At 71.2% G+C, this 56805-nt stretch carries 48 protein-coding genes, 4 tRNA genes and 2 pseudogenes (1 of these 54 only partly in view); 31 read left to right on the plus strand and 23 right to left on the minus strand.

The annotated features are described in order from the left end of the window. Positions 1-73: 73 nt before the first annotated feature. A complete protein-coding gene (locus AC3A5R_RS15225) occupies positions 74-1585 on the minus strand; it encodes an AAA family ATPase (protein ID WP_487621619.1) in 1512 nt (503 codons plus the stop codon). Between the two features lie 82 nt (positions 1586-1667). Between AC3A5R_RS15225 and dcd the strand changes: the two genes are divergently transcribed. Both dcd and AC3A5R_RS15235 read left to right on the plus strand, forming a co-directional pair. Further along, a complete protein-coding gene (dcd, locus tag AC3A5R_RS15230) occupies positions 1668-2246 on the plus strand; it encodes a dCTP deaminase (RefSeq protein WP_487621620.1) in 579 nt (192 codons plus the stop codon). Then, the gene (locus AC3A5R_RS15235; RefSeq protein ID WP_487621621.1) at positions 2243-3004 is read left to right on the plus strand and encodes an alpha/beta hydrolase; all 762 of its coding nucleotides are present in this window, start codon (positions 2243-2245) and stop codon (positions 3002-3004) included. Before dcd ends, AC3A5R_RS15235 begins: the two co-directional genes overlap by 4 nt. Before the next feature lie 68 nt (positions 3005-3072). Here the strand turns inward: AC3A5R_RS15235 and AC3A5R_RS15240 are convergent, their stop codons facing one another. Next, on the minus strand, positions 3073-4521 hold the full coding sequence (locus AC3A5R_RS15240) for an aromatic amino acid ammonia-lyase (protein ID WP_487621622.1): 1449 nt from the start codon (positions 4519-4521) through the stop codon (positions 3073-3075). Positions 4522-4702: 181 nt separating this feature from the next. Between AC3A5R_RS15240 and AC3A5R_RS15245 the strand changes: the two genes are divergently transcribed. The 6 genes from AC3A5R_RS15245 to rpmG all read left to right on the plus strand — a co-directional run bounded on the left by AC3A5R_RS15245 (position 4703) and on the right by rpmG (position 9300). Then, positions 4703-5473: an IclR family transcriptional regulator gene (locus AC3A5R_RS15245; protein WP_487621623.1), complete on the plus strand. Its 771-nt coding sequence runs from the start codon at positions 4703-4705 to the stop codon at positions 5471-5473. Then, positions 5470-6654: an ABC transporter ATP-binding protein gene (locus AC3A5R_RS15250; protein ID WP_487621624.1), complete on the plus strand. Its 1185-nt coding sequence runs from the start codon at positions 5470-5472 to the stop codon at positions 6652-6654. Before AC3A5R_RS15245 ends, AC3A5R_RS15250 begins: the two co-directional genes overlap by 4 nt. Beyond that, entirely contained in the window at positions 6654-7298 is a 645-nt protein-coding gene (locus tag AC3A5R_RS15255) for an ABC transporter permease (RefSeq protein WP_487621625.1), read from the plus strand. The genes AC3A5R_RS15250 and AC3A5R_RS15255 overlap by 1 nt, the downstream gene beginning before the upstream one ends. Beyond that, positions 7295-8074 (plus strand): ABC transporter permease, encoded by a 780-nt coding sequence (locus AC3A5R_RS15260; protein WP_487621626.1) that lies wholly within the window; start codon positions 7295-7297, stop codon positions 8072-8074. Before AC3A5R_RS15255 ends, AC3A5R_RS15260 begins: the two co-directional genes overlap by 4 nt. A 34-nt stretch (positions 8075-8108) precedes the next feature. After that, the gene (locus AC3A5R_RS15265) at positions 8109-9038 is read left to right on the plus strand and encodes an ABC transporter substrate-binding protein (RefSeq protein ID WP_487621627.1); all 930 of its coding nucleotides are present in this window, start codon (positions 8109-8111) and stop codon (positions 9036-9038) included. A 94-nt stretch (positions 9039-9132) separates the two neighbouring features. Continuing rightward, the gene (rpmG, locus tag AC3A5R_RS15270; protein WP_323097368.1) at positions 9133-9300 is read left to right on the plus strand and encodes a 50S ribosomal protein L33; all 168 of its coding nucleotides are present in this window, start codon (positions 9133-9135) and stop codon (positions 9298-9300) included. A 112-nt stretch (positions 9301-9412) separates the two neighbouring features. On the opposite strand, the gene AC3A5R_RS15275 is transcribed toward rpmG, so the two are convergent. Further along, positions 9413-10153 carry a hypothetical protein gene (locus AC3A5R_RS15275; RefSeq protein WP_487621628.1) on the minus strand — a complete coding sequence of 247 codons (741 nt, stop codon included), beginning with the start codon at positions 10151-10153 and terminating at the stop codon, positions 9413-9415. Between the two features lie 154 nt (positions 10154-10307). On the opposite strand from AC3A5R_RS15275, the gene AC3A5R_RS15280 reads away from it, so the two are divergent. The 3 genes from AC3A5R_RS15280 to AC3A5R_RS15290 all read left to right on the plus strand — a co-directional run bounded on the left by AC3A5R_RS15280 (position 10308) and on the right by AC3A5R_RS15290 (position 13864). Next, positions 10308-11561, plus strand: coding sequence for a GAF domain-containing protein (locus tag AC3A5R_RS15280; protein WP_487621629.1), 1254 nt, complete (start codon positions 10308-10310; stop codon positions 11559-11561). Between the two features lie 297 nt (positions 11562-11858). Further along, complete coding sequence (gene exaC, locus AC3A5R_RS15285; RefSeq protein ID WP_487621630.1) at positions 11859-13382, plus strand: acetaldehyde dehydrogenase ExaC; 1524 nt, start codon at positions 11859-11861, stop codon at positions 13380-13382. A gap of 35 nt (positions 13383-13417) precedes the next feature. Then, positions 13418-13864, plus strand: a complete 447-nt coding sequence (locus AC3A5R_RS15290) for a DUF779 domain-containing protein (protein ID WP_487621631.1) — start codon at positions 13418-13420, stop codon at positions 13862-13864. Between the two features lie 21 nt (positions 13865-13885). Here the strand turns inward: AC3A5R_RS15290 and AC3A5R_RS15295 are convergent, their stop codons facing one another. After that, a complete protein-coding gene (locus AC3A5R_RS15295; RefSeq protein WP_487621632.1) occupies positions 13886-14623 on the minus strand; it encodes a transporter substrate-binding domain-containing protein in 738 nt (245 codons plus the stop codon). 96 nt (positions 14624-14719) lie between these two features. After that, entirely contained in the window at positions 14720-15109 is a 390-nt protein-coding gene (locus tag AC3A5R_RS15300) for a hypothetical protein (protein WP_487621633.1), read from the minus strand. A 490-nt stretch (positions 15110-15599) separates the two neighbouring features. On the opposite strand from AC3A5R_RS15300, the gene AC3A5R_RS15305 reads away from it, so the two are divergent. Then, positions 15600-16649: a M4 family metallopeptidase gene (locus tag AC3A5R_RS15305; RefSeq protein ID WP_487621634.1), complete on the plus strand. Its 1050-nt coding sequence runs from the start codon at positions 15600-15602 to the stop codon at positions 16647-16649. A gap of 104 nt (positions 16650-16753) precedes the next feature. Here the strand turns inward: AC3A5R_RS15305 and AC3A5R_RS15310 are convergent, their stop codons facing one another. After that, entirely contained in the window at positions 16754-19132 is a 2379-nt protein-coding gene (locus AC3A5R_RS15310; protein WP_487621635.1) for a (Fe-S)-binding protein, read from the minus strand. 246 nt (positions 19133-19378) lie between these two features. Here AC3A5R_RS15310 and cysK point away from each other — a divergent pair, with 246 nt between their 5' ends. Continuing rightward, a complete protein-coding gene (gene cysK / locus AC3A5R_RS15315) occupies positions 19379-20308 on the plus strand; it encodes a cysteine synthase A (protein ID WP_487621636.1) in 930 nt (309 codons plus the stop codon). 224 nt (positions 20309-20532) lie between these two features. Beyond that, positions 20533-21111 carry a serine O-acetyltransferase gene (gene cysE / locus AC3A5R_RS15320; RefSeq protein ID WP_487621737.1) on the plus strand — a complete coding sequence of 193 codons (579 nt, stop codon included), beginning with the start codon at positions 20533-20535 and terminating at the stop codon, positions 21109-21111. Positions 21112-21171: 60 nt separating this feature from the next. On the opposite strand, the gene AC3A5R_RS15325 is transcribed toward cysE, so the two are convergent. The 3 genes from AC3A5R_RS15325 to AC3A5R_RS15335 all read right to left on the minus strand — a co-directional run bounded on the left by AC3A5R_RS15325 (position 21172) and on the right by AC3A5R_RS15335 (position 24772). Then, positions 21172-23982 (minus strand): multicopper oxidase domain-containing protein, encoded by a 2811-nt coding sequence (locus tag AC3A5R_RS15325; RefSeq protein WP_487621637.1) that lies wholly within the window; start codon positions 23980-23982, stop codon positions 21172-21174. Continuing rightward, entirely contained in the window at positions 23979-24419 is a 441-nt protein-coding gene (locus AC3A5R_RS15330) for a hemerythrin domain-containing protein (protein ID WP_487621638.1), read from the minus strand. The genes AC3A5R_RS15325 and AC3A5R_RS15330 overlap by 4 nt, the downstream gene beginning before the upstream one ends. Positions 24420-24481: 62 nt before the next feature. Further along, complete coding sequence (locus tag AC3A5R_RS15335) at positions 24482-24772, minus strand: DUF2249 domain-containing protein (RefSeq protein ID WP_487621639.1); 291 nt, start codon at positions 24770-24772, stop codon at positions 24482-24484. Between AC3A5R_RS15335 and AC3A5R_RS15340 the strand changes: the two genes are divergently transcribed. Both AC3A5R_RS15340 and mobA read left to right on the plus strand, forming a co-directional pair. Further along, complete coding sequence (locus tag AC3A5R_RS15340) at positions 24771-25643, plus strand: helix-turn-helix transcriptional regulator (RefSeq protein ID WP_487621640.1); 873 nt, start codon at positions 24771-24773, stop codon at positions 25641-25643. The genes AC3A5R_RS15335 and AC3A5R_RS15340 overlap by 2 nt on opposite strands. Further along, positions 25640-26245, plus strand: coding sequence for a molybdenum cofactor guanylyltransferase (gene mobA / locus AC3A5R_RS15345; protein ID WP_487621641.1), 606 nt, complete (start codon positions 25640-25642; stop codon positions 26243-26245). The genes AC3A5R_RS15340 and mobA overlap by 4 nt, the downstream gene beginning before the upstream one ends. Positions 26246-26291: 46 nt before the next feature. Here mobA and AC3A5R_RS15350 read toward each other — a convergent pair. Continuing rightward, positions 26292-26377 (minus strand) — tRNA-Ser (locus tag AC3A5R_RS15350). Between the two features lie 543 nt (positions 26378-26920). Here AC3A5R_RS15350 and folP point away from each other — a divergent pair. Together folP and AC3A5R_RS15360 are read left to right on the plus strand one after the other, a co-directional pair. Then, a complete protein-coding gene (folP, locus tag AC3A5R_RS15355; protein ID WP_487621738.1) occupies positions 26921-27847 on the plus strand; it encodes a dihydropteroate synthase in 927 nt (308 codons plus the stop codon). Positions 27848-28074: 227 nt separating this feature from the next. Further along, positions 28075-28278: a cold-shock protein gene (locus AC3A5R_RS15360; RefSeq protein WP_013491183.1), complete on the plus strand. Its 204-nt coding sequence runs from the start codon at positions 28075-28077 to the stop codon at positions 28276-28278. 177 nt (positions 28279-28455) lie between these two features. Here AC3A5R_RS15360 and AC3A5R_RS15365 read toward each other — a convergent pair whose 3' ends face one another. Further along, positions 28456-30000 (minus strand): LCP family protein, encoded by a 1545-nt coding sequence (locus AC3A5R_RS15365; RefSeq protein WP_487621642.1) that lies wholly within the window; start codon positions 29998-30000, stop codon positions 28456-28458. Between the two features lie 108 nt (positions 30001-30108). After that, the gene (locus tag AC3A5R_RS15370) at positions 30109-31650 is read right to left on the minus strand and encodes an LCP family protein (protein WP_487621643.1); all 1542 of its coding nucleotides are present in this window, start codon (positions 31648-31650) and stop codon (positions 30109-30111) included. A 202-nt stretch (positions 31651-31852) separates the two neighbouring features. Here AC3A5R_RS15370 and AC3A5R_RS15375 point away from each other — a divergent pair. Further along, positions 31853-31939: transfer RNA gene (locus AC3A5R_RS15375), tRNA-Ser, on the plus strand. A gap of 302 nt (positions 31940-32241) precedes the next feature. On the opposite strand, the gene AC3A5R_RS15380 is transcribed toward AC3A5R_RS15375, so the two are convergent. Both AC3A5R_RS15380 and AC3A5R_RS15385 read right to left on the minus strand, forming a co-directional pair. Beyond that, the gene (locus tag AC3A5R_RS15380; RefSeq protein WP_487621644.1) at positions 32242-32733 is read right to left on the minus strand and encodes a DUF6328 family protein; all 492 of its coding nucleotides are present in this window, start codon (positions 32731-32733) and stop codon (positions 32242-32244) included. A gap of 145 nt (positions 32734-32878) precedes the next feature. Continuing rightward, positions 32879-34714, minus strand: coding sequence for a phosphoenolpyruvate carboxykinase (GTP) (locus tag AC3A5R_RS15385; protein ID WP_487621645.1), 1836 nt, complete (start codon positions 34712-34714; stop codon positions 32879-32881). Positions 34715-35146: 432 nt separating this feature from the next. On the opposite strand from AC3A5R_RS15385, the gene AC3A5R_RS15390 reads away from it, so the two are divergent. Further along, positions 35147-35219 (plus strand) — tRNA-Arg (locus AC3A5R_RS15390). 83 nt (positions 35220-35302) lie between these two features. Here the strand turns inward: AC3A5R_RS15390 and AC3A5R_RS15395 are convergent. Next, complete coding sequence (locus AC3A5R_RS15395; RefSeq protein WP_487621646.1) at positions 35303-35821, minus strand: hypothetical protein; 519 nt, start codon at positions 35819-35821, stop codon at positions 35303-35305. Positions 35822-35978: 157 nt separating this feature from the next. Here AC3A5R_RS15395 and AC3A5R_RS15400 point away from each other — a divergent pair, with 157 nt between their 5' ends. The 4 genes from AC3A5R_RS15400 to AC3A5R_RS15415 all read left to right on the plus strand — a co-directional run bounded on the left by AC3A5R_RS15400 (position 35979) and on the right by AC3A5R_RS15415 (position 42462). Further along, positions 35979-37631, plus strand: a complete 1653-nt coding sequence (locus AC3A5R_RS15400) for an AMP-binding protein (protein WP_487621647.1) — start codon at positions 35979-35981, stop codon at positions 37629-37631. 150 nt (positions 37632-37781) lie between these two features. Next, positions 37782-39806 (plus strand): sunset domain-containing protein, encoded by a 2025-nt coding sequence (locus AC3A5R_RS15405; RefSeq protein ID WP_487621648.1) that lies wholly within the window; start codon positions 37782-37784, stop codon positions 39804-39806. A gap of 126 nt (positions 39807-39932) precedes the next feature. After that, positions 39933-41693: an arginine--tRNA ligase gene (argS, locus tag AC3A5R_RS15410; protein ID WP_487621649.1), complete on the plus strand. Its 1761-nt coding sequence runs from the start codon at positions 39933-39935 to the stop codon at positions 41691-41693. Positions 41694-41751: 58 nt separating this feature from the next. After that, positions 41752-42462, plus strand: coding sequence for a flavodoxin family protein (locus AC3A5R_RS15415; protein ID WP_487621650.1), 711 nt, complete (start codon positions 41752-41754; stop codon positions 42460-42462). Positions 42463-42510: 48 nt separating this feature from the next. Here AC3A5R_RS15415 and xylB read toward each other — a convergent pair whose 3' ends face one another. The 3 genes and pseudogenes from xylB to AC3A5R_RS15430 all read right to left on the minus strand — a co-directional run. Beyond that, positions 42511-43980: a xylulokinase gene (gene xylB, locus AC3A5R_RS15420; RefSeq protein ID WP_487621651.1), complete on the minus strand. Its 1470-nt coding sequence runs from the start codon at positions 43978-43980 to the stop codon at positions 42511-42513. Continuing rightward, a pseudogene (locus AC3A5R_RS15425) lies at positions 43956-44963 on the minus strand (mannitol dehydrogenase family protein); the annotation flags it as partial. The pseudogene AC3A5R_RS15425 and the gene xylB, both read right to left, overlap by 25 nt. Before the next feature lie 2 nt (positions 44964-44965). After that, a pseudogene (locus AC3A5R_RS15430) lies at positions 44966-45562 on the minus strand (ABC transporter substrate-binding protein); the annotation flags it as partial. A 283-nt stretch (positions 45563-45845) separates the two neighbouring features. Here AC3A5R_RS15430 and AC3A5R_RS15435 point away from each other — a divergent pair. From AC3A5R_RS15435 to pntB, 3 genes are all read left to right on the plus strand, one after another. Next, a complete protein-coding gene (locus AC3A5R_RS15435) occupies positions 45846-46799 on the plus strand; it encodes a sugar-binding transcriptional regulator (protein ID WP_487621652.1) in 954 nt (317 codons plus the stop codon). Positions 46800-46988: 189 nt separating this feature from the next. Then, positions 46989-48545 (plus strand): Re/Si-specific NAD(P)(+) transhydrogenase subunit alpha, encoded by a 1557-nt coding sequence (locus AC3A5R_RS15440; RefSeq protein WP_487621653.1) that lies wholly within the window; start codon positions 46989-46991, stop codon positions 48543-48545. 6 nt (positions 48546-48551) lie between these two features. Continuing rightward, positions 48552-49934 (plus strand): Re/Si-specific NAD(P)(+) transhydrogenase subunit beta, encoded by a 1383-nt coding sequence (pntB, locus tag AC3A5R_RS15445; RefSeq protein ID WP_487621654.1) that lies wholly within the window; start codon positions 48552-48554, stop codon positions 49932-49934. Between the two features lie 173 nt (positions 49935-50107). Here pntB and AC3A5R_RS15450 read toward each other — a convergent pair whose 3' ends face one another. The 4 genes from AC3A5R_RS15450 to AC3A5R_RS15465 all read right to left on the minus strand — a co-directional run bounded on the left by AC3A5R_RS15450 (position 50108) and on the right by AC3A5R_RS15465 (position 54006). Beyond that, positions 50108-51037, minus strand: coding sequence for a type IV toxin-antitoxin system AbiEi family antitoxin domain-containing protein (locus AC3A5R_RS15450; RefSeq protein ID WP_487621655.1), 930 nt, complete (start codon positions 51035-51037; stop codon positions 50108-50110). Between the two features lie 212 nt (positions 51038-51249). Then, positions 51250-52737, minus strand: a complete 1488-nt coding sequence (locus tag AC3A5R_RS15455) for an amino acid permease (RefSeq protein ID WP_487621656.1) — start codon at positions 52735-52737, stop codon at positions 51250-51252. A gap of 192 nt (positions 52738-52929) precedes the next feature. Next, positions 52930-53811, minus strand: a complete 882-nt coding sequence (locus tag AC3A5R_RS15460) for a PH domain-containing protein (RefSeq protein ID WP_487621657.1) — start codon at positions 53809-53811, stop codon at positions 52930-52932. A 24-nt stretch (positions 53812-53835) separates the two neighbouring features. After that, positions 53836-54006 carry a hypothetical protein gene (locus tag AC3A5R_RS15465; RefSeq protein WP_323097398.1) on the minus strand — a complete coding sequence of 57 codons (171 nt, stop codon included), beginning with the start codon at positions 54004-54006 and terminating at the stop codon, positions 53836-53838. A gap of 142 nt (positions 54007-54148) precedes the next feature. On the opposite strand from AC3A5R_RS15465, the gene AC3A5R_RS15470 reads away from it, so the two are divergent. Further along, positions 54149-55135 carry a small ribosomal subunit Rsm22 family protein gene (locus AC3A5R_RS15470; RefSeq protein WP_487621658.1) on the plus strand — a complete coding sequence of 329 codons (987 nt, stop codon included), beginning with the start codon at positions 54149-54151 and terminating at the stop codon, positions 55133-55135. A gap of 30 nt (positions 55136-55165) precedes the next feature. On the opposite strand, the gene upp is transcribed toward AC3A5R_RS15470, so the two are convergent. Further along, entirely contained in the window at positions 55166-55804 is a 639-nt protein-coding gene (upp, locus tag AC3A5R_RS15475) for a uracil phosphoribosyltransferase (RefSeq protein WP_487621659.1), read from the minus strand. Between the two features lie 17 nt (positions 55805-55821). On the opposite strand from upp, the gene AC3A5R_RS15480 reads away from it, so the two are divergent. From AC3A5R_RS15480 to AC3A5R_RS15490, 3 genes are all read left to right on the plus strand, one after another. Continuing rightward, positions 55822-56328 carry a nucleoside deaminase gene (locus AC3A5R_RS15480; RefSeq protein WP_487621660.1) on the plus strand — a complete coding sequence of 169 codons (507 nt, stop codon included), beginning with the start codon at positions 55822-55824 and terminating at the stop codon, positions 56326-56328. Positions 56329-56339: 11 nt separating this feature from the next. Next, positions 56340-56429, plus strand: a tRNA-Ser gene (locus tag AC3A5R_RS15485). A gap of 291 nt (positions 56430-56720) precedes the next feature. Then, positions 56721-56805, plus strand: the beginning of a protein-coding gene (locus tag AC3A5R_RS15490; RefSeq protein ID WP_487621661.1) for a BON domain-containing protein. 380 nt of this gene lie beyond the right edge of the window; the window shows 85 of its 465 coding nt (coding positions 1-85); it begins with the start codon at positions 56721-56723; its stop codon lies off the right edge, out of view.

The following is a 56805-nucleotide window of genomic DNA, read 5'->3' on the forward strand; positions in this document are numbered from 1 at the left end:
CACGTGCCCTACGACCCCGACCTACACGGACGCTTGGCGGTCCTCCAACAACAGGCCGCTTGACATAGGGCTCTCAGCCCCGGTACACCGCGCCGCTCCCCGGCGCATACGCGTGGAAGCCGCCGCGACGCGGTCGTCCAGCTCCGGGGAACGGGGCGGGGCCGGGCTCCGTGTCGTCCCCGGTGGCCGGGTCGACGCCGAGCAGGCTGCGGGTCAGCCGCTCGCCGTCGGCCAGCAGCTCGTCGAGGGCGAGCCCGAGGTGGTCGTCGGTCGGCGGCTCGTCGGCGATGGCCGCTGCGAGGACGGCCCGGCGCACCAGCTCCTTGGTGAACGAGGCGGTCGTGCCCTCGGAGCGCGCGGCCGCCGCCGACATCGCCTCGGCGCTGAAGAGGTGGCCGCCGTAGAGGCGAAGCAGCTCGAGCCGGCCGTCGCCGTCCGGCAGCGGGATCTCGGCCGCGAGGTCGACGCGGCCCGGCCGCTGGGCGAGGGCGATCTCGAGGTCCTCGACCCGGTTCGTCGTCAGGACGAACGCGACGTCGGCGTCCGCGTCGAGGCCGTCGAGCGCGTCGAGCACCTCGAAGAGCAGGGGCGAGGCCCCCATCGGGGCGAACGAGCGGTCCTCGGCCACGAGGTCGCAGTCCTCGAGCACGACGATGGCCGGCTGGTGGGCGCGGGCCACCTTCGCGGCGTCGTGGATGAAGCGCAGCGAGCCGCCGCTCAGCAGGACGGCGGTCGTGCCCGGAGTGGCGGAGAGCAGGTAGCGCACCGTGTGCGTCTTGCCGGTCCCGGGCGGCCCGTAGAGCAGGACGCCCCGCTTGAGGTGCTGGCCGTGGGCGCGCAGGCGCTCGCGATGCTCGCCCATGCCGATGACGTGGTGCCCGACGCGCCCGAGCAGCCCCTCCGGCAGGACGACGGCCGCCGCGTCGATGCGGGGACGCTCGACGAAGGTGACGCCGGCGAGGCCCGGGCCGTACGGGTCGCCCCCGAAGGTGAGGACCTGGCCGCGGAGGATGCTGCGCGCGTCCATGAGCTCCTGGACCCGGGCCATGAGCGCGTCGGAGGTGTCGCGGTCGTGCGAGATCACCTCGATGGAGCCGGCCTCGCGGCCGAACTGCCGGTTCATGCCCTGCTGCCGCACGGCCACCGGCTCGCCCTCGAACCGGAACAGCCGGATGCCCGACGTGACGACCTGCCGGTAGTCCTCCTTGCCGGGGCCGGTGGGCATCCGGTCGTAGTCGACCTGCCCGACCGGCATGCCCGAGCCGTGGATGCTCTGCACGAGGTCGCCGAGCGACATGTGGTGCCGGGCGTCGCCGGCGATGCCGACGATGCTCCGCTCGGCGTCGGCCTCCCAGACCTCCGCCAGGGCGATGTCGGCGTCGACGAGCCGGTGCGGCAGGACCGTCTCCGACACGACGGCCAGACCCTGCGGCGAGACCCCGAGATGCTCCCGGAGCACGTCGACGAGCCGAGGCGCGCCGCCGTCGTCGTCGGGGAGCTGCTCGAGCATCCGCCGGACGAGCCGCTGGAACTGGACCGTGAGCTCGCGAGTCTGCTCGACCTCGCCCCCCGACTGCTCCGTCATGACCCAACGGTAGGTGGTGACGGCGCCGCGCGGGGCCGAGCGGCGCCCGGACCCTGCACGGCCCGCCCTGTAGCCTCGACCCGTGCTGCTCTCCGACAAGGACATCCGGGCCGAGGTCGACGCCGGTCGCGTCGTGCTCGACCCGTGGGACGAGAACATGGTCCAGCCGTCGAGCGTCGACGTCCGGCTCGACAAGTTCTTCCGGCTCTTCGACAACCACAAGTACCCCTACATCGACCCGGCGGCCGAGCAGCCCGAGCTGACGCGCCTGGTCGAGGTGGGCTCCGGTGAGGACGGGTTCGTCCTGCATCCGGGCGAGTTCGTCCTCGGCTCGACGCTCGAGACGGTCACCCTGCCCGACGACCTCGCGGCACGCGTCGAGGGCAAGAGCTCCCTCGGGCGCCTCGGCCTGCTGACGCACGCCACGGCCGGCTTCGTCGACCCCGGGTTCTCCGGTCACGTCACGCTCGAGCTGTCGAACGTCGCGACCCTGCCGATCATGCTCTACCCCGGCATGAAGATCGGCCAGCTGTGCTTCTTCAGGCTGACCAGCCCGAGCGAGAACCCTTACGGCTCAGGTAAGTACGGCTCGCACTACCAGGGTCAGCGCGGCCCCACCGCGAGCCGGTCGTTCCAGAACTTCCACCGGACGCAGGTGTGAGCGCGACGCTCGACGGACCGGCCCGCGTCGACGCCCCGCCCACCGACGACGGGCTCCCGCTCGCGACGCTCGTGTGGCACGCGCGTCCGGCGGACGCGCGGGTCGTCGTGCTCGTCCTGCACGGCGGCGCCGTCGACGGCTTCGAGCCGAACCGGCCGTGGTCGCACAACGTGGCCCGCCTCGTGCCGTTCGCTCGGGCCCTGGCCCACCGCGTGCCCGGGCCGGTCGCCGTGGCGCGCCTACGCTTTCGCGTGCGGGGCTGGAACGGCGCCGACGCGATGCCGGTGCTCGACGCCGAGTGGGCCCTTCGGCAGCTGCGCGAGGCCTACCCCGGCGTGCCGATCGCGGTGGTCGGCCACTCGATGGGCGGCCGCACCGCCCTGCACGTCGGCAGCGCTCCCGACGTGCGCCTCGTCGTCGGCCTCGCGCCGTGGATCGAGAAGGGTGACCCTCGTCCGGGACCCGCACAGCGCACCGTCCTCATCCACGGCGACCGCGACGTCATCTGCGGCCTGAGCCGCTCGCGCTCGCTCGTCGAGCGGATGCAGGCCGACGGGCTCGACGCCTCCCTCGTGCGCGTCGAGCGGGGCGACCACGCGATGCTCGTGCGCTGGCCGCTCTGGACGCGTCTGGTCACCGGCGTCGTCACGGCGACCTTCGCCACCGAGCTCGGCCACGACGAGGAACCGCCGACCGGCCCCGTGGGGGCCGTCGTGGCCCAGGTCGTCCACTCCGGCGGCGTCGTCCTCGACATCTGATCCACGACGCGTTCGGCTCGTCCCGCGCGGAAAGTGCGCCTTGGCGCAGTTGACGGGGCGACGCGTCGTCAGGGGAACGGCAGCGGGGTCGCGGCGACCCAGTGGTCGACGACGTCGACGGCGGCCGCGACGCTCGGTGCGAGGTCGTGGTCGTCCACTTCCGCGAGGAGGTGGCTGCACCGGGACATCAGCTCGGCCAGATCCCCGGACACGGGCCGACCACTCAGCTCGACGGCGCGGACCGCGGCGACGAGCTCGAGGGCGATGAGCTGCCGGTAGGCGTCGGCGGCCTCCGCGAGGCGCGCGGTGGACACGGAGGCGTGGCTCGCGCCGTCCTCGACGCCGGCGGAGACCGAGACCCACTGGATGGAACGGGCCGCCGACGCGGCCTCGCGGATCAACGCCATGGCTGACGCGGCGCCGTACTCGAGGATGAGCAGGCCTGAGGACCCCGCCTCCGGGCCGGCGAGGAAGCGGGGGAGCCCGCTCGCGGGGTCGGTCAGCAGGTGGGAGATGCGGGAGGCGATGGTGTGGGCGGAGCCGACGAGGGCGAGCAGGGAGGCGTCGACCGCCAGGGCGAGGTAGGCCTGGTGGAAGCCGCCGTGGTGGGCGACGGTGGGCGGCTCGAGCTGCAGGACGGCGGGGTTCTCACCACCGGTGTTGACCAGGGCCTCGACGACGTGGCGAAGGTCGTGCAGCTGGTCGAGGAACGGGCCGTGCACCTGCGGGAAGGTGCGCAGGCCGAAGAAGTCCTGGATCTGCGCGGGCTCGACCATGTCGGCCTGGAAGAGGCGGGTGACCGTGGCCGCCGCCGTGACCGCACCCGGGAACGGGGTGACCGACGCGACTGCCGGGCCGAACGCCTCGGGGTTGCCGCGCAGCGCGAGGAACGACAGTGCGCAGACGGCCATGGCCACCTCGGCGAGGCGGGCCAGGTCGGCGCACCCGAGGGCCGCTTCCGCGAGGGTGAAGGCGCTGCTCGACATCAGCGGGAGCGCGTCGGCGTCGTCGAGGTGCGCCGGCGAGCGCAGCGTCCCGTCGCCACGGGGGCGCTCGCCGAGCAGCGTCAGGCCGACCTCCGCCAGCGCGGTGAGGTCGCCCGTGCCGATGGCGCCCCGCCGGTGGACGACGGGAAGCTGCCCGTCATCGGCCCGGACGGTGTCGACGAGCGCCTCCAGCAGGGCGCTGCTCGCGCCGGACGCCCCGGCGAGCAGCTGGTTGACGCGGATCGCCAGGGCGCTGCGCACGGTCGGCTCGGGGAACGGCTCGCCCCATCCCGCGCTGTGGCTGCGCAGCAGGGCGCGCCCGGGTCGGGGTGACGCGCTGATCCGGTCGCGGTTGGCGCCCACGCCGGAGGTCCTGCCGTACACCGGCCGCTCGACTGCCACCGCCTGCGCGGCACGAGCGGCCCGGTCGACGCCGGAGGCGGCGTCGGCGTCGATGTCGAAGTCCTCGCGCCGGCCCAGGGCCTCGATGGCCGCGACCGTCAGCTGCTGTCCCGTCAGGGTGATGGTCATGGGCGGTCCTCAGGTCCTCAGGTCGTCGGCGTGACGGCGTGACCGTGCGTGAGATTCCTCGGGCAACGGGGGTGTTGCTCTGACTTCGCAGTGTGCCAGACTGCCACTGTGTAGCAAAGGCATGCCACTGAATGAAATGCCGACATGCCCCGACCCGATCGCTCGACGAGGTGTCACCGACATGACACGACCCGCCCGCCCCGCCGCGGTTCGCACCACCGCCGTCCGGACCGCCGGCCATGCCGCGGCGGGCGCCGGTCGAGGGTCCTCGGCTCCCGGCGCCGCGGCCACCCGCTCCGTCGAGCGCGCGCTCGGACTGCTCGCGCACGTCTGCGAGTCGGCCCCGACGAGCCTCTCCGAGTGCGCGAAGGCCCTAGGGCTGTCCCCGACGACGGCCCTGCGCCTCCTGCGCACCCTCGAGGGACTCGACTTCGTCAGCCGCGACGACGGCGGCGACTTCCACCCCGGGTCGCTGGCCTTCCGCTTCGGGGCGGTCGCGCTCGGGCGCAACCAGATGGTCAAGGTGGCCGAGCCCGCCCTGCGCCGGCTCAGCGTCGAGTGCGGCGAGTCCGCCTACCTCGGCATCGCCGGCCGGCCCGACGAGGCCGTCTACATCGCGATGGCCGAGGGAACCTTCTCGATCCGCCACGCTGGCTGGGTCGGGCGCACCGTCCCGGTCGACCGCACGGCCATCGGCGCCGCCCTGCAGGGGCGGACGCCCGAATGTGGGTATGTCGTGGTCCGCTCGAAGGTCGAGGAGGACGTGACGGCCATCGCGGCCCCCATCGCGTGGCTGGGCGGCATCGCGGGTGCCCTCAATGTCGTCGGGCCCTCGTATCGTCTGGACCTGAATCGAAGTCGTGACGTCGGCGAAGCCGTCGCCGCGGAGGCTCGAACGATCGCGCGAACCCTGTTCCCGACCCACCACACGAATGAGGTGACGAGCCGATGATCCGGTTCGAGTCCGTGACCAAGGAGTACCCCGACGGCACCCTCGCCGTCGACGCGTTGAGCCTGACCGCTCCCACCGGCAAGATCACGGTGCTCGTCGGCCCGTCCGGCTGCGGCAAGACCACCTCGCTGCGCATGATCAACCGGATGATCGAGCCGACCGGTGGCCGCATCCTCATCGACGACCGCGACACCTCCACCATCGACGCCGCCGAGCTGCGCCGCGGGATCGGCTACGTCATCCAGCACGCCGGGCTCTTCCCGCACCGCACCATCCTCGCCAACATCACGACCGTCCCGCTCCTGCTCGGGTGGGACAAGGCCAAGGCGACGAGCCGGGCGCTCGAGCTCATGGACCGCGTCGGGCTCCCCCAGTCGTTCGCCAAGCGCTACCCCTCGCAGCTCTCGGGCGGCCAGCAGCAGCGCGTCGGTGTCGCCCGCGCCCTCGCTGCCGACCCGCCGGTCATGCTCATGGACGAGCCGTTCAGTGCCGTCGACCCCATCGTGCGCGAGCAGCTGCAGGACGAGTTCCTCCGGCTGCAGGGCGAGATCGGCAAGACGATCGTCTTCGTCACCCACGACATCGACGAGGCGATCAAGCTCGGCGACCAGGTGGCCGTGCTCCGGGTCGGTGGCCATCTCGCCCAGCTCGCCACCCCGGAAGAGCTGCTGTCGCAACCGGTCGACGACTTCGTCGCCGACTTCGTCGGGCGCGACCGCGGCTACCGCACGCTGGGCTTCCGCAGCGCGCCCTTCCCGACGCACGCCGAGCCGACGGCCCGTCTCGGAGCGACCGTCGACGAGCTGCGCGCGATCACCGACGACCGGTGGGTCCTCGTCCTCGACGACGACGGGCGCCCCGTCGGGTGGGTCGAGCCGGACCGCGTCGACGGTTCGGTGTCGCGCGATGCCCTCCACCGAGGCGGCACCGTGGCCTCGACCGAGGGCCCCCTGCGGCAGGCCCTCGACGCCGCACTGTCGGCGCCGTCGGGGCGTGGCGTCATCGTCGGGCCCGACGGCGTCTTCGTCGGCACGGTCCGGGCCCGCGACCTCATCGCGCCCATCGAGGCGAGCGCGGCCCGTGAGCGGGCCGCCGCCGACGCCGGGCGCAACGAGTCGGCCGCATCCGGTGAGCGCGGCGAGCCCGGCGAGCCCGTCGCGACGGAGCCGAAGGCCCGCTGATGGACTGGTTCACCTCGCACCTCGACGACGTGTGGCGCCTGTTCGTCATCCACGCCTACCTCGCCGGCCTCCCGCTCCTGCTGGGCCTGCTCGTCGCGCTTCCGCTGGGGTGGCTCGCCCGCCGCTTCTCGTGGGCCTACCCGCCACTCATCATCGGCACCGGGCTGCTCTACACGCTGCCCTCCCTGGCCGTGTTCATCCTGCTCCCCGGCATCCTGCACACCAAGATCCTCGACCCCGTCAACGTAATCGTCGCCATGACGGTCTACACGGTCGCCCTCCTCGTCCGCACGGTCGCCGACGGGCTGGGCGCGATCTCCGACGACGTGCGGCTCTCCGCCGACGCCATGGGCTACCGGCCCGTCCGCCGGCTCCTCGGGGTCGAGCTGCCCCTCGCCATTCCCGTCATCTCGGCGGGCCTGCGCGTCGCGGCGGTCAGCAATGTCAGCATCGTCAGCGTCGCGGCCATCATCGGCGTCGAGCAACTCGGCTCGCTGTTCACCGACGGCTTCAACCGTGACTTCTTCCCGCCGATCGTCACCGGCATCATCGCCTGCGGCGTGCTCTCCCTGCTCTTCGACGTCATCATCGTCGTCGTCACCCGGCTGCTCACGCCCTGGACCCGAGCGAGGGCCGCCTCATGATCAACGACATCATCAGCTGGCTCACCGACCCGGCGAACCGTGACGACATCGTCCAGCGCCTGCTCGAGCACCTCCAGTACGTGTTCCTCGCGACGGTCGTCGCCGCGGTCATCGCGATCCCTGCGGGCATGTGGGTCGGCCACACCGGCCGCGGCAAGTTTGCCGTCGTCAACCTCTCCGGCTTCGCCCGTGCCATCCCGACCCTCGGCCTGCTCTTCTTCATCGTGCTGTGGCTCGGACCCAGCCTCTCGGGCGACATCGCGTTCCTGCTGCCGAGCCTCATCGTGCTCGTCGTGCTGGCGATCCCGCCGATCCTCGCGGGGACCTACGCCGGCATCGACGAGGTCGACCCCGCGGCCCGTGACGCCGCGCGTGGCATGGGAATGCGTGGTTGGCAGGTGCTGTTCAAGGTTGAGGTGCCGTGTGCTCTCCCGCTGATCTTCTCGGGCCTGCGCTCGGCGCTGCTGCAGGTCGTGGCCACCGCGACCATCGCTGCGACGGTCGGGCTCGGCGGCCTCGGTCGTTTCCTCATCGATGGTCTGGCGGTTCGCGACTACCCCCAGATGGCCTCCGGCGCCGTCCTGGTCGCAGCCCTGGCCCTCGTCATCGACCTCATCGCCGCCGTCGTCCAGCGTTTCGCCGTCTCGCGCGGCATCACCGGACGGTTCCGCACCAGCAGCGGACGCCCCGCAGCGCGATCCTCCGCCGAGTCCACTCCAGAGTCTCCTGAAGAGTCACCCACCAGCACGACCACGACGGTCGGCACCGTCAGCTGATCCCCGGCCCAGCGCCCACAGGAAAGAGAAGAGCATGACGCACAGCAAGACCATCCTCACGGCGGTCTCCGCCCTGGCTCTGGCCGGCCTCGCGGCTTGCGGGTCGAGCAGCGGAGGCAGCCCCCTCGACCAGCCCACCGGCGCGGGCTCGAAGGCCCCGAGCGGCACCGTCGTCGTCGGCTCGGCGAACTTCCCGGAGTCCGAGCTGCTCATGGACATCTACGCCGGAGCGCTCAAGGCCAAGGGCGTCACCGTCGACACGAAGCCCAACATCGGCAGCCGCGAGACCTACATCCCGGCTCTCCAGGACGGCTCGATCGACCTCGTCCCCGAGTACACCGGCGTCCTCGACCAGTACTTCAACAAGTCCGCCAAGGCGACCACTTCGCAGGCCGTGTACGACGAGCTCAAGGCTTCCCTGCCCTCGGGGCTCCAGGTGCTCGACAAGTCAGCGGCCGAGGACAAGGACGCCGTCGTCGTCACCAAGGACACCGCGGCGAAGTACAACCTCAAGACCATCGCCGACCTCGGGCCCGTGGCGAAGGACCTCGTCCTGGGTGGCCCGCCCGAGTGGAAGACCCGCGAGTCCGGCGTGCCCGGGCTGAAGAAGGTGTACGGCCTGACCTTCAAGGAGTTCAAGCCGCTCGACGCCGGTGGCCCGCTCACCGTCCAGGCGCTGAAGAACGACCAGGTCCAGGCCGCCAACCTCTTCACGACCGACCCGAACGTCCCCGCCAACGGGTTCGTCGTGCTCCAGGACCCCAAGTCGTTCTTCGCGGCGCAGAACGTCGTCCCGCTCATCACGAAGTCGAAGGTCAACGACAACGTGTCGTCGGCGCTCAACGCCGTGTCCGCCAAGCTCGACACCTCGACGCTGGCCGGCCTCGTCAAGCAGGTCGTCATCGACAAGAAGGACGCCGAGCAGGTGGCCTCGGAGTTCCTCAAGTCGGCCGGCCTCGGCTGAGCTCCCCCCGCGTCGCGGGAATGAGGTCGGATCGAGAATGGTTCTCATCGGTGGCGGGTGGACATCCGCCACCGAGAGCAGAGGAGCAGTTCCCTTGGCCAAGCGCACCGACCTTCGTCCCGTCGTCACCCTGCGGTCCACGGCGGGCACCGGCTACAGCTACGTGACGCGGAAGAACCGTCGCACCAGCCCCGACCGGCTCGTGCTGCGCAAGTTCGACCCGGTGGCCCGTGAGCACGTCGACTTCCGCGAGACCCGCTGATCGGCTGACCTGCCGGGCCTTGGGCCGGCGCTCACCCGTACGACCACACAGCACGACGCGGCCGCGTCCCCACCTCGGGGACGCGGCCGCGTCGTGTCTGCGGGTCCGACCCTCAGGAGCTGGTGACGGTGCGGTCCGACGTCTGGGCCGGGGCCGGATCGGGCGCCGGCCGCGGCGGTGCGGCGGGCTGGGGCCACGGCACGGCGACCGTCGGCGTCGGGACGGGCACGAAGGCCTTGGCCGCGTCGATGCCGCCGCGCAGCATCTGCACGAGCCGCTCCTCCGGGTCGTCGATGCAGGCGCGGGCCACGCCGTCGACGCCGAGCGCGACGATGCGTGCAGCGTTCGAGGGGCGCAGGGCGGCGGAGTTGAACCCCATGCGGGCCAAGGTGATCCGGGCCCAGCGCTCGGCGGCAGGCGCGGTCTTGAGCGCGGCCCGTGAGGCGGCCGAGAGGCGTCCGGGCTCACGGCCGTCCTGCTCGGCGAGGATGCCCTCGGCGTTGAGGATCGCGATCGCCATGGCGTTCTGACGCTCCTCGGCGGCCACCGGCAGCGCGGCGCGCGCCGTGCTGAGCACGATCGCCGTCGTCGCACGTGGGTCGCTCGGGTTGAGGCCGACGACCTCGGGGACCATCGTCACGAGGCGCTGGCGGTTGGGCTCGTCGAGCATGTCGTTGACGCAACGGGCGAGCGTGGCGAGCACCGGATGGGTGCAGGCCGGGTGGTCGCTCCACCGTTCGCCGGCCAGGAACGAGGCCATCTCCATGAAACAGGCGCCCTTGCGGGGGTTCCGGTGCCGGCCACGGGACAGTACCGGCACTCCATCGGGCACGAATGGGGCTCGTCGTGACATGGGTCGCTCCTCGGCTTGCTCCTGACGATTCTTCGGTCGGACCTCTTCATGGTGCGCCTGATCCGGCGCGTTGACCACCCTTTCGCGAACCCTCGGCCCCCCGGCCTGCGGACGATCCCTGTCGGGCGGGCCGATCCGTGTGCACAATCGGGCCATGGCCGACGGCGAGATCGAGGGCGACACCGGGGGGGACGGCGAGGGCGCGGGCGTCCGGGCGCACGTCGCCGACTCCTGGGTGCGCTCGGCGGCCGCGGGCGTGCACGTCGACACGGTCGATGCCCCGATCACGCTGCCGCCCGACGCGCTGCGCGACCATCGCGAGGCCCATCCCCTCGCGCGCGTCTTCCCGCTGCTCGACGACGTCCTCGGGCAGGCGGCACGCGACTGCGACGCCGTCATGGCCGTGGCCGACGCCGCCGGCCAGCTGCTCTGGGTGTGCGGCTCGCCGAGCACGCTGCGCCGCACCGAGAGCATCGGCTTCGTCGAGGGCAGCAACTGGGACGAGCGGCTCGCGGGCACCAACGCCCCGGGCATGGCGCTGCGCCTCGACCGCCCCGTCAACGTCATCGGCGCCGAGCACTTCCGCCGGTCGGTCCAGCGCTGGAGCTGCGCGGCGACGACGATCCACGACCCGAGCGACCAGAGCGTCCTCGGCGTCCTCGACATCACCGGCGGTGACGACATCGTCGCCCCGCAGACGATGGCGATGGTCCGCGCCGCGGCCCGGATGGCCGAGTCCGAGCTGGCCCGCGAGCTGCTCGTCAGCGCCCGGCACGCGTCGGCCCAGCCGGCGGTCCCCGGTGCCCTCGCCGTGCTCCTCGAGGCGCTCGGGCGCAACGACGCGCTGCTCACCGTCGACGACGGCCGCGGCCACCGGCGCACGCTGAGGCTCAGCCCGCGGCACAGCGAGATCCTGCTGCTGCTCGCGTCGGCGCCGCGCGGCCTCTCCGGCGACGAGCTCGCGGTGCTGCTCTACGAGGAGGACAGCAGCGCCTCGACGCTCCGGGTCGAGATGGGCCGCCTGCGGGCCCTGCTCGGTGAGGACCTGCTCGCCTCGCGGCCCTACCGGCTGGTCGCCGAGCTGTCGGGTGACTGGCTCGCGGTCGAGGCGCACCTGGCCGCCGGCGACGTCGCGAGCGCGATGCGTGCCTACCGCGGGTCGCTGCTGCCGCGCTCGGCAGCGCCGGGCGTCGTGAGGCTGCGCGAGAGCGTCGAGGGCGACATGCGCCGGGCCGTGCTCACGAGCGGGCGCCCCGACCTCATGTCGGCGTGGACGCGCTCGGCATCCGGCTCCGACGACTACGAGATGTGGCAGGCCCAGGCAGCCCTGCTCGGCCCGGCCTCGCCGCTGCTGCCGCTCGTGCAGAACCAGCTGAACCGCCTCGACCGCGAGCTCGGCACCCCCTGAGGAACCGCCCACTCGACGTACGGGACGCAGCCACTCGTGGCCTCTCGACGGTCGACTCAACCGTCGAGAGGCCACGTTCGGCTGCTGGTGAACCGTCGAGAGGCCACGTTCGGCTGCTGGTGAACGGTCGAGAGGCCACGTTCGGCTGCGGGTGAACGGTCGAGAGGCCACGTTAGGCTGCGGGTGAACGGTCGAGAGGCCACTTTCCCCGCGACGCAACGTGGTTGCAACGTTGCGTTGCCTAGCGTCCTGCCAACCCCGTTTCGGGGACACCACCAAGGACGTTGGGAGAACGACATGACCACCTACGCCCCGCCCGGATCGGCAGATTCGCTCGTCTCGCTGCAGGACCGCTACGGCCACTTCATCGGCGGCAACTGGGTCGACCCGAAGAAGGGCCTCTGGTTCGAGAACATCTCGCCCGTCAACGGCAAGCCGTTCTGCGAGATCGCCCGCGGCACCGAGGAGGACATCGAGTCGGCACTCGACGCCGCCCACGCAGCCGCGCCCGCCTGGGGCCGCGCGAGCCTCGGCGAGCGCTCGCTGATCCTCAACCGGATCGCCGACCGCATCGAGGAGAACCTCGAGATGCTCGCCGTCGCCGAGACCTGGGAGAACGGCAAGGCCGTCCGCGAGACCCTCGCCGCCGACCTGCCGCTGGCTGTCGACCACTTCCGGTACTTCGCGGGTGTCCTTCGGGGACAGGAGGGTTCGAGCAGCGAGATCGACGCGGACACGGTCGCCTACCACTTCCACGAGCCGCTCGGCGTCGTCGGGCAGATCATCCCGTGGAACTTCCCGATCCTCATGGCCGTGTGGAAGCTCGCTCCCGCCCTCGCCGCCGGCAACGCGGTCGTGCTCAAGCCGGCCGAGCAGACGCCGTGGTCGATCCTCAAGGTCATCGAGCTGATCGGCGACCTGCTGCCCCCGGGCGTCGTCAACGTCGTCAACGGCTTCGGCGTCGAGGCCGGCAAGCCGCTCGCGTCCTCGCCGCGCATCGCCAAGATCGCCTTCACCGGCGAGACGACGACCGGCCGCCTCATCATGCAGTACGCGTCGCAGAACATCATCCCCGTCACCCTCGAGCTCGGCGGCAAGAGCCCGAACGTCTTCTTCGAGGACGTCGCCCAGGAGCGGGATGCCTTCTACGACAAGGCGCTCGAGGGCTTCACGATGTTCGCCCTCAACCAGGGCGAGGTCTGCACCTGCCCCTCGCGCGCCCTCGTGCAGAGCTCGATCTACGCCGACTTCGTGCCCGACGCCGTCGCCCGGGTCGAGAAGATCAAGCAGGGCAACCCGCTCGACACCGAGACGACCATGGGCGCCCAGGCGAGCAACGACCAGCTCGAGAAGATCCTGTCCTACCTCGACATCGGCCGGCAGGAGGGCGCCAAGGTCCTCACCGGCGGTGACCGCAACGTCCTCGAGGGCGACCTCGCAGAGGGCTACTACGTCGCACCGACCGTCTTCGAGGGGAACAACTCGATGCGGATCTTCCAGGAGGAGATCTTCGGCCCGGTCGTCTCACTGACGAGCTTCGACGACGAGGCCGCCGCGCTCGCGATCGCCAACGACACCCTCTACGGCCTCGGCGCCGGCGTGTGGACCCGCGACGGTTCGCGCGCCTACCGGATGGGCCGTGGCATCAAGGCCGGTCGCGTCTGGACCAACTGCTATCACCAGTACCCGGCCCACGCGGCGTTCGGTGGCTACAAGCAGTCGGGGATCGGCCGCGAGAACCACAAGATGATGCTCGACCACTACCAGCAGACGAAGAACCTCCTCGTCTCCTACTCGCCCGACCCGCTCGGCTTCTTCTGAGGGGCCGGCACGACGACCGGAAGGACAGCGTGCCCATGCCCCCCGAGACGGTCGCACCCGGTGAGCCTTCGGCTTCCCCAACCCGGGTCGACCTCACCGGTGAGGCGGCGGATCTCCTCCGCCGCCTCACCGGGATCCACGGTCCGTTGATGTTCCACCAGTCCGGCGGCTGTTGCGACGGCAGCTCGCCCATGTGCTTCCCGATCGGCGACTTCCTGACGAGCGAGGCCGACGTCCACCTCGGCGACCTCGCCGTCGGCGGGCTCGAGGCCCCGGTCGCCTTCTGGATGTCGGCCTCGCAGTACGCCTACTGGAAGCACACCCACCTCACCGTCGACGTCGTCAAGGGTCGCGGCAGCGGGTTCAGCGTCGAGGCGCCCGAGGGCGTGCGGTTCCTCATCCGCTCACGGCTGTTCACCGACGCCGAGAGCAGGGCCCTCGGCATCGAGCGGCCGCGCCTGCGCGTCGACGAAGGGGGTTGAGCCACAGGTGGTCCCGACGCCTCAGGCCGGTGGCGCGACCGCGGCTGTCTGCCCCGAGCGAGCGAGCGATGCGGCGACGAACCCGTGGGCCTTGAGGTCCTCCACGAGCTCGTGGAGGAAGCGTCGGCTCCGCTCGCTCCGTGTTGCTGGAGTGCCGACCGCCTGTCGGATCTGCATGAACGCATCCTCGACGACCCGGGTGCCCGGATGTGCGGCGACCCAGGCGGTCGCGGGCTCGCGGATGCCAGCACCGGCCTCGAGCCCCTCGGCGGCGAAGACCTCGACGCCCTCGGCGCCGCGCACGACCTCGGCCCGAGTGAGGACCCGCGACAGGTGCAGGTCGTACGCCGAGCCGGTCTTGACCCCGACCCGGACACCGGGCCGGTCCACGTCGGCCGCGACCCGCACCGGCGACGCGTCGGGAACGACGTAGACGCCCTCGATGACGACGTACGGCGCGGTGAAGGCCACCTCGGAGGCGCGAGCCGGGTCGACGGCGAGGAAGCAGAGGTCGGCGCGTCCGTCGGTCATCGCCTCGAAGGAGAGCCGGGCGGCGTCGAAGCAGAGCAGCTCGAGCGGAACCCCGAGCCGTGCGGCCACCTGCTGCGCCAGGTCGACCGTCACGCCCCGAGGGGCTTCCGGGGTGCCTTGGGCCAGAACGGGGTTGCCGAGGTTGATCGACGCGCGGAGCACGCCGGTCGGGGCGAGGTCGTGGACGACGTCGGCAGGGACGGCGTCGGGAGTCGGGGAGCTCGTCACGCGCGTCACCCTACGTCGCGACGAGCGGACGCGGACGGGGCCGCCTCGAAAGAGCCGGCCCCGCCCTGTGAGTTGCCCGGTCAGGGCGGTGATCTCCTACGGGGTGAAGGCCCTCACCCGCGTCGACCAGTTGGCGAGCGCCGTGCGGCTGCCCGAACCGTGGTCGGCCCCCGCGCAGGTGCCGAGCAGGTTGTCGCCGGTGCCGCCCGCGAAGAACGGACCGCCCCACGTGGTGTAGTCGCACGCGACGGCCACGTACTCGCTCGCGACCCACACGGTGTCCCGGTCGACCGACGCGGCGCGGTAGTCGCCCCACCGCGTGCGCGGCGGGAAGCCCACCTGGGCCCCGTAGCTCGTGAAGCCGTCGTCGACCGCCTTGCCCGCACCACCGGGGACGACGCTCCACGAACCGACGCCGCTCAGGGCGTCTATGGAGGCGTACGCGGCGCTCGGGAAGAGGTCGTCACCGGTGGCGGTGAACGCCATGACGCCGCGCCCGCTCGGCGTGACACCGATGGCGGGGCAGGTGAAGTCCTTCCCGGTGGCGGCGAGGTAGCCCGCGAGACCGACCTCGGGCGCCAGCGTCGAGCCGCCCGGCTTGACGACGTGATCTCGGGCCCGGCGACACCGGTCGTGCGGTTGATCGCGGGTGGGTAGCCGTAGAAGGAGTTGAGGTCGACCGCGTGGTGGACGTCGCGCGGGAAGCCGGCCACGACGTTGGTCGCCGTGTTGTCCTGCAGCCGACTGCGAGGCTGACCGACCTCGATATCGGCGTCGCCGGGTGCGGGGTCGTCCTCAGGGGCCACTGTGCCACCGGCAGATTCCTCGTGAGACCGAAATGCCACGACAGGATCTTCGGAAGGGTGCGAAGGCGGACCAACGGGGCAGCCGACGCATCTCTGCACGGCAGAACTGCCCGTGGCGGGCCCGCAAGGCCTACTGTCGCGTCAGCACCGTCGAGGAGAAGAGTCGCGTCATGGCACCCAACCGCAGGCTTTCCCGCACCGTCACCGCCGTCGTCGCCGGCGCCCTGGCGACGGCCGCCGCCACGAGTGTCGTACCGGCACAGGCGACGCCGGACCCGTTCACCCACACGGCCGCCGGAACGGTCTTTTCGCCCAACCCGGTCCAGGACCTCGGCATCGAGACGCTGACCGACGCCAAGGACGCCGACTACGCCGCGCTGGCGCCCGCCTACCACCGCGTCACGCTGACCCACCTCGACGCGTCCGGCACGCTCACCGGTGCGTACGTGCGCGTCAAGAGCTCGACCGGTGCCCCCGCCCGTGCGGTGAACGGGGCCTTCCCTGCCTACCACCGCGACGCCGACCAGTTCGAGCAGGTCATGGGCTACTACTGGGTGACGACCGCCCAGGAGTACCTCCAGCACCTCGGCTTCGGCGGCGGCCTGCGCCCGGTCAACCAGCGCCAGATCGAGCTGCGCGTCGGTCAGTACGGCGGCGACAACTCGTTCTTCAAGGACGCCAAGGCGAACATCACCCTCGGCAAGGGCGGTGTCGACGACGGTGAGGACGCCGAGGTCGTCGTGCACGAGTACGGCCACTCGGTTCAGGACGGACAGGTGCCCGGCTTCGGCACGACGCTCGAGTCCGGCGCCATCGGGGAGGCGTTCGGCGACTACCTCGCCGTCGTCGTCTCGAGCTGGCGCTCCGGGGTGCCGACGAAGACCCCCGAGGCGTGCGTCGCCGACTGGGACTCCACGTCGTACACGAGCACGGTCCCGCACTGCCTGCGCCGGCTCGACGGCACGAAGACCTACCCGGCCGACCTCGTCGGCGAGGTCCACGCCGACGGCGAGATCTGGTCGCGGGCCCTGTGGGACATCCGTCGGGCCCTCGGCGACACCAAGGCCTCGACCCTCATCGTCGAGGCGCAGTTCGCCTTCGCGCCGGACACGACCTTCCGGGCGGCGGCGCTCGACACGGTCGCCGCCGCCCAGCGGCTGTACGGGTCGTCGGCCGCCAACGCCGTGACGAAGGCCTTCCGGGCCCGCGGCATCCTCTGACCCGCGCACGGCCTGTCGAGACGGCAGCTCGTCGCGCGGCAGAGACGTGAACGGCCCCCTCCCGCTGCGAGAGGGGGCCGTTCGACGTGTGGTGCCGGACGCGCTCAGGCGATCGGGGCCGGCTCCGGGTCGGGCTGGGGCTGCGGCTCCTCGACGGCCTCGGGCTCGCCACCCCCGTTGCCGCGACGCACCGCCGCGAGCAGCATCTGGGCGACGTCGACGACCTCGACCTCCTCGCGCGCGTTGCCGTCCTGCTTGGCGGCGTTGAGGCCGTCGCTGAGCATGACCTTGCAGAACGGGCAGCCGATGGCGATGCGGTCGGCGCCGGTGGCGAGGGCCTCCTCGGTGCGGTTGCCGTTGATCCGGGTGCCGAGCTTCTCCTCCATCCACATCCGCGCGCCGCCGGCGCCGCAGCAGAACGACGTCTCCTTGCTGCGCGGCATCTCGGCGTACTCGACGCCGGGCAGCGCGCCGATGAGCTCGCGCGGCGGGGCGTAGACGCCGTTGTGCCGGCCGAGGTAGCACGGGTCGTGGTAGGTGACCTTGGCACCGGTCGACGCGGCGCCGACCTCTTCCGCCTCGCCCGGGCGGGCGACCGGCGTCAGGCGCTTCTCGCGGACGAGGCGGTTGAGCAGCTGCGTGTGGTGCAGCACCTCGTACTGCCCGCCGAGCTGCGGGTACTCGTTCTTGATCGTGTTGAAGCAGTGCGCGCAGGTGACGACGATCTTCGTCGCGCCGACCTCGCTCAGCACCTCGACGTTCTGCTGGGCCAGCATCTGGAAGAGGAACTCGTTGCCGGCGCGTCGGGCGGAGTCGCCGGTGCAGGCCTCGCCGTCACCGAGGACGGCGAACTCGACCCCCGCGGTGTGCAGCAGCTCGGCCACGGCGCGCGTCGTCTTCTTGGCGCGGTCCTCGTAGGCGCCGGCGCAGCCGACCCAGAAGAGGTACTCGACCTCGGAGAGGTCCTCGACGTCCTGGCCGACCTGCTTGACCTCGAACGGGAGGTCCTTGGCCCAGTCCATCCGCAGCCGCGGCGCGAGGCCCCAGGGGTTGGAGTTCTTCTCGAGGTTCTTGAAGAGGTTGTTGAGCTCGGCGGGGAAGGCCGACTCGATGAGGTTCTTGTACCGACGCATGTCGACGATGGCGTCGACGTGCTCGATGTCGACGGGGCACTGCTCGACGCAGGCACCGCATGTCGTGCACGACCACAGGACGTCCTCGTCGATGACGGCGTCGGGACCGTGCGGGTTGTAGGCGCCGAGCGGGTTCGTGATGTCGTAGCCGGTCGACCCGACCAGCTGCTCGACGCCGACCGCGCCCTTCGTGGCGTCGGTGAAGTCGCCGTCGGCACCGTTCGTGCCGTTCGACGCCGCGTCGAGACCCGCGGCGCGGACCTCCTCGGAGGCGAGCAGCCACGGCGCCTTGGCGTGCGCGTGGTCGCGCAGCGTCATGACGAGCAGCTTGGGGGAGAGCGGCTTGTCGGTGTTCCAGGCCGGGCACTGGCTCTGGCAGCGTCCGCACTCGGTGCACGTCGTGAAGTCGAGCAGGCCCTTCCACGTGAAGTCCTCGACCTTGCCGACGCCGAGCGCGGCGTCCTCGTCGAGGTCCTCGACCTTCTCGAAGTCGAGCACCTCACCGTCGACCGTGATCGGCTGCAGCTCGCCGAGGCTGGTGCGGCCGTCGGCGTGCCGCTTGAAGAAGATGTTGAAGAAGGCGAGGAAGCGGTGCCAGGCGACGCCCATCGTCGGGTTGAGCGCGATGGTGATCATCCAGGCGAAGCTGATGAGGATCTTGACCGCGGCGACGACGACGATCGCGTTCTCGAGCGTGCCGACGCTCGCGCCCTTGAACAGCTCGCCCAGCCACCCCGTGAGCGGGTAGTGCAACGCGTTCGCGTCGCCGACCGCGGTGGTGCCGGTGGTGCCGCCCCAGAACTCGAGGGCGTACTCGAGGCCGCGCAGCGTGAGGATGCAGAGAGTGACGCCGAGGATCGTCAGCTCGACGTAGTACGCCTGCCAGAACGTCGAGCCGAAGAACCGGCTGCGGCGGCCGTGGTCGCCGGCCGCCGAGCGCGGGTGGTTCTTCTGGCGGATCGCCATGAGCACGAGGATGCCGATGAGCCCGGTCCACGCGAAGAACTCGGTGACCCACTCGTACAGGAAGAAGTGCCCGATGAGCGGCAGCGTGAAGTCCGGCTTGAACAGCTGCCCGAAGGCGTTCAGGAGCGTGAAGAAGAGGACGCCGAAGCTGATCATCGTGAACCAGTGCGCAGCCGCCACGACCGGCAGCCGCGACATCCTCGTGTGGCCGAGGAACTCGCGAAGCAGGGTCCGGGTGCGGGCGCCCTTGTCGTCGCCGCGGTCCTCCGGCTGGCCGAGCCGGAACGTCGCGAGGAAGCGGTTGACCGTCTTGACGAGCAGGGCCACCGCGACCGCGGTGACGCCCAGGCACACGACGGCGGCGACGATCTGGAGCGCACTCATGCCGGGGAGTCTACTGACGAGTGAGCAGGCGCTTAGTGAATGTGACGGGCGCCTCGGCGTGACGCTCGTCCCGGTTTCGACCGGGGCGAGGGCGCGTCGCATCGACCGGCGGCCGACCGGATTCTGGGCCGGTGGGTTGGCAAGTGATAACGAGATGTTGGAATATGCATAACGAAGGCCCGGTTGTCTCCGACGACCGAGCCACCGAGCCGCACCACCACGCCGACTGCCGAAGGGGCCACACGCATGCCGATCCACGACGACGTCACGAAGCTGATCGGGAACACCCCGCTCGTCCGACTCAACCGCGTCACTGACGGCGCGCCGGCCACGGTGGCGGCCAAGCTCGAGTTCTACAACCCGGCCAGCTCGGTCAAGGACCGCATCGGCGTCTCCATCGTCGACGCCGCCGAGGCCAGCGGTGAGCTCAAGCCCGGCGGCACCATCGTCGAGGCCACGTCGGGCAACACCGGCATCGCCCTGGCGATGGTCGGCGCTGCCCGCGGCTACACCGTCGTGCTGACCATGCCTGAGTCGATGAGCAAGGAGCGCCGCGCGCTGCTGCGTGCCTTCGGTGCCGAGCTCGTCCTCACCGACCCGGCCACCGGCATGAAGGGCGCCGTGGCCAAGGCCGACGAGATCGCCGCCGAGCGTGGCGGAGTCCTCGCCCGCCAGTTCGCCAACGAGGCCAACCCCGAGATCCACCGCAAGACCACGGCGGAGGAGATCTGGAAGGACACCGACGGCGCGGTCGACATCGTCGTGGCGGGCATCGGCACCGGCGGCACCATCACCGGCGTCGGCCAGGTGCTCAAGGCGCGCAAGCCCGACGTCAAGATCATCGCCGTCGAGCCCGAGGAGTCGGCCATCCTCAACGGCGGGGAGCCCGGCCCCCACAAGATCCAGGGCATCGGCGCCAACTTCGTGCCCGAGATCCTCGACACCTCGATCTACGACGAGGTCATCGACATCAATGCCGACACGGCGGTCAAGTACGCGCGTCGGGCCGCCACCGAGGAAGGCCTGCTCGTCGGCATCAGCTCGGGCGCAGCCATCGCCGCCGCCGCGCAGGTCGCCCAGCGCCCCGAGAACGAGGGCAAGACCATCGTCGTCATCGTCCCGTCGTTCGGCGAGCGCTACCTGTCCACCGTCCTCTTCGAGGGCCTCGTCGACTGAGGACCTTCGGTCCTCGAGGAGTCGGTCACATGAGCACCGCAGCCACCAGGGACGCGGACGGGGCGATGACCTCGTCCCGTCGCGCGGCCGAGCCCGCGCTGTCGATCGTCCGTGACGTGCGTGACGCATCATCTGCAGCCACACACGACGCGGACCGACGCGCCGGCGCCGGCGACGCGTTCCCCGACGCCTCGCCGCCCGATGGGCTCCGGTCGCGCCGCCCGCTGGGCTGGGTCCGACGCGTCGTCGAGCGCGCCCGGGAGGATGTCGACGGCGCCCTGGCCCGCGACCCCGCCGCGACGACGCGCCTCGAGGTCGTCCTGACCTCCCCTGGGCTGCATGCGATCTGGGCGCACCGCGGCCTGCACGAGCTGTGGAAGCACCCGGCGGGACGGCTCCCGGCGCGCGTCCTCGCCACGGCCACCCGCTCGGTCACCGGCGTCGAGATCCACCCGGGGGCGCGCATCGGCCGACGCTTCTTCATCGACCACGGCATGGGCGTCGTCATCGGCGAGACCGCCGAGGTCGGCGACGACGTCATGATCTACCACGGGGTGACCCTCGGCGGCCGGTCGCTCGCCCGGGTCAAGCGCCACCCCACGGTCGGCAACCGGGTCACGATCGGGGCCGGCGCCCGCGTGCTCGGCCCGGTCACCGTCGGCGACGACGTTCAGGTCGGCGCCAACTCGGTCGTCGTCAAGGACGTGCCGGCCGGGGCCGTCGCCACCGGCATCCCGGCCGTGCTGCGCTTCCCCAAGCCCGACGCCACCAACCAGTGGGTCGACCCCGCGATCTACATCTGAAGCCCACACGCGTCGGGACGACAGCGGCGCGGACGCGTGCTGCAGCCGTGTCGTCGCCGGTCAGGGGGTCACGGTGAGCACGCCACGGGCGCCCCGCTCGGCGTCCACCATCGAGTGTGTCACGAACGGGTAGTGGCCCGGCTCGGTGGGCGCCAGCTCGACGAACCCGCCCTGGGCGGGCCCGAGGTCGAGCACCTGTGCGCCGCCGCCACTCCCACCCAGCGCGTCGTGCCCGCGGTCGAGGAGGTAGGCGCCCTCCTTCCACACCGTGTCGAACTGCGAGCCCACGACGTGGAAGGCGCTGCCCCGGTTCGGCCCTGCCGCCAGTACCCAGATGCGCACGCGATGGCCGGACCGTGTCGTCAGTGGGCGAGCCACGTACTGGTTCGCGACGCCGTTGAACGTCATGGCGTCGGGCTCGTCGGCCGCAGCCTTCTCTGCGTTCACCGCCTGCCCCGCGCCTGCGCCGTCGCCGTCGAGGAAGACCTCCGACTGCACGAGTACGTAGTCGTGGTCGACCGTCGGCAGGCCCGCCGGCTCGATGACGACGGCTCCGAACAGGCCGGCGCCGATGTGGGCTGTCATCGGCATCGTCGAGCAGTGGTACATCCAGATGCCCGCGCGGTCCGCGGTGAACGTGTACGTCGACGACCCTCCCGGCGCGACCGTGCGCATCACGGCGTCGGGGGCGCGCTCGCCGGCGTGGAAGTCGACGGAGTGGCCCATCGACGCGTCGTTGACGAGCGTCACGACGAAGGTGTCGCCCACGCGTCCGTGCAGCGTGGGACCGGGGACGGTCCCGTCGAACGTCCAGCGCCTCTGGTGCACTCCCGGAGCCACGTCGAGCACGACCTCCCGGACGTGCAGTGTCACGTGGTGCACCCGCTCGGCGGCTAGAGACGGCAGGCTCGCGTCCACGGCGCGGAAGCCGGGCGGGAACGCGCCGCCGAGGTCGACGGGCGCGACAGGAGAGCTGGCCGATGCCGCGCCGCCCGTCGTGGTGACCTCGTGGCTCCCGGGCTGGGCGGCGGCGCCGGTGACCACGACGTGGAGCACCATGCCCATCTGGCGGTGGCCGATGATGCTGCACCACGCCTCGGTGTCGGCGCCGACGACGCCGACGTCCAGCGTCGCTGAACGACCGGGCATGACCCGCGGCGTTCGGGCGCCGTCGGCGAAGGTGAGGTCGTGCGGCGATCCGGTGTCGGTGTTGACGAGGTCGACGACGAGCCGGTCACCGGTCGGCACGCTGACCGTCGCCGGCACGAACGCCATGTCGTGCGCCTCGACGCGGACGCGGGTCGTGTGACCGGTCGGGGCGGCGCCGCCGGCGAGTGACGCCGCCGACGCGGGTCCCGACGTGGCGCCCCCCGTGATGACCGGCGTGAGGGCGACGCCGAGTGCGACGACGAGCGCCACGGACGAGATCGCAGCCCCGACCTGGCTGCCCCGACGACGCGGCGCCGCCACGGACGCGTCGGCGACGCCGACGGTCGAGAGGGTGGCTGCCGGGCCGGGCCGGGCGGGCGCGCTGGCCGGGGTGCCGGAGGCCGCGCTGCCGGGAGCCGAGGTGTCGGAGGCGGCGTCGGCCAGGCCCGCGAGCAGCGCCCGGCGCGCGGTGACGGCAGCCCGCGTCGCGCAGAGCAGCAGCGGCACGAACGCGCCGAGCGCGACGACCACGAGTGCCGACACCCCGATCCGGACGACGGACGGCACCGGCAGGATCGCGACGACGAGCCCGAGCTGGACGACGACGACGCGCCACACCCAGGCGCGGTCGAACCACGCCGCCCCGGCGCGGACGACCGACGGGCCCCCGCCGAGCACCACGGGGATGAGATGCGATAACGCACCGAAGAGCAGCTGCATCGCGAACCCGGCGGCGACGAGGCCCGCGACGAAGCCGTAGCCGTCGGCCACCGCAGTCCACGACCCCGCGGTGCCCACGCGCCAGGCGACGGCCACGACCGCGACGACGCCCCAGGCGAGTCCGGCCGTCACCGACCACGTGGCGAAGCTGCCCGGCGGCGCCTGTCGCGCGGGGCGCGCGAGGGCGCGACCCCACCACCCGAGCCCGGCGAGGTAGGCGACGAGCCCGGCGAGCGCGACGAAGCGCAGCCCCGCCACCGCGCCGGCGTCGAGGATGACGAGGCCGACCACGAGCAGCGGGAGTGCTTGCCGCGCAAGGTGTTCGGCGCGCTCATCCATGCGGGTCCGCAACATCGTCGGCCAGAGCGTGACCAGCGTCCCGGTGACCGTGAGGCCGAGCCAGCCGAGCACCATCGTCATCGAGTGCGCGACGAGGAGCCGGCTGTGCCAGTCGTCGTCGGGACCCCGGGCCAGCCAGGCGCCGAAGCCGGCTCCCACGGGGACGGCCGACGCGGCGGCGAGGTAGTAGTGAACGCTGATGCGGAAGCGTCCGGGCAGCGCCCGGCGCAGGCGCCACCACAGGGCGACCCCGTGCCAGCCGACCGCCACGGCGACACCGGTGGCGCCGGTGACCGTGAGGGGCCACAGGCCGCTCGGGACGCCGACGAGAACGAGCGTCGCACCGGCGAGCAGCACGATGATCCGGCGGTTCTGCTGCGTGCGGTCGTCGACCGACTCCGGTGTGCGCAGGAGCGCCTGGGTGAAGTGCGTGCTCCACACCATCGCCGAGTGCGTCATGGCGCCGAGGAGGACGAGGTGCACGAGCAGCCAGTCGGCGCCGGGCACGAAGGGGCGCACGAGCGTCAGCAGGCCGGCGAGCGCCAGCCACACGATGCCCGGACGGTCGCGCAGCGGGAAGCGTCCGCGCCGCGCGGCCGGTCGGCCTGTCCGGGGGGCGGCCGCACCGGTGGGCGCAGTGGCGCTCGCGGGAGTCCTGCTCATGCCGGGTTCGGGTGCCGATGCGCGTGGTCCTGCGGGTGGTCGTGGCCGGCGCCCGGCGGCGGTGTCATCGCGTCGACGCGCTCCCACTCAGGGCCGGCGAAGGCGATCGCGGCCGCGGGGAAGAGCCCGTTCTCCTCGCGGTCGACATGGGCCCGCAGGGCCCGCTCGAACGCCGGGAAACCCTCGTGGGCCCCGGCCCGGATGGCGTCGAGCTGCTCGTCGAGAGAGGTGTGCTCGGCGCAGAGCGACCCGACGTGGTCGGTGAACTCCGGGTCCTCGGCGAGGACGGCGAAGATGCCGGCCTCCTCGGCCGAGGTGTGGGGATGCAGGAGCCCGGCGAGCCGGTCGGCGGCCCGGTGGACGGCGTCCGGCTCGGCCGACTGGCAGGCCCGCCTGAGCTCACCGCACGCGTTGACGATCTCGACGTGCTCGGCCATGAACCGGCCGACCACGCTGATGCTCTCGCAGCCACAGTAGGAACACATCGGACGGCGGCCGGTCAGGCGCGGGTGATCGCGAGGCGCCAGAGCTCCGGCCCCTCGACGAGGTAGGTGACTGTGACCGGTCCCTCGCGGTCGGCGATCTGGGCGAGGAGCGGCCTCGGGTCGTGCGGTGCGACGAGTACGAGGGTGCCGCCCGCCGGGATGGCCGACAGTGCGCCGAACACGGTGGCGTGGCGGATGGCGTGCGGGATGGGGCGCACGTCGAGCTCGGGAGCGCCGTGCGCATCGTCACCGCAGTCGCAGGTGTGTGCTGCCGTGGTGAGCGGGAGCTCGGTGCGGGTGTCCATGGTGGCCTCCAGGGTCGATCTTTTCTACAATGTCATTGTGAAAAATACTCCCGACCTCGGTCCCGCACCAACTCGGCCCGGCGACCGGGGGCCGGCGGCCCTCGAGCCGGCCCGGGCCAGGGTCCTCGGCGCGGTGCGGGACGCCTCCGCCACCGGACCCGGCGTGACGGTCGGCGAGCTCACCGATGCCCTCGGTGGACACCCGAACACCCTTCGGCACCACGTCACGGCACTTGTCGCAGACGACCTCGTCGAGCTCGCGCCTGCCACCGGAGCGTCCGGTCGCGGCAGGCCGGCCGCCCGTTACCGCAGCACGCCCGCAGCCGAAGGCCTCTTCGGTGGGAGTGAGATGGTGGCGGAGTACGTGGCGCTCGCGGCCTCCTTCGCGGACCGGCTCGCAGAACGGGGCGGCGACCCCGGCGATGACGCCCGGAGCATCGGGCGGGCCTGGGGCGCAGCCCTGCTCGTTCGTGACGCTGGCAGTCGGCGTCCTGTGGGGCGGGCCGGAGGTTCCGCCGCGTTCGACCGGGTGGTGGCGGTCCTCGGGCGACTCGGCTTCTCACCCACCCCCGAGTCGGCGCCGTCCGACACGCTCCTGCTGCGTACCTGTCCGCTGCTCGAGTCGGCCCGGCGGCACCCGGAGGTCGTCTGTCGGGTGCACCTGGGTCTGGTCGAGGGGGTCCTCGGATCCGCAGCCTCGCCACGTGCGGACAGGTCGGCGGGGTCTGCACCCTCTGGCCGGACGCCCGACGGGCTCGACGGGAGTGAGGCGGGCGACGAAGACGCCGCGGACAGCGTTCGACTCGAGGCGTTCGCGCGGCCCGGCGCCTGCGTCCTCACCCTGCCGACGGCTGCGACACTGGCCGGATGAGTGATGCCGAACCCGACGGCGTACCCGTCGACCGACGCGTCACCGTCGTCGTGCTCGCCGGCGGGACGTCGCGCCGCTTCGGGGCCGACAAGCTCTCGGCGTTGCTGGGTGCCTCGACCGTCCTCGACCATCTCCTGGAGGCGCTGCCCGCAGGGTGGCCCGTCGTCCTCGTCGGGTCGGACCGGGCGACGGTCCGCTCCGATGCCGTGTGGGTCCGCGAGAAGCCTTCCGGTGGAGGGCCGCTCGCGGGCGTCGCAGCCGCGGTGGCAGCGGCTGCCACGGAGGTTGTCGCAGTGGTGGCTGGGGACATGCCGTTCGCGGCGCCGGCCCTGACGACGCTCGTCGCCGCACTCGACGCGTCGGGCCCCGACGTCGGGGGAGTGGTGGCCCGCGTCGACGGCCGGGACCATGCGCTCCTCGGCGCCTACCGCGCAGAGGCGCTGCGCGCCGCGCTACCCGCATCCCCGCACGGGCTCCCCGCCCGGACGCTCCTCGCCGTGCCGCACGTCGCGGTGGCCGTGCCGGCCGAGCTGGCCCGCGACGTCGACACCCCGGACGACCTCGAGACGGCGCGCGCCCACCTCGGTCGCCTGCCCGGATGAGGCCCGGCCGCCGCAGCGGGTGTCACCTCGCTGCGCGCGGGCCGGTTGGCGGAGGGTGTGGGATTTGAACCCACGGAGGTTTCCCTCGGGCGCTTTCAAGGCGCCTGCACTCGGCCACTATGCGAACCCTCCAGCGGCGCCGTGTCGACGCCGGCCCCCATCATGCCGCACCGAGCGGGGTCCCTCCCAACTGTCTGGCCCCGGACATGGAAAAAGGGCCTCCGGCGAGCCGGAGTCCCTTTGTTCTCATGCTGATCCGCAAGCGGATCGATGCCTGGCACTCCTCAGAAGAGACCGAGCATCTCCTCGTAGGTGGTGTGTGCCTTGTACTGTCCGACCGGCTGACGGCGGGACGGACGGTTCAGCGCCGCGAAGAACGACACGAAGTGGGACATCTCGGTATTCAGTTTCCTTGGGTGGTGAACCCCGACCGATCCTCGTCCGGGGTCCGGATGGTCGACCGTCGTTGCGGGACGGTCGGGACCGGCAGACCATCCGCCCGCCCGGACGGGAGCGGTGCCGGGAGGGCGGACGACGTCTGCAGCACAATGGTAACAGTTCGACAACCATGGTTCGACCAAGGGTTGACCCGTCACGGCGTGCGTGAGATACGCAAGTGTGACGCGACATCAGAGCCCGGATCCGACGCCCCCGACCGCCGAGATCCTCGCCCGGCTGGCACCCCTCGACCTGCCCCGGCCGGCCCCACTCCTCCTGCGCGGCAGGCGTTTCGACGCGTCGGCGCCGGCGGTCATGGCGATCGTCAACCGCACCCGCGACTCGTTCTTCAGCGGCAACCGGCACGAGGCCCTCGACTCGGCCAAAGCCGCCGTCGACTCGGCCCTCCAGCTCGGTGCCGACATCGTCGACATCGGCGGCGTGCGGGCGGGCCAGGAGGGCGAGGCCGTCGACGCCGACGAGGAGATCCGCCGCGTCGTGCCCTTCCTCCAGTGGGCCCGCGAGGCCCACCCGACGGCCGTCCTCAGTCTCGACACGTGGCGCTCCGAGGTCGCGCGGGAGGCTGCTGGCGCCGTCGACCTCGTCAACGACACGTGGGCCGGCCACGACCGTGACCTCGTCCACGTCGCCGCCGAGGTCGGCGCCGGATACGTCATCTCACATACCGGAGGTCTCCCGCCACGGACCGACCCCGTCGACGTGACCTACGGCCCTGACCCGCTCGACGTCGTGCGGGACGTCGTCGACACCCTCGCCCGCGGCGCGCGCACCGCCGTCGATGCAGGGATCCCACCCGAGCGGGTCCTCGTCGACCCCACCCTCGACTTCGGCAAGACCACGGCCCACTCCCTGGAGGTACTGCGTCACACGTCCGACGTCGTGGCGCTCGGCTTCCCTGTGCTGCAAGCGATGTCACGCAAGGACTTCGTCGGCGAGACCCTCGCACTGCCCGCCGAGGAGCGGCTCGAGGGATCGCTCGCCGCGACCGCCGTGGCCGCGTGGCTAGGGGCCACGGTGTTCCGGGCGCACGACGTCCGGGCCACCCGACGCGTCCTCGACATGGTCGCCACGATCCGCGGTGACCGACCCCAGGCGTTGGCGCTGCGCGGGGTGCCCCGCGGCGCTGCGACAGGCGACCGGTGAACACCCGGGAAAAACAGTGAACTCCGGCAAGCCCGTGGCGCGGTATTCTGCTAGGTTCGTTGCCGGTTGCAGTTGCAGTTCCTCGTCGTCGAGCAGGTGCCCGTCCCCAACCGGTGGCGGGTCTTCTCTTCGGCGCGGCGAGTTCGCTCGTCCGGTGGGCTCAAAGCGGCAGCTCGGGAGGCACGAGGTGTGCCGTCCCGCACGCAGAAGAAGGAAGAGTTACCCGTATGGCACAGGGCACCGTCAAGTGGTTCAACGCCGAGAAGGGCTTTGGTTTCATCGCCCAGGACGGCGGCGGCCCCGACGTCTTCGTCCACTACTCGGCCATCCAGTCGAATGGCTACCGTTCGCTGGACGAGGCTCAGCGCGTCGAGTTCGAGGTCACGCAGGGCCCCAAGGGTCCGCAGGCCGACGCAGTTCGTCCGCTCTGATTCACCGGAGAACACCGCAACGAGCGACACCTACGTCGTTTGTGCAGAGCCCCCGACCGCATGGTCGGGGGCTCTGTTCTGTGCCGGCACCGGGGACGCCGTGGAACGGCGGGGGCGGGAACCGGTGAGGGCGGGGAGCGGTCAGGGCGGGAGACCGGTGATCGGCCGCCCGCCGCGTCAGCACTGCTCGTAGGGGGTCGTCGTCGGCGACGGCGTCGAGGTCCTCGTCCTCGTCGGGGTCGACGTGCTGCTGCCGCTCGAGGAGGGGGTCGGCTTGTGCTTCGGCGGCGCTATCGCCTTCTGCACGAGCCGATGGATGAGCTCGATGTCGGGATCCCACGGCTTGACTCCCACATTCATCGTCAGCCCCAAGGTCGTGATCTTGGCCTTCTGGACGCGTTCGACGAGAGTGACGAACGCGGGCAGGTTCTGGCCCGGGACGTCGGTGAAGATGTTGTTCTTGAGGATGGCCGCGATCTTGGGGTACTCCCCGAGCATCTGGGTTGGGTTGACCTGCTTGACGATCGCCTGGATGACACACCGTTGGCGCATCTGGCGGTACGTGTCGTCATCGCCCGCTCGGCTGCGGGCGTACCACAGGGCGTAGTATCCGCTCAGCTTCTGGACACCCGGCGTGAAGTAGCCCTTGACGCTGCCGGGCTTCAGGTTGTTGTTGGCGTCGCGGCTTCCACCGATCGGCAGGCGCTGGCCCGTGGCCGCGTTCTTCACGTTGATCGTCACGCCGCCCATGGCGTCGACGAGCTGGGCGAACCCCCTGAGGTCGATGACGACGGTCTGGTCGATCTTGAGGCCGAGGATCAGGGAGATGCTGTCGCGGGTCTCCGTCCGACCGGGCACCCGCTCGGAGTAGGCGCCCGGGTGGTTCTGGTTGTAGAGGTCCGCCTCGGCCCAGATCGCGTTCAGCTGGCACGGGTCGGCGGGGTCGGCCTGTTCACGAGGGCAGACCGGATCGCCGTAGACGCCACTCGGCCACATCCGGCGTAGCGGGCTCCCCTGCGCGATCGGAACATTCTGCAGATTGCGGGGAAGGGAGATCAGTGCCGTCCGACCGGACTTGGTGTCGATGCTCGCGACGATCATCGAGTCGCTACGGGTACCGATGCGGTCGGCGCCGGAGTCCGAGCCGATGAGGAGGATGTTGACCCGTGCCTGCTTGGCCCAGGGGTCCTCGCCCTCGGCCACCTGCGCGCCTTGTCCGGGCTTGACCGGGGTGTTGCCGAAGACCTGCGCGACGGTCGACTGGGTGATCGTCGCGTACTCGGCCACCTTGAAGGAGGAGGCGGCGACGACGAACACCAGTAGCGTCGTCAGGGCCGCGAGCACACGGGTGCGGGTGCGGTCCAGGCGCGTCGGGCGCGACTGGATGGCGGTGAGGATGATCGAGCCACACCAGAGGACGCCGCCGAGGATGAAGACCCCGGCCAGCGCCATGAGCAGGTTGGGCCGAGCGACGATCGACAGTGCCGCGTTCGTCACACCGGTGGTGAGGACGTAGTACGCGAGCAGGCCGGCGCTGGCGAGGGCCAGGACGAGCAGCACCCAGCCGATCTTGCGGCTGCGGGTCTGCGTGAGGCCCGCGCCGGGGACGACGGTGCCGAGGACGGTGAGCCCGAGGGCGCGTCGGAAGCCGGACTTGAGCTCACGACGCAGCGTGTCGCGGGTCTGGGCGGTGCCCGGACCGCGCACTGTCGGGGAGGCCATGAGGCACTTTATGGTCGGCCCCGTGCGCGTGGCGACACGGCTCGCCCGGGCGTCCGGCTCATTCGGGGCTGAACGGGTGGCGGCCGGGGTTCCGACCGCCCACCCGCGTCAGCACTGCTCGTAGGGCGTCGTGGTGGGGGACGGCGTCGAGGTCTTCGTCTTCGTCCTCGTCGGGGTGCTCGTCGACGTGCCGCCGCCGCTCGAGGACGGCTTCGGCTTCGGCGCCTCGAGCCCCTTCTGGACGAGTCGGCGGACGAGCTCGTAGTCCGGGTTGCTCGAGTAGACGCCCTGGGTCGAGGTCAGTGCGACGCTGTTGATCTTCGCCTTCTGGACCCGTTCGACGAGGTCGACGAAGGCCGGCAGGTTCTGCGCCGGGATGTCGGTGTAGATGTTGTCCTTGAGGATCTTGGCGATCTCGGGGTACTTGCCGACCATCGCGGCCGGGTTGACCTGCTTGACGATCGCCTGGACGACGCATCGCTGGCGCATCTGGCGGTGAGTGTCGTCGTCGGCGGCGCGGGTGCGGGCGTACCAGAGCGACAACCAGCCGTTGAGGTGACGGAACCCGGGCTCGAAGTAGCCCTTGACGCCGAAGAGGCGACCACTGGCGTCGTGCTCGCCGCCGATGGTCAGCTTGGTGCCGTAGCCGGACAGCTTGACGTTGATGTCGAGCCCACCCATGGCGTCGATGAGCTGGGAGAAGCCCTTGAGGTCGATGACGACCATCTGGTCGACCTTCAGCCCGGTGATCTCCTGGACCGTGCCCCGGATCTCGGTGCGACCGGGGGACTCGCCGGCCGGGTAGGCGTGCGGATGGCTCTTGGCGTAGTTCTCGGCGTCGACGTAGAGGTTGGTCAGCATGCACTGGCCAGGGCCCTGGTCGCAGGTGTTGTCGGGGTCGCCGAAGCTGCCGGACCGGTACAGCGCACGCAGCGGCGACTTGGGGGCGAGGGGGGCGTTGAGCAGGTTGCGCGGCATCGAGATGAGCGCGGTGCGGCCGGTCTTGGTGTCGATGCTGGCCAGGATCATCGAGTCGGTACGGATGCCGACGCGGTCGGCTCCGGCGTCGGAGCCGATGAGCAGGATGTTGACGCGGGCCTGCTTGGCCCAGGGGTCCTCGCCCTCGGCCACCTGCGCGCCCTGCCCGGGCTTGACCGGGGTGTTGCCGAAGACCTGCGCGACGGTCGACTGGGTGATCGTCGCGTACTCGGCCACCTTGAAGGAGGAGGCGGCGACGACGAACACGAGCAGGGTCGTCAGGGCCGCGAGGAAGCGGGTGCGGGTGCGGTCCAGGCGCCTCGGGCGCGACTGGATGGCGGTGAGGATGATGGAGCCGCACCAGAGGACGCCGCCGAGGATGAAGACCCCGGCCAGCGCCATGAGCAGGTTGGGCCGAGCGACGATCGACAGTGCCGCGTTCGTCACACCGGTGGTGAGGACGTAGTACGCGAGCAGGCCGGCGCTGGCGAGGGCCAGGACGAGCAGCACCCAGCCGATCTTGCGGCTGCGGGTCTGCGTGAGGCCCGCGCCGGGGACGACGGTGCCGAGGATGGTGAGCCCGAGGGCGCGTCGGAAGCCGGACTTGAGCTCACGACGCAGCGTCTCGCGGGTCTGGGCGGTGCCCGGACCGCGCACTGTCGGGTAGGTCATGGAGTCCTCTCTGCTCGGCGCAGGCGCTCGGCCGCCACGACATTGTGCCCTGACTTGCTGTCAGATACCTCATCGGGATCTGGGACGAGACAGGGGGTCGCAGACCCCGGTTTGGGTGACATGGTCCGGGGCCGGTACCCTGACTCCCGCCCGTGCATCCGTCGCCGCGTCGCCTAGCCTCGCGCTGCCGGTCACCGGGCACGGAGGCGTCGCATAGTGGCCTAGTGCGCCCGCCTGCTAAGCGGGTTGAGGATAAAACCTCTCGCGGGTTCAAATCCCGCCGCCTCCGCTCCAGAACGTCGAACGCCCCCGAGCGAGCTCGGGGGCGTTCGACGTTCTGGAGCGGAGGCGGCGAGATGCCGGGAGCAGCGGCTGGTCGAGGCGAGGAACGAGCAGCGACCAACGCGACGGATCCCGCCGCCGGCCCCGGACCTCCGAGTCGCCGGCCCCTACTCGTCGCGGCCTTTCGACGACGGAGCAGCAGCCGATCGTGGCCCTTCGACGGTTGAAGGGTCAGCCCATCGTGGCCTTTCGACGGTGCAGAGGCGGCCGTTCGTGGCCTTTCGACGGTGAAGAGCCGAAAAGGAGAGGTCAGCCCGCGTCGGCGCGTCGGCGTCGGCGCCGCTGCGACAACGGCAGCGCCACCCACAGCGCGACCGCCAGCACGGCGAGCCCGCCCCCGATCCAGAACGCCGTGGTGTGCGACAGCAGGACGTCGAGGACGAGCACGACCCCGCCGACGATGCCGACGACGAGAAGACACAGCCCGGTACCGATGAGGTGGTCGGTGTGGCGGACCACGTAGTCCTTGAGGCCCTCCCGGAAGAGCATGCGGTGCATCGCGACGGGTGCCATGAACACGAGCGTGGCGATCGCGACGGACAGCAGGGTGGTCACGTAGATCGTCCGTTGCAGGCCGGTCAGCTGGGAGAAGCGCTGCTGGAAGGGGATCGTCAGCAGGAAGGCGAAGAGGATCTGGACGCCGGCCTGGACGATGCGCAGCTCCTGCAGCTGTTCGCCGAAGTTGCGGTCGAGCCGTTCGGCCTCGGTCTCGTCCCGGTCGTAGGGCGGTGAGTCACTCATGACACTGGTGTACCCCGTGGACCACGTCGTGGCGCCCCTGTCGCCCGGCGCGTCCGGGGACGACGGAGGGCCCGGCACCCCGTGGGGTGCCGGGCCCTGCATCACGTCGTCCGCCGTCGCCGGCACGCGGCGGCGGACCGAGGCGTCAGCCTGCGCTGACGCGGGAGCGGAGCGTGTCGAGCTCGGTGCGCAGCTCGGCGGGCAGCTGCTCGCCGAACTTGTCGAACCACTCCTCGATGAGGGGCAGTTCGGCCTCCCAGTCGGACGGGTTGACGGCGAGAGCCTTGGCGACCTGTTCGGGCGTCATGTCGAGGCCGTCGACGTCGAGGGACTCGGCCGTCGGCACGAGCCCGATCGGCGTCTCGACCGCGTCGGCGTCGCCGTCGAGGCGCTCGATGACCCACTTGAGGACGCGGCTGTTCTCGCCGAAGCCGGGCCAGAGGAACGAGCCGTCCTCCTCGTCGCGGCGGAACCAGTTGACGCCGAAGATCCGCGGCAGCTTGGACGCGTCGGCGCCCTTGCCGATCTCGAGCCAGTGGTTCATGTAGTCGCCGGCGTGGTAGCCGATGAACGGCAGCATCGCCATCGGGTCGCGGCGCACGACGCCGACGGCGCCGACGGCAGCGGCCGTGGTCTCGGAGGAGAGCGTCGCGCCGATGAAGGTGCCGTGGTTCCAGTCGCGCGACTCGTAGACGAGCGGCACGGTGGTCTTGCGGCGACCGCCGAAGAGGATGGCGTCGATCGGCACGCCGTTCGGGTTGTCGTACTCGGGCGCGATCATCGGGCACTGCTTGGCCGGCGTGCAGAAGCGGCTGTTCGGGTGGCTCGAGAGCGTGCCGGCCTTGCCGTCCTCGGGGGTCCAGGAGTTGCCGTGCCAGTCGGTGAGGTGGGCCGGCGGCTCGTCGGTCATGCCCTCCCACCAGACGTCGCCGTCGTCGGTCAGGGCGACGTTGGTGAACACCGAGTTGCCCTTGTCGATGGTGGCCATCGCGTTGGGGTTGGTCGAGGCGCCGGTGCCCGGCGCCACGCCGAACAGCCCGAACTCCGGGTTGACGGCGTAGAGCCGGCCGTCCTCGCCGAACCGCATCCAGGCGATGTCGTCGCCGACCATCTCGGCCTTCCAGCCGGGGACCGTCGGGGTGATCATCGCGAGGTTCGTCTTGCCGCAGGCCGAGGGGAACGCGGCTGCGACGTAGTGGACGGATCCCTTGGGTGAGGTGAGCTTGAGGATGAGCATGTGCTCGGCCATCCAGCCCTCGTCGCGGGCGATGGCGCTCGCGATGCGCAGCGAGTAGCACTTCTTGCCGAGCAGGGCGTTGCCGCCGTAGCCGGAGCCGTAGCTCCAGATGGCGCGCTCCTCGGGGAAGTGGACGATGTACTTCGTGTCCGAGCACGGCCAGGCGACGTCGTCCGAGCCCTCGGCGAGCGGGGCGCCGACCGAGTGCAGCGCGGGCACGTAGGAGGCGTCGGTGTCCTCGATGCGGCGCAGGACCTCGTCGCCGCAGCGGGCCATGACGAGCATCGAGACGACCACGTAGGCCGAGTCGGTGATCTCGACACCGAACATCGGGACCGTTGCGTCGAGGTGGCCCATGACGAAGGGGATGACGAACATGGTGCGGCCCTGCATCGACCCGCGGTACAGCTCGGTCATCCGAGCCTTCATCTCGTCCGGCGCCATCCAGTTGTTCGTCGGACCGGCGTCCTTCTCCTCGAGGGAGCAGATGTAGGTGCGGTCCTCGACACGGGCGACGTCGGACGGGTCGCTCTTGCAGTAGAAGGAGTTCGGCTTCTTGTCCTCGTTCAGGCGGACGAAGGTGCCGGCCTCGACGAGCTGGTCGGTCAGCTCGGTCCACTCCTGCGGAGTGCCGGTGATCCAGCGGACATCGCGCGGCTGCGTCAGCGCGGCCACCTCGTCGACCCAGGCGGCCAGGCCGGCGTGCGTCGTGTGCGTACTCGGTTTCTCTTGGGTCGTGGTCACTTGCGGGCCATCCCTTCGCGCGGTGCACTGCCGGCACCACGTCGTGCCGGTTCTGCTGCTCGCTCGTGGGCCCTCGTCAGGCGCGGGTGGCGCCCCGCCGGGTGTCCACATAGTGAGCAGATGACGTGATGGACTCACCGTACGCCCGGCCCGGAGCGCCGATGACCGGTCTGTCCTCAGGGCCCGGTGAAACGGCTCACACCCGCTCGGCGTTGCAAGCCGAGCGACCGGATCGTGTCGGTTTCTTGCAGGATTTGCAGTGGGATTGCCGGGTGGTGGACAGGCCAGGACACCAGCCCTCGACGCAGTGGCGGAACGCGTCTCGCGACCTCGCCGACGCACGTGGGAACGGCCGCCTCCCCTCGATTTCGTGGTTGGCGACCCGAGCCGCTAAGGTAACTTCTCGTCCCGCCCGGAAGGGCGAAGACACCTGCACCCGTAGCTCAACGGATAGAGCATCTGACTACGGATCAGAAGGTTAGGGGTTCGAATCCCTTCGGGTGCGCTCTGTGTTGAGACAGAAGGCGAAGGCCCCGACCGGATGCGGTCGGGGCCTTCGTCATGTCTGCCATCGTCGTGTCTGCCCCGTCAGGTCTGGGTCTCGACGCCGAAGAGCAGCAGCAGGAAGGCGAGGCCGGCCATGCCGCACAGCACGATCGCCGGCAGGGACCGCTCTCCATGGCGCCACGACGCGAGCAGGACCGTGAGGCCCGACAGGCCGGCGAGGACGAAGCCGCCCTGGACGACCAGGTTCTGCACGGCGCTCGCGTGCCGCGACCCGATCTCGACGAGCGGCGCGAGGGCAGAGGAGGCGACGCCGACGACGAGCATCACCACCGACACCCAGCCGAGGCGGCTCGTCGGCAGGACCGTGACCGGGCCGCCGCCGCTGCGCAGGTGGTGGGACACGGCGAGCGCGCCACCCACCACCACGAGCACGAACCCGGCGTAGAACACGACGGCGAGGTCCTGTCCCTGGAAGCCGAGAGCCACGACGACGAGGATGGCACCGACCAGCAGCAGCCCGGCGGCGAACCGCCCGAGGCGCGTGGGGCGGGGATCCGCGAACGAGGTCGATGGGGGTGGCGTGTCGGGGCGCGGGTCCATGGCGGCTCCTTCGGCACCTTCATCGTCCCGCCGACGGCGGGCGGCGGTCGTCGGGCGTGACGAGGCAGACAGCCGGACGAGGACGAATCCCTTGCGCGGCGCCGGGCCCCGGGGGTTGGGTGTGCTGAGGAACCGTCCACGACGTCCGGAGGCCCCGATGACCGCTGTGCAGACCGACTCGTCCACCGGGCTCGACCCTGCCCTGTCTCACACCCGCGGTGAGACCGAGCCCCCGCTCATCGAGCAGACGATCGGCGACAACCTCGACGCGACGGTGGCTCGGTTTCCCGACCGCGAGGCCCTCGTCGACGTGGCGCAGGGCAAGCGGTGGACGTATGCCGAGCTGCAGCGTGACGTCGACCTGCTGGCCCGGGCCCTGCTCGCCGTCGGCGTGCGCACCGGCGACCGCGTCGGCATCTGGGCCCCGAACTGCTCGGAGTGGACGCTCGTGCAGTACGCGACGGCGAAGATGGGCGCGATCCTCGTCAACATCAACCCTGCCTACCGCGCCCACGAGCTGCAGTACGTCCTCGGGCAGGCCGGTATCTCGACGCTCGTCGCGGCCGAGTCCTTCAAAGCGAGCGACTACCGCGGCATGGTCGAGGAGGTCCGCGACGAGGCGCCCGGCCTCGAGCGCGTCGTGTACATCGGCACGCCCGACTGGGACGAGCTCGTCGCGAGGGCCGGCGAGGTGTCGGCCGAGGAGCTGGCTCGGGTCCAGGGGGGCCTGAGCAACACCGACGCCATCAACATCCAGTACACCTCCGGCACCACGGGGTTTCCCAAGGGTGCGACGCTCAGCCACCGCAACATCCTCAACAACGGCTACTTCGTCGGCGAGCTCTGCGACTACACCGAGGCCGACCGGGTGTGCATCCCCGTGCCCTTCTACCACTGCTTCGGGATGGTCATGGGCAACCTCGCGTGCACGACGCACGGGGCGTGCATGGTCATCCCGGCGCCCGGGTTCGAGCCCGCGGCGACGCTCAAGGCGACGCAGGACGAGAAGGTCACCTCGCTGTACGGCGTGCCGACGATGTTCATCGCCGAGTGGAACCTGCCCGACTTCGCCTCCTACGACCTCTCCAGCGTCCGCACCGGGATCATGGCCGGCTCGCCCTGCCCGGCCGAGCTGATGAAGAAGCTCATCGCCTCCGGGATCGAGGAGATGACGATCTGCTACGGCATGACCGAGACCTCCCCGGTGTCGACGCAGAACCGGACCGACGACACCTTCGAGCAGAAGGTCGGCACGGTCGGACGCGTCGGGCCGCACCTGCAGATCAAGATCGTCGACCCGGTGTCCGGCGAGACGCTGCCGCGCGGGCAGGCCGGGGAGTTCCTGACGAAGGGCTACTCGGTGATGCTCGGCTACTGGGAGCAGCCCGACAAGACCGCCGAGGCCGTCGAGGACGGGTGGATGCACACCGGCGACATCGGCGTCATGCACGACGACGGCTACGTCGAGATCACCGGCCGGATCAAGGACATGGTGATCCGCGGCGGGGAGAACGTGTACCCGCGGGAGATCGAGGAGTTCCTCTACACCCACCCCGACATCCTCGACGCGCAGGTCATCGGCGTCCCGGACGAGAAGTACGGCGAGGAGCTGTGCGCCTGGATTCGCATGAAGGACGGTGCCGCGCCGTTGACGGCCGAGTCCCTGCGCGAGTTCTGCACCGGGCAGCTCGCGCACTACAAGATCCCGCGCTACGTCGAGGTCGTCGAGGAGTTCCCCATGACGGTCACCGGCAAGATCCGCAAGGTCGAGATGCGCGAGGTGACGGCCCGCAAGCTCGGCCTCGGCTGAGGGGCGGCGCGACCCTGAAGGGGTCATGGCCGACGTGGCGGATCGGGTACGGATCGCGGAAAGGACGCGTCGAGTGGCGCGAACCGGCTTGTGGCGCAGTAGGTTGCCGGTGGAGTGGTCGTCCTGGACCCGTGACCCGAGAGGGATGGAATGTCCGACACCAACAAGATGATCCTGTGGGTGGTCGTCGGCGTCGTCGTCGTCGCGTTGATCATCTGGTTCTTCGTCTCGGCCAGCCGACGCAAGGAGATCGAGGCGCGTCGGGCCGAGGCTGACCGCATGCGGGCCAGCCTCGACGCCCGGCTCGCGGAGGTCCGGCAGCAGCAGGACCGCGCGTCCGTCACCGGCGAGATGGCCACCGAGGCGGCGGCCGAGGCCGAGGCGAAGGCGCGTGAGGCCCGTCGGCTCGAGGAGCAGGCCGCCCAGGCGGCCGCCGTGGCCGAGCGCGCCCAGGCCCAGCACGACGAGCTCGCCCGTGAGGCCGACCGCATCGACCCCGACGTCCAGGCCGGCGAGGAGGCCCCCGGTGCCGGGGCGGGCGGCGCCGGAACGGGTGCCACCGGCGCTGGCGTAGCAGCTGCCGGTGCCGGAGCCGCGGTGGGCAGCGCCGCCTTCACCCAGGAGGAGGACGACGACGACCTCGCCGACGCCGAGAACCCGTTCGGATACTCGACGGGTTCCACTGACTCACAGACGAGTTCGCGCGAACCTGATGACGTTGCACGCGCAGACGACGGTGGACGGTGGGCGCCGGCCACTGACGCCGCCTCCGCGACGACCGCGTCTTCCACCGAGGGAGCCGACGAGCACGAGTCGGGCGTCGGGTCGGGCGAGAACGCGTCGGCGGACACCGGAGTGGGTACAGGTGCTGTGCCGTCGTGGCACGACGACGCCGAGCCGGAGTCCGGCTCGACGCCGACCGCCGGGGCCGGCACCGACGAGGACGTCACGGGCTCGAGCAGCGCGGCCGCGGACGCCGCGTCCGACGACGCCGGGCAGCCCGGGGTCGTCCCCGAGCGCAACGGAGCCGACGACATGACCGACACGACCCAGCTTCACGAGGCGTCGGCGGACGACGCCGACCAGACCAGCACGGCCGCCGCCCCCACCGCCGGCACCGCCGCCGAGCGCACCGCCGACGAGCGCGCCGACGAGCGCGCCGACGAGCGCGCCGACGAGCCGACGGCCGACGCCGAGGAGGGCGCCGCCGGGCTCTCCGGCGCAGCAGCCGGTGCCACCGCCGCGGCGTCGGGCGAACCCGTCGCAACGGGAGACGAGGAGTCCGAGCCGCGGGAGACCCCCGCCGAGGCGACTGCGTCGGCCGACGACACCGACACCACGCACTCGACGGACTCGACGGACTCGACGGACTCGACGGCGACCGACTCGACGGACGCGGCGGGCTCGACCGAAGGGACGTCCTCCACGGGCGGCCACGGCTGGGAGCCCGAGGACGCCGGCGACGCCGAGGAGGCCGAGGAGGTCAGGGTGCCCGCGCTCGAGGACCGCGACGAGTTCCTCGCCGAGGGCGGGACGCCGTCCGACGACCCGGGCGACCACCGCGGCCAGCCGTGGGCGACGACGAGCGGTCAGCGTCCGCCGGAGCCCGAGGAGCCGGCCCACCCCGACGCCAGCGACGCCGCGCTCGGCGAGCGTGACGACCCCACGAAGGCACCCGAGGGCGAGCAGAGCGCGGCCGACGCCGCGCCGGCGTCGGCCGACGAGTCCCGTGAGGCGCGCGAGGTCGACGCGGAGCATGCCGCGGGGGCCGCGGAGTCGTCCGGAGCCCCGACGTCCGAGGCGTCGACCCATGGCACCGAGCCCGAGGCGTCCGCCGCGACGGCCGACGACGCCTCCGACACGACGACCGACGACTCGTCCGCTCAGCCGGAGACGTCCGCCGGGGCGCAGGCATCCGCAGAGTCGGGGGCGTCGGCGGCGTCCGGCCGACGCGTCTCCGAGTACGACGAGGTCGTCGACGGCGGCTACGGCATGGGCTCGGCGGCGACGATCTCCGACGGCGCGCAGCCGCTCGGCCACGCCGTCAAGGGCGTCCGCGACGGCAACCGCTTCGTCGCACCGGGCGAGGACGGCTACGACGACGTCGAGCCCGACGTCTGGTTCTACGACGAGGATGCGGCGCGTCGCTCCGGCTTCTCCGGTCGCGCCGACTGATCGCCGGCGACCCCACGACGGGGCCGGGGCGCCGCAGGGCGCCCCGGCCCCGTCGCCATGCCGCGCCCGCCCCCGGCCGGAAAACCCCGGCGAGGGCACCACGCGTGCGCACCTAGACTGGCCCGCATGGTCTCCCCGCTCGTCGCGCTCACGCCGAAGGTCCAGTCCGCGATCGCCACCGCCCTCGGTGACGACTTCCGCGATGTCGACCCGGTGCTGCGCCCGTCGCAGTTCGCCGACGTGCAGGTCAACGCCGCGCTCGCGCTCGCCAAGAAGGTCGGGGCCCCGCCGCGCGACGTCGCGGCCAAGATCGTCGAGGCCCTCGACGTCGAGGGCGTCTGCGACTCGGTCGAGGTCAGCGGCCCCGGCTTCATCAACCTCACCTTCTCCAGTGCCTGGCTCGCCTCGCTGCTGCAGGAGGTCGACGCCGACGACCGCTGCGGCGTGCCGCTGCAGGAGGCGCAGAACATCCCGATCGACTACTCCGCGCCGAACGTCGCCAAGGAGATGCACGTCGGTCACCTGCGCACCACGGTCGTCGGCGACAGCCTGGCCCGCACCCTCGAGCACCTCGGGCACCACGTCATCCGGCAGAACCACATCGGCGACTGGGGTACGCCCTTCGGCATGCTCATCGAACACCTGCTCGAGGTCGGCGAGGGCTCTGACGAGGCCGGTCTGCTCGTCACCGACCCCAACGCGTTCTACCAGGCGGCCCGCGTCAAGTTCGACGCCGCCGAGAAGGCCGAACCCGCCGGCAGCGCAGGCGACTTCAACGTGCGTGCCCGGTCGCGGGTCGTGCTCCTGCAGGCCGGCGACCCCGAGACCCTGCGGCTCTGGAACGAGCTCGTCGACCTCTCCAAGGTCTACTTCAACAAGCTCTACTCGACGCTCGGCGTCACGCTGACCGGCCTGCACCTCGCCGGCGAGTCGATGTACAACGGCGCCCTGCCCGGCATCTGCGAGGAGCTCGAGGCGCGGGGCATCGCCGAGGTCTCCGACGGCGCCCTGTGCGTCTTCCTCGACGGCTACACCGGCCGCGAGGGCAAGCCCGTTCCGCTCATCATCCGCAAGTCCGACGGCGGGTACGGCTATGCCACAACGGATCTCGCGACCATCAAGTACCGGGTCCACGACCTCGACGCCCACCGGGTGCTCTACGTCATCGGCGCGCCGCAGGCGCTGCACCTCAACATGGTGTGGGACACCGCGCGCAAGGCCGGCTGGCTCCCGGACGACGTCACGCCCGTCCACGTCCAGATCGGCAACGTGCTCGGCGAGGACCGCAAGATTCTCAAGACCCGCTCGGGCAAGCCGCTGCGGCTCATGGCGATGCTCGAGGAGGCCGTCGACAAGGCCGGTCAAGTGCTCGAGGAGGCCCGCCCGGATCTCGACGCGTCGACCCGCGCCACCATCGCCCGCCAGGTCGGCATCGGCGCGGTCAAGTACGCGGACCTGTCGGTCGCGCACGACAGCGAGTACGTCTTCGACCTCGATCGGATGGTCTCGCTCACCGGCAACACCGGCCCGTACCTGCAGTACGTCGTGGCCCGCATCCGCTCGATCTTCCGGCAGATCGGCACCGACCCGTCGGCGCAGCACGACACGGTCCTGCTCGGTGAGCCGCACGAGCGGGCCCTCGCCGTCCACCTGCTCGGTTTCGGCGAGGTCGTGGCGGAGGTCGGTGCGACGTACGAGCCGCACCGACTCGCCGGCTACCTCTTCGAGCTGGCCCAGGCGTTCTCGGCGTTCTACGAGAACTGCCCCGTGCTCAAGGCCGACCGCGACGAGGTCCGCGCGTCGCGACTCACCCTCTGCGCGTTGGTGTTCCGTGTCATGACCACGGGCCTGGATCTGCTCGGCCTCGAGGCGCCCGAGCAGATGTAGGACGCCCGGTGTGGGCGATTCTCCTCCCGCCCCACTCGGCCGGGAGGAGAGTCGTCCCATGACCGACTGGGACTTCACGGGCCTCAAGGCCACCTACGTCAACTGCACGCTGAAGAAGAGCCCCGAGCCGAGCCGCACCCAGGGCCTCGTCGACGCGAGCGCCGCCATCATGCGCGAGCACGGCGTCGACGTCGACGTCATCCGGTTCGTCGACCACGACGTGGCGACGGGCGTCTATCCCGACATGCGCGAGCACGGCTGGGAGAGCGACGCCTGGCCCGACCTCTACCCCGGCATCCTGGACAGCCAGATCCTCGTCGTGGCCGGCCCGATCTGGCTCGGCGACAACTCGAGCATCACGAAGCGCTTCATCGAACGCATCTACTCGCTCTCCGGGATGCTCAACGACAAGGGCCAGTACCTCTTCTACGGACGCGTCGCCGGTTGCCTCATCACCGGCAACGAGGACGGCATCAAGCACTGCGCCCAGAACATCCTCTACAGCCTCCAGCACGTCGGCTACACGATCCCGCCCAACGCCGACGCCGGCTGGATCGGCGAGGCGGGCCCCGGCCCGAGCTACCTCGACGCCGGCAGCGGCGGTCCCGAGAACAACTTCACGAACCGCAACACGACCTTCATGACGTGGAACCTCATGCACCTGGCACGGATGCTCGTCGATGCAGGTGGCGTGCCCGGGTACGGCAACCAGCGCTCGGAGTGGAACTCCGGCGAGCACTTCGGCTGGCACAACCCCGAGTACCGCTGAGGCGTCGGGCGCCCGTCGAGCCCGCGGAGCCGGGCCCTCGGGGTGGCTTCAGCGGCCCGGTGAGGGTTTGCCCTGGCGGAGGCCGTGGACCCGCTCGAGCAGGTCGGCGTACCGGCCGACGACATCGGCGGCCGCACCCGTGGCGTCGTGCGGCACGTCGTACTCGGAGTCGATCCCGAGCTGCCACGTGGGCGGCTCGTGGGCCCCCGAGAGCGCCCAGGCCGCCTGGCGGGCGGCCCCGACGCCGACGTACTCGGCCGGCGACGGCACGACGACGGGGGCCCGGAACAGTCCCGGGGCGATCTCGCGGACGGCCCGAGAGGCAGACGCGCCGCCGATGAGCAGCACGCGACCGACGCTGACACCGTTGTCGCGCAAGGCGTCGACGCCGGCGACGAGGTTGCAGAGCATGCCCTCCACCGTGGCGCGGGCCAGGTTCTCCGGTGTGGCGTTGGTCCGCGTGAGTCCGCTGAGCGTGCCGGTGGCGTCGGGGAGGTCAGGGGTGCGCTCGCCGTCGAGGTAGGGCAGCAGCGTCAGTCCGTCGGCGCCGGGGGCGGCGGCGAGGGCGAGCCGGTCGAGCTCGGCGAGGTCGACACCGAGCATCGCGGCCGACGCCGTGAGCACGCGTGCCGCGTTGAGGGTGCACATGAGCGGCAGGTGGCGGCCGGTCGCGTCGGCGAACCCGGCGATGGCGCCCGACTCGTCGCGGATCGCCGAGCCGTGCGGCGTGAAGACCGTGCCGCTCGTGCCGAGCGACACGACGACGTCCCCGGGCTCGAGGGTCAGGCCGAGGGCGGCGCCCATGTTGTCGCCGGTGCCGGCCGCGACGAGCCTGCCCGACTCGGTGTGCCCGGCAGCCTCGGCCGGCGCGAGCACGTCAGGCACCTCGAGGCTGCGCCCGAACGCCAGCTCGAGCAGGTCGGGGCGGTAGTCGCCCTTGGCGGCCGACCAGTAGCCGGTGCCCGACGCGTCGCCGCGGTCGGTGGTCCAGCGCTGGAAGCCACTGCCCTGCTTGAGGATCCGCCCGGTCAGCCAGTCGTGCGGCAGGACGACTCGGGCTACCCGCGCTGCGTTCTCCGGCTCGTGCCGGGCCAGCCAGCGCAGCTTCGTCACGGTGAAGCTCGGCACGAGGACGAGGCCGACGGCGTCGACCCACGCCGCGGGTCCGCCGAGCTCGTCGGTGAGGTCGCGGGCCGCCCCTGCGCTGCGGGTGTCGTTCCACAGGAGCGCGTCGCGGACGACGGCGTCGGTGTCGTCCATGGCGACCATGCCGTGCTGCTGGCCGCCGACGGCGATGGCGGCGACACCGTCGAGGATGCCGTCGCCGCTCGCCTGCTGGAAGGCCTCCCACCATCGGTCGGGGTGCACCTCCGTGCCGTCGGGGTGCGGCGCCCGGGCCGTGCGCACGACGGCACCGGTCGCAGCGTCGCAGACGACGATCTTCGTCGACTGCGTCGAGCTGTCGACGCCCGCGACGAGGGTCGGGCCGTCGGTCACGTGGTCACCCGGGTGCTCCATGACCGAAGCGTCTCCCGAGCGCCGTTGTCGTGCAAGGCAGGGAGCGCGTCCGTGAACACCGCGGTGAAGCGCTCGTCGTCGGCGAGGCCGCCGAACAGGTCGCGGTCGCGCAGGAACGCGAGGGGGTCCTCGCCCTGCCGGGCCGCGGCCGCCATGACCCTGTCCCTGACGCGGTCGACGACCTCGATCGGCTCGCCCGCCTCGTCGACGCCCTCGGCGTACCGCGCCCACGAGGCCACCACGAGGGCGGAGCGGTCGATCTGCCCGCCTGTCTCGAGGTTGCGGCTGATGACCGGCACGAGCCGCTTCGGGATGCGGTCGGATGACTCGGCGCACAGCCGGGCCAGGGTGTCGCGCACCTCCGGGTTGGCGAACCGCTCGATGAGCTGGTGCCGGTAGGCGTCGAGGTCGACGCCGGGCACGGCGGGGAGCGTCGGGCTGCCCTCGTGCTCCATGTAGCTGAGGAGGAAGTCGACGAAGAGCGGGTCCTGGCACACCTCGTGGGCATACCGGTGGCCCGAGAGGTAGCCGAGGTAGCACAGCGCCTGGTGGCTCGCGTTGAGCAGGTGCAGCTTCATCAGCTCGTACGGCACGACGTCGTCGACGAGCTGTACGCCGGCGTCCTCGAACGGCGGCCGGCCGCCGGTGAAGTGGTCCTCGAGGACCCACTGGGTGAACGGCTCGCACACGACCGGCCAGCCGTTGGCGACGCCGAACTCGCTCGCCAGCCGGTCGATGTCGTCCTGGGTCGTCACCGGCGTGATGCGGTCGACCATGCAGTTGGGGAACTGCACCTGCTCGTCCATCCAGTCGGCGAGGTCGGGGTCCTTGAGCCGGGTGAACGCCGTCATCATCGTGCGCGCGACGTCGCCGTTGCCGGGCAGGTTGTCGCACGACATGACGGTGAACGGGGGCGTACCGGCAGCGCGCCGGGCCGCGAGCCCGGCCACGACGAACCCGAAGACGGTGCTCGGCGTCGCACCCGCTTGGTCGCCTCCTTGAACTCGGGGGCGTTGACCTTGGGCGTCCAGTCCTTCTCGAACCAGGTGCCGCCGAAGGTGTTGACGAGCGTCGTCAGGGGCGCGAAGAGCTGGCCCCAGCCGGGCTGCCCACGGAGGCAGATGCCGGCCATCCCCGGCTGGGCCCCGTCAACCTTGGCCGCGATGTCGGCGACCTGCTGCCACGTCGGCTGCGCGGGCATCGTGATGCCCTTCTGCGCCAGCACGTCCTTGCGGTACATGAGGAACGACGACTCGCCGTAGAAGGGCTCGCCGTACACCTTGCCGTCGGACGACAGCGACACCTTCATCGGCCCCAGGATGTCGGCCTGGTCGAACGTCGGGTCCGTGGCGATGAAGCCGTCGAGGGGGCTGATCCACTTTGCCTTGGCGTAGATCGGGATCTCGAAGTTGCTGAGCGACGCGACGTCGTACTGGCCGGCCTGGCTCGAGAACTCCTGGCTGATCTTGTCGCGCACGTCGTTCTCCGGGAGCACGGTGAAGTTCACCTTGATGCCGGTCTTCGCGGTGAAGTTGTCAGCCGTCAGCTGCTGCAGGTCGACCACCTGCGGGTTGTTGACCATGAGGACGTTGATGGCGTCGTCGCCGCCGCCCTGGCCCACGGCGCCCCAGCCCGCGCACGCCGAGAGGCTCGCCACGAGTCCGGTCGTCGGGGCAGCCGCCGCGGCCCCGCGACTGCGGCGGTCTCTCCGGTGTCCGATCCGTTGCACGACTCCTCCTTGAGTGCGCTCATTTGAGCGTTAGGCTGCACATATGAGTACAGAGGCTCAGGTCACGGGTGGCAACAGGTCGCCCGAAAACCGGGGTCCTGTCACGCCGGCTGCACGCAGGCGCAAGACTTCAGGCGTGAGGGAGACGGGGATGGAGCGACGCGGTCCGGCCGAGCTCGTGCTCGCGGCGGCCGTGGCCCGGCGTCACTACCTCGAGGGCCAGTCCAAGGTCGAGATCGCCGACGAGCTCGGCCTCAGCCGCTTCAAGGTGGCCCGGCTCATCGACTTCGCCCGTGAGGCCGGCATCGTGCGCATCGAGATCGTCGCCGACGGCGAGCTCGACCTCGACCGCTCCGCGCGTCTGCAGGAGCGGTTCGGGCTGCGTCACGCCGTCGTCGTCGACGGCTCGCGCATCGAGCCCGCAGCCCTCGCCGACCACCTCGGACGCGCCGCGGCCGGGCTGCTCACCGACGTCGTCCACACCGGGGACGTGCTCGGCCTGCCGTGGTCGCGGTCGGTCGACGTCATGACGCGGTCCCTGCGCGACCTGCCGGCCGTCGACGTCGTGCAGCTGAGCGGCGCGATGGAGGTCGAGGGCCACGACAGCAGCGCCGTGGACATCGTCCGCCGCGCCGCCCGCGTCACCGGCGGCGGGTCCTCGATCTTCTACGCGCCGCTGCTGCTCGACGACGCCGCCGGCGCAGCCGCGCTGCGTCGCGAGCCGCAGGTGGCCCGCGTCCTGGCGCAGGCCTCCCGGGTAACCGTCGCCGTCATGGGCATCGGCGCGTGGGCGCCCGGCCTGTCGACGATCCACGACGCGGTCTCTCCCGCCGACCGCGAGGCGCTCGCAGGCCTCGGCATCGTCGGCGAGGTCGCCGGCGTGCTCTTCGACGCATCGGGCGACGTCGTCGAGGCCCCGCTGTCCGAGCGGGTCGTGACGATCAGCCCCGACGCGTTGCGCGGTATCGGCGAGGTCGTCGCCATCGCGTCCGGCGCCGACAAGGGCGTGGCCGTGCGCGCCGCCCTCGCCGGTGGGCTCGTCAACGCCGTCGTCGCCGACGCCACCCTCGCCGACGCGCTCCTCGGCTGAGCGGTTCTCGCGCCCGCCCGGGCTCGTGGGGCCGCCCTCGGCGGCGGGGCCTCGAGACACGCCCACGATCAGAGACGGCCCGGCCGTACGGGTCGATCCGGTGTGTGATGTGACCGGCAGTCCTCCCCGTGCGCGGTGGTCCGTGCTCTAGGTTCGGGAGCCAGTGCCGTCGTGAGCGAAGGAGCCAGCGTGCAGATCGGTGTACCCCGAGAGACGCGAGCCCGCGAGACGCGGGTCGCCGCCACGCCCAAGACCGTCGGACAGCTCGTCGGCCTCGGCTACGACGTCGTCGTCGAACGCGGTGCGGGAGTGCTCGCGAGCTTCTCCGACGACGCGTACGCCGAGGCCGGTGCCCGGATCGTCGACCGCGAGCAGGCCTGGGGCTGCGACGTCGTGCACCAGGTCAACGCCCCGGCCGACGCGGACATCGCGCTGCTGCGGCCCGGCGCCGTCATCGTCTCGCTCATGGCGCCGGCGCTGAGCCCCGAGCTCGTCGAGAAGCTGCGCGCCGCCCGCGTCACCGCGATGGCGATGGACGCCGTGCCGCGCATCAGCCGGGCCCAGTCGCTCGACGTGCTCTCCTCGATGGCCAACATCGCCGGGTACCGCGCGGTCGTCGAGGCCGCTCACGAGTTCGGGTCGTTCTTCACCGGTCAGGTCACGGCCGCCGGCAAGGTGCCGCCGGCCAAGGTCCTCGTCGCCGGGGCCGGCGTCGCGGGTCTGGCCGCGATCGGCACGGCACGCTCGCTCGGCGCGATCGTGCGGGCCACCGACGCCCGCCCCGAGGTGGCCGAGCAGGTCGAGTCGATGGGTGCGGACTTCCTCGCCGTGCAGATGCCGGAGGTCGACGCGGCCACCGCGTCCTCCGACGGCTACGCCAAGGAGATGGGCGAGGAGTACAACCGCCGGGCGGCCGAGCTGTACGCGTCGCAGGCGCCCGACGTCGACATCGTCGTCACCACCGCGCTCATCCCCGGTCGCCCTGCCCCGCGGCTCATCACGGCCGAGATGGTCGCGACGATGAAGCCGGGCTCGGTCGTCGTCGACATGGCAGCGTCCAACGGCGGCAACGTCGAGGGGTCGGTCGCCGACGAGCTCGTCGTCACCGACAACGGGGTCAAGATCATCGGCTACACCGACCTCGCCGCCCGGCTGCCCACGCAGGCCTCCCAGCTCTACGGCACCAACCTCGTCAACCTCATGAAGCTGCTGACGCCCGGCAAGGACGGCCAGGTCGTCCTCGACTTCGACGACGTCGTGCAGCGCAACATGACCGTCGCGCGCGACGGCGAGCTGCTCTGGCCCCCGCCAGCGATCCAGGTGAGCGCCGCGCCTGTGCCGGCTGCCGCGTCCGGCAAGCAGGTGGTGAAAGAGCCTGAGCCGCCGAAGGACCCACGACGCAAGTACGTCGGGATGGCCGTCGGGGCCGTGCTGTTCGCGTTCGTCGCGGCCTTCTCGCCGACCAGCTTCCTCGGGCACTTCACGGTGTTCGCCCTCGCCGTCGTCGTCGGCTACTACGTCATCGGCCACGTGCACCACGCGCTGCACACCCCGCTGATGTCGGTCACCAACGCGATCAGCGGCATCATCGTCGTCGGGGCGCTGATCCAGCTGGGACAGTGGCGGGCCGGCGCGTCCGGCGTCATCGTCGTGCTGGCCTTCCTCGCCACGCTCATCGCGAGCATCAACATCTTCGGCGGCTTCCTCGTGACCCGCCGCATGCTGACGATGTTCCGGAAGGGCTGAGCACCAATGGATCTCGCACTCATCCAGGCTGCCTACATCGTTGCGGCGCTGCTGTTCATCCTGTCCCTCGCGGGGCTGTCGAAGCACGAGACCGCCAAGGACGGCAACATCCTCGGGATGGTCGGCATGGCGCTCGCGCTCGTCGCGACGCTGTGGCTCGCGCTGCGCGGGGCACCGGCCGCCAACTGGTTGCTCATCGCCGCCGCCATGGCGATCGGTGCGGCCATCGGCATCTGGCGGGCCCGTCGGGTCGAGATGACGGGGATGCCCGAGCTCATCGCGATGCTCCACTCGTTCGTCGGAGCGGCCGCGGTGCTCGTCGGCATCAACACGTTCCTCGCCTCGGGGTCCTCGACCGCCTCTGACGGCGTGCACCTCGTCGAGATCTTCCTCGGCGTCTTCATCGGCGCCGTGACGTTCACCGGGTCGATCGTCGCCTTCCTCAAGCTGTCGGCGCGCATCTCGTCCAAGCCGCTGATGCTGCCGGCCCGGCACTGGCTCAACCTCGCCGCTCTCGTCGTGTCCGCCGGGCTGCTCGTGTGGTTCGTCGCGTCGCACTCGATCGTGCCGCTCCTGGTCATGACGGCGATCGCACTGGCGTTCGGCTGGCACCTCGTCGCCTCCATCGGCGGCGGTGACATGCCGGTCGTCGTGTCGATGCTCAACAGCTACTCGGGATGGGCCGCCGCCGCAGCGGGCTTCATGCTCGGCAACGACCTGCTCATCGTCACCGGTGCCCTCGTCGGCTCCTCCGGTGCCTACCTGTCCTACATCATGTGCACCGCGATGAACCGCTCGTTCGTGTCGGTCATCGCCGGTGGCTTCGGCTCCGACGGCGCCGTCACGAGCGGCGACGTCGACTACGGCGACCACCGCGAGACGAACGCCGACGAGGTCGCCGACCTGCTGACCCACGCGTCGTCGGTCGTCATCACACCCGGTTACGGCATGGCGGTCGCACAGGCGCAGTACCCCGTCGCGGACCTGACCGCGAAGCTGCGCGAGCGGGGCGTCGACGTGCGCTTCGGCATCCACCCGGTCGCCGGACGCCTGCCGGGCCACATGAACGTCCTGCTCGCCGAGGCGAAGGTGCCCTACGACATCGTCCTGGAGATGGACGAGATCAACGACGACTTCCCCGAGACCGACGTCGTGCTCGTCATCGGCGCCAACGACACGGTCAACCCGGCCGCCGCCGAGGACCCGGGCTCGCCGATCGCCGGCATGCCGGTGCTGCAGGTGTGGAACGCCAAGGACGTGGTCGTGTTCAAGCGCTCGATGAACGCCGGGTACGCCGGCGTGCAGAACCCGCTCTTCTTCCGCGACAACAGCGCCATGCTCTTCGGCGACGCCAAGGAGCGGGTCGAGGACATCATCAAGGCCCTCTGACCTCTCCGCCCACCCGCCCAGCCGTTCGCTCTCGGGGTCCACTGCTCCACGACGAGCCGACTGCTCTGCGACTGGTCGGCTGCTCCGGTATGCCGCGGCAGTCGACCGGTCTCAGAGCACTGGTGCGGAGGCGCAGCAGTGGCGCGCATCCGCGTGGTCCGTTCCGCCCGGCGTCAGGCGGGCCGGCGACGCCCGTGGCGCTGCGCCGCCCTGGCGAGCGCGGCCTCGAGCAGGGCCCGCACGCGCTCCGGCCGGGACAGGTCGGCCCAGGTCAGGCGGACCACCTCGAAGCCCAGCGATCGGATGCGGTCCTCTCGCTGCTTCTCTGCGAAGAGGACGTCCGGGCCGGTGTACTTGACCTTGCCGTCGAACTCCACGAGCACGCGGGATCCCTCGACGAGGAAGTCGACGCGGTCGGGCCATCCGCTCGCCGTGAGGTCAGCGGTGCCGGGCACCTCGTACTGCGGCACCACGGCGTAGCCGAGCTGGAAGAGCAGCCAGGCCGTCAGCGACTCGCCCGGCGACTCGTGCAACGGCTCCAGCCGAGCGGCTGCGGCCCGCGCGGCCACGATGCCCCGGTGCCCGTCGAGGGCGGTCAGAGCCGCGTCGATCTCCGCGCGAGTGGTCATCCGGCCGCGCAAGGCGGCGTCACCGGCCACGACTAGGGCGCGCCGACTGCGCAGCCCGACCTGTGACACCGCCAGCGCCGGCGCGATCACGTCGTCCCGGACCGCCTCGATGCCCGGCGCTTCTGGGCGCATGTGCAGACGTGCCCATCGACCGAGGTGGGCCGGCACGGACGCGTCGAGCCAGGTGAGGTCGACACGCGTCAGGTCGGGCAGGAACGTCGGCAGGCCCAGCTTCAGCAGGGCAGCGCCGTGGCTCGGCACCGCGCGACCCGCGTACTCCTGCTCGGCTGCTGCTACACGCAACCGCCACAGCGCGCGGTCGTCGACAGGTCGGCCCGGTGCGTACCAGCCGGGTCGCACCCGCGAACAGGCACCGGCACGGAGCAGGCGTCGCAGGGCCGCCGCGTCGAGGCCGAAGCCTTTGGCGGCCGCGCTGGAGAACACGCCGTCGCGGGCGATGAGCTCGAGGTCCACGCGTCCATCGTGGCTGCCGGCCGCCTCACGGCGCAGGGGCCCTGTGGACAACCTCGGGCGACCGGCGTCGGGTGGGGTTGGGTCCGGCCTGGTTCGAATGCCCTGTAAACGAGTGAGTGCCCCGACATCGAACGACTCCCACGGCAGGCCGTGGGAGTCGTTCGATCGCAGAGCATTCGCTCCCGAGAGGGCCTTTCGGGAGGGAGTGAGGGTCAGGCGTTGGCCGGGACCTTGGCGCCCTCTTCCTCCTCGCCCGTCTGGAGCTTGCTGTTGCGGCGCGAGTACCCGAAGTAGATGGCGAAGCCGAGGACCATCCACACGACGAACCGCAGCCATGTCTCGATCGAGAGGTTGAGCACGAGGTAGAAGCAGGCCGCCGCGGAGATCCACGGCACCACCGGGTTGCCCGGAACCTTGAACGACCGCTTGAGGTCGGGCCGCCGCTTGCGCAGGATCGGGATGGCGATCGAGACGAGCATGAACGCCGTCAGCGTCCCGATGTTGACCATCTCCTCGAGCTTGCCGATCGGGGTCAGCGACGCGATGAGGGCGACCGCGGTGCCGATGATGAGCGTCAGGCGCACCGGCGTGCCTGTGCGCTCGCTCGTACGACCGAGCGAAGCCGGGATGAGGTGGTCGCGGCTCATCGCGAAGGTCACGCGGGTCGCGCCGATCAACAGGGTCATGACGACCGTCGTGAGTCCGGCGACGGCTCCCGCCGAGATCAACGTGGCGTACCCCTCCTTGCCCACCGCGGAGAAGGCCGAGGCGAGCGCGGCATCGGGATCGATCTTGTTGTACTTGACCATGCCGGTGATGACGAGCGAGACGGCCATGTAGAGGATCGTGCAGATGATGAGCGAGCCGATGATGCCGATCGGCAGGTCGCGCTGTGGGTTCTTGGCCTCCTCGGCCGTCGTCGCCACGACGTCGAAGCCGATGTAGGCGAAGAACACCACGGCGGCACCCGACATGATGCCGAGCACCCCGAACGTCACCGGCTCGATGCCGGTCAGCCACTGGAACAGCGGCGTCGTCAGGCCGGCGGCGGCCTCGCCCGGCTGCGACGGCGGGATGAACGGCGACCAGTTGTCGCGGTTGATGAAGCCGATGCCGGCAAAGATGACGAACAGGACGATGAAGAGCTTGATGGCGACGAGGGCCAGGTTGACCCGCATCGACTCCTTGATGCCGACCGCGACGAGCACGGTCAGCAGGGCGATGAGGAGAAACGCCGGCAGGTCGAAGTGCGAGCCCGGAGCCAGGGACTCCGGCCACGTGATGCCCAGCTGGTCCAGCAGCTTGACGAAGTACGTGGACCAGCCCTGCGACACGACGCTCGCGCCGAGCATCAGCTCGAGGAGCAGGTCCCAGCCGATGATCCAGGCGACGATCTCGCCGAGGGTCGCGTAGGAGAACGTGTAGGCCGAGCCGGAGATCGGAACCGTCGAGGCGAACTCGGCGTAGCAGAGTGCAGCCAGGCCGCAGACGACGGCTCCGATGGCGAACGACAGGGCGATCGACGGGCCCGCGAAGTCCTTGGCGGCGCGGCCGGTGAGGGTGAAGATACCGGCGCCGATGATGACGCCGATGCCGAAGACCGTGAGGTCTAGCGCGGTGAGTCGCTTCTTCAGGTGGTGCTCGGCCTCGTCGGCCGCGGCCATCGTGGCCTCGATCGACTTGGTGCGGAAGATGCTCATGTGGGCCTCCCGGGCTGGAGTGCTTTCGTCAGCATCTGCCCAACGTAGACCTCATGGGTGCCCACGGCGAGCCCTGCTCTGCGGGAGTCCAACCCGCGATCTGGCGCGTCACAAGTCCTGTTCGACGCGTCGTGCGGGCGGGTATGTCAGGCGGTTTTGGCGACGCGCTCGAGGTCGCGTCGGTCCCGGCCCTCAGGCATCGCGTGAGCCGTTGTCGCCGACCGGCCAGATCGGTCCGGTGTCGGCGCCGCGGCGGCGGCGCTTCAGGTCGTTGCTCTCGTACACCGTCTCGGGCCGAGGACCCCGCTGCACCGGGACGGCTCGCGAGTAGGAGTCGAGCCGCTCCTGGATCGGGTTGTGCGTGCGGTGCACGTCGGGGTAGGCCCGGGGTCCGCTGGGGCTGATGGGGCTCGAGGGCGACGTCGGGCCCCCGAGACCTCCGGGGCCTCCGGGGCCACCGGGGGCGCCGGGACCTCCGGGGGTGCCGGGACCTCTGGGGCCCTGGGGGCCGCCGTCGGGGAAGTCGGGGACCTCGATCTCCTCGTAGTCCTCGTCGCCGGGCGGCGGGGTGATGTGGAAGATCTCGGCGCAGATGATGCGGTAGGTGCGGTCGGGATCCGGCACCCACTTGACCTCGCGCAGGGCCTGGTCCTGGCCGGCACTCTCGAGGACGAACTTGCCGTAGCCGAGGACCCGACCCGGCGGCGTGCGCACGTAGCTCATGTCGGTGACCTTGAGCAGCGGCATCATCGCGACCTTCTTGGTGATGATCCCGTAGCGCAGCAGCAGCCGCTTGTCCGTGGCGAGGAACCAGTGGTTGCCGTAGTCGAAGAGGATCCACAGCAGCCGCAGCAGGACCGCGATGAAGACCCACCAGAAGATGGTCCCGAACGCCTGTGTCTGGCGGGTGACGTTGGAGTCGATCCAGATCGCGACGGCGAGGGCCGCCACGGTGGACGCGACGGGCTCGATCAGCACCGCCCAGTGCGAGTGCACGGCGACGACGAGCTTCTCGCCGGGCAGCAGGACCCGGTCGAGCCCCTTGGGGGTGTCGCGCGTCAGTCGCAGCTGCACGGTGGCCTCCTCACCCGGTTCGGGTCACCGGTTCAGGAGCGAGTTGAAGAACGCGAGGATCGCGTTGAAGCCGTCGACGATGACGCCCCAGATGCTGCTGACGATGTCGGCGGCCTTGGTCGGCGACGTGAAGATGGCGTAGACGAAGAACGCCAGCACGACGATCAGGATGACTTTCTTGGCCTTGGGGCCCATCGTGTGTCGCTCCTTGGAGGGTTGGCCGTGGCTGCCCTGACAGTCACAACGGCACAGGAATGGAACCAGTGTGCCGCAAGTGGTTGCTGTGGCGAGCCACCGGAGCCCGCGTGTTGGGCGCGGGCGTCGATATCCTCGGCGGGTGCCGCGCCCGACCCCGACGTTCGCCGACGAGCTGCGAGACGCCCTGACGCGGGCAGTCCGAGGCGTCGACGAGCGGCAGCTCACGCGCGCCACCGAGGCGCTCGTGGAACGCTACCGCGCCGTGGCCCCTGCCGGCGCGCCGATCCTCGCCTCGCCGGCCCACGTCCTCGCCTATGCGGCCTACCGGATGCCGGCCACGCACGCGGCCCTCGCGCGAGTCCTCGGCGAGGTGGCGGCGTCGGGTTTCGAGCCGGCGTCCCAGCTCGACCTCGGCGGCGGCACGGGGGCGGCGGCCTGGGCCGCTGCGGCGGCCTTCCCGACGCTCGAGCGCATCACGGTGCTCGACCAGGTGGATGAGGCACTGCGGCTCGGCCGCACGTTGGCGGCCGACGCGTCAGCAGCGTCGCTCCGGTCCGCGCGGTTCGACCGCGCGGTGGCCGGACGCTGGCCCGACGAGCGCGTCGACCTCGTCACCGTCTCGTACGTGCTCAGCGAGCTCGACGGGTCGCAGCAGGGGGCGCTGGTCACCGACGCCATGGCGCGTGGTCGCGTCGTCGTCGTGGCCGAGCCGGGCACGCCGGACGGGTACGCTCGGGTGCTGCGGGTCCGCGACGCCTTCCGGACCACGGGGTGGACACTGCTCGGCCCGTGCCCCCACGCCGCGGACTGCCCTCTGGTGCAAGCGGACTGGTGTCACTTCGCTGCTCGAGTCAACCGCTCGGCCGAGCACCGACGCCTCAAGGGCGCCGACCTGTCCTACGAGGACGAGAAGTTCTCCTGGGTGGCAGGGGCCGCTCCGGGCGTCATTGCCACCCAGCCGGACTCGGCCCGAATCCTGCGTCATCCCTTGAAGCGCAAGGGTTTCGTCGAGTTCCAGGCCTGCCGCCCCGACGGCTCCGCGGGCCGGGAAGTCGTGTCGAAGAAGAGCGGCGAGCGTTACCGAGCGGCGCGGGACGCCGAGTGGGGCGACCCGCTGCCGCGCTGACGAGTCGGCCCTGCGGGCCGGACGCGTCGGTCAGACGACGCCGTAGAGGCGGTCTCCGGCGTCGCCGAGGCCAGGGACGATGTAGCCCTTCTCGTTGAGCTTCTCGTCGATGGTGCCGAGGACGACCTTGACCGGGACGCCGAGCGACGCGGTCTCCTGGCGCAGGTGGTCGACGCCTTCGGGGGCCGCGAGGAGGCACACGGCGGTGATGTCGTCGGCGCCGCGCTGGACGAGGTACCTGATGGCGTCGGCCATCGACCCACCGGTGGCGAGCATCGGGTCGAGGACGAAGACCTGGCGGCCCGTCAGGTCGTCGGGCAGGCGGTTGGCGTAGGTGACCGGCTCGAGGGTCTCCTCGTTGCGCTGCATGCCGAGGAAGCCGACCTCGGCGCTCGGCAGCAGCGCCACCATGCCCTCGAGCATGCCGAGGCCGGCCCGGAGGATCGGGACGATGAGCGGCTTGGGGTTGGACAGCTTGATGCCCGTCGTCGCCGCGACGGGCGTCTCGATCTCGAACGGCTCGACGCGGACGTCGCGGGTGGCCTCGTACGCGAGGAGCGTCATGAGCTCCTCGGCGAGGCGGCGGAACGTCGGGGAGTCGGTCCGCTTGTCGCGCAGGTAGGTGAGCTTGTGGGCGATGAGCGGGTGGTCTGCGACGTGGACGTCCATGGGTGGAAACTTAGCGCGTGGCCAAGCGATCCGAGACCCCCGCCGACGAGGCCGTTCCCTCGACCGCCGACACCTACGACGCCTGGGTGGGGGAGGCGCTCGAGCTGGCGGTCGCCACCTCGTCCTCCGAGGACGTGCCGGTGGGCGCGCTCGTCGTCGACGAGGAGGGCGTTGTCATCGGACGCGGGCGCAACGTCCGCGAGGCCGCCGGCGACCCCACGGGACACGCGGAGGTCGTCGCGCTGCGTGAGGCGGCGGCGTCGCGCGGCACCTGGCGCCTCGACGGCTGCACGCTCGTCGTGACCCTCGAACCGTGCGTCATGTGTGCCGGTGCGGCGATCCAGGCGCGCGTCGAACGCGTCGTGTTCGGGGCCTGGGACCCCAAGGCGGGGGCGTGCGGGTCGGTCTGGGACCTGACCCGCGACCCCCTCGCGACGCACAACGTCGACGTCGTCGGGGGCGTCCGCGCGGGCGAGTCGGCCGAGCTCCTCGTCGATTTCTTCGAGGGCCGCAGGCTCGGGTAAGGTCTCCTCTCGGTGGCGTGTCCGAGCGGCCTAAGGAGCACGCCTCGAAAGCGTGTGTGGGGGCAACTCCACCGTGGGTTCAAATCCCACCGCCACCGCCAAATGAAGCAGGACCCCGACACGCTTTTCGTCGGGGTCCTGCTTCATTTATCGAACGCTGCGGGATTTGGGAGGAGTCCACGAGGCGCCGAGGAACGAGGCGCCTCGCGGACGACGGGTCCCACCGCCACCCCCCCATCCCCACCTGAGCGCGACGGCCCGGAGGCAGCCCCGGACGACGCGAATCCCCCCACGCAGGCAGATGATTCGTCGGGCCCGTGCACGACGGACGGTGTCGCAACAGATGCCTCTGACCCTTGTCCGACGGCTCGTCGCGGGAGGAGCATGGAGGGGTGCGCGAAGAGCTGTCTTCCACTGATCACGCACTCAAGATCCGCGTCACGGACCAGCTGCGTCAGGCGTCGGACGTCGACGCGG

Source organism: Intrasporangium sp. Soil_C_50 (genome assembly GCF_057656595.1).

What these genes read in the sequence shown, in the direction of transcription:
- AC3A5R_RS15225 (WP_487621619.1), bottom strand. Translation starts at nt 1,585, where the DNA reads ATGACGGAGCAGTCGGGGGGCGAGGTCGAGCAGACTCGCGAGCTCACG.
- AC3A5R_RS15240 (WP_487621622.1), bottom strand. Translation starts at nt 4,521, where the DNA reads ATGACCATCACCCTGACGGGACAGCAGCTGACGGTCGCGGCCATCGAG.
- AC3A5R_RS15245 (WP_487621623.1), top strand. Translation starts at nt 4,703, where the DNA reads ATGACACGACCCGCCCGCCCCGCCGCGGTTCGCACCACCGCCGTCCGG.
- AC3A5R_RS15250 (WP_487621624.1), top strand. Translation starts at nt 5,470, where the DNA reads ATGATCCGGTTCGAGTCCGTGACCAAGGAGTACCCCGACGGCACCCTC.
- AC3A5R_RS15255 (WP_487621625.1), top strand. Translation starts at nt 6,654, where the DNA reads ATGGACTGGTTCACCTCGCACCTCGACGACGTGTGGCGCCTGTTCGTC.
- AC3A5R_RS15260 (WP_487621626.1), top strand. Translation starts at nt 7,295, where the DNA reads ATGATCAACGACATCATCAGCTGGCTCACCGACCCGGCGAACCGTGAC.
- AC3A5R_RS15265 (WP_487621627.1), top strand. Translation starts at nt 8,109, where the DNA reads ATGACGCACAGCAAGACCATCCTCACGGCGGTCTCCGCCCTGGCTCTG.
- AC3A5R_RS15275 (WP_487621628.1), bottom strand. Translation starts at nt 10,153, where the DNA reads ATGTCACGACGAGCCCCATTCGTGCCCGATGGAGTGCCGGTACTGTCC.
- AC3A5R_RS15280 (WP_487621629.1), top strand. Translation starts at nt 10,308, where the DNA reads ATGGCCGACGGCGAGATCGAGGGCGACACCGGGGGGGACGGCGAGGGC.
- exaC (WP_487621630.1), top strand. Translation starts at nt 11,859, where the DNA reads ATGACCACCTACGCCCCGCCCGGATCGGCAGATTCGCTCGTCTCGCTG.
- AC3A5R_RS15290 (WP_487621631.1), top strand. Translation starts at nt 13,418, where the DNA reads ATGCCCCCCGAGACGGTCGCACCCGGTGAGCCTTCGGCTTCCCCAACC.
- AC3A5R_RS15300 (WP_487621633.1), bottom strand. Translation starts at nt 15,109, where the DNA reads ATGGCGTTCACCGCCACCGGTGACGACCTCTTCCCGAGCGCCGCGTAC.
- AC3A5R_RS15305 (WP_487621634.1), top strand. Translation starts at nt 15,600, where the DNA reads ATGGCACCCAACCGCAGGCTTTCCCGCACCGTCACCGCCGTCGTCGCC.
- AC3A5R_RS15310 (WP_487621635.1), bottom strand. Translation starts at nt 19,132, where the DNA reads ATGAGTGCGCTCCAGATCGTCGCCGCCGTCGTGTGCCTGGGCGTCACC.
- cysK (WP_487621636.1), top strand. Translation starts at nt 19,379, where the DNA reads ATGCCGATCCACGACGACGTCACGAAGCTGATCGGGAACACCCCGCTC.
- AC3A5R_RS15325 (WP_487621637.1), bottom strand. Translation starts at nt 23,982, where the DNA reads ATGAGCAGGACTCCCGCGAGCGCCACTGCGCCCACCGGTGCGGCCGCC.
- AC3A5R_RS15330 (WP_487621638.1), bottom strand. Translation starts at nt 24,419, where the DNA reads ATGGCCGAGCACGTCGAGATCGTCAACGCGTGCGGTGAGCTCAGGCGG.
- AC3A5R_RS15340 (WP_487621640.1), top strand. Translation starts at nt 24,771, where the DNA reads ATGGTGGCCTCCAGGGTCGATCTTTTCTACAATGTCATTGTGAAAAAT.
- AC3A5R_RS15335 (WP_487621639.1), bottom strand. Translation starts at nt 24,772, where the DNA reads ATGGACACCCGCACCGAGCTCCCGCTCACCACGGCAGCACACACCTGC.
- mobA (WP_487621641.1), top strand. Translation starts at nt 25,640, where the DNA reads ATGAGTGATGCCGAACCCGACGGCGTACCCGTCGACCGACGCGTCACC.
- AC3A5R_RS15360 (WP_013491183.1), top strand. Translation starts at nt 28,075, where the DNA reads ATGGCACAGGGCACCGTCAAGTGGTTCAACGCCGAGAAGGGCTTTGGT.
- AC3A5R_RS15365 (WP_487621642.1), bottom strand. Translation starts at nt 30,000, where the DNA reads ATGGCCTCCCCGACAGTGCGCGGTCCGGGCACCGCCCAGACCCGCGAC.
- AC3A5R_RS15370 (WP_487621643.1), bottom strand. Translation starts at nt 31,650, where the DNA reads ATGACCTACCCGACAGTGCGCGGTCCGGGCACCGCCCAGACCCGCGAG.
- AC3A5R_RS15380 (WP_487621644.1), bottom strand. Translation starts at nt 32,733, where the DNA reads ATGAGTGACTCACCGCCCTACGACCGGGACGAGACCGAGGCCGAACGG.
- AC3A5R_RS15395 (WP_487621646.1), bottom strand. Translation starts at nt 35,821, where the DNA reads ATGGACCCGCGCCCCGACACGCCACCCCCATCGACCTCGTTCGCGGAT.
- AC3A5R_RS15400 (WP_487621647.1), top strand. Translation starts at nt 35,979, where the DNA reads ATGACCGCTGTGCAGACCGACTCGTCCACCGGGCTCGACCCTGCCCTG.
- AC3A5R_RS15405 (WP_487621648.1), top strand. Translation starts at nt 37,782, where the DNA reads ATGTCCGACACCAACAAGATGATCCTGTGGGTGGTCGTCGGCGTCGTC.
- argS (WP_487621649.1), top strand. Translation starts at nt 39,933, where the DNA reads ATGGTCTCCCCGCTCGTCGCGCTCACGCCGAAGGTCCAGTCCGCGATC.
- AC3A5R_RS15415 (WP_487621650.1), top strand. Translation starts at nt 41,752, where the DNA reads ATGACCGACTGGGACTTCACGGGCCTCAAGGCCACCTACGTCAACTGC.
- xylB (WP_487621651.1), bottom strand. Translation starts at nt 43,980, where the DNA reads ATGGAGCACCCGGGTGACCACGTGACCGACGGCCCGACCCTCGTCGCG.
- pntB (WP_487621654.1), top strand. Translation starts at nt 48,552, where the DNA reads ATGGATCTCGCACTCATCCAGGCTGCCTACATCGTTGCGGCGCTGCTG.
- AC3A5R_RS15455 (WP_487621656.1), bottom strand. Translation starts at nt 52,737, where the DNA reads ATGAGCATCTTCCGCACCAAGTCGATCGAGGCCACGATGGCCGCGGCC.
- AC3A5R_RS15465 (WP_323097398.1), bottom strand. Translation starts at nt 54,006, where the DNA reads ATGGGCCCCAAGGCCAAGAAAGTCATCCTGATCGTCGTGCTGGCGTTC.
- upp (WP_487621659.1), bottom strand. Translation starts at nt 55,804, where the DNA reads ATGGACGTCCACGTCGCAGACCACCCGCTCATCGCCCACAAGCTCACC.